Raw genomic sequence first — 56,521 nt, forward strand, 5'->3', positions numbered from 1 at the left:
CGGACGTAGCGGCCTCGGCGGTTACGGCGACATCCCGGCGAACCTGCCGGCGACGGGCGCCGACCACAACGGCGGCCCCGGCACCCGTCCGTAACGGGTCCGCTACGGACGCAGCGGGCATCGCCCGCCGGCGTCGAGGCGGCGCACATCGCGCGTGTCGCGTGCGTGCCGCCTCCCTCCTTCGCAGAATCGCGCATGCCGCCGTCGCAAGCGGCATGCGCCTCCTTTCCCGCTTCGCGCGTCGAAGCACGGAACCCCGCATGAGATCGACGTTTTTTCGCTTTCCCCTCCTGATTACCCGGCTGCTGCTCGCGTGTGCAGCAAGCGCGGCCTGCACGCACGCCGCCGCCGCGCCCTGCGACGCACCGCTCGAGCACGGCACGCCGCAATGGCGGCCGGCCGTGCACTACACGCCGCAACGCAACTGGATGAACGATCCGAACGGCCTCGTCTACGAGAACGGCCGCTATCACCTGTTCTATCAGTACAACCCGCTCGGCCACGACTGGGGCAACATGTCGTGGGGCCATGCGACCAGCACCGACCTCGTCCACTGGCGCGAGCAGCCGGTCGCGATGCGCGCGAACGCGACGGAGGAAATCTTCTCCGGCTCGATCGTCGCCGACACGCATAACACGTCCGGCCTCGGCGCGCCGGGCGAGACGCCGCTGGTTGCGCTTTACACGAGCGTCTACAAGGACGGCTCGGGTCACGCACCGGGCACGCAGGCGCAATCGCTCGCGTACAGCCTCGACCACGGCGCGACCTGGCGGCCCTACGCGCACAACCCCGTGCTCACGCTCGATCCCGAGTCGAAGCAGTTCCGCGACCCGAAGGTGTCGTGGTACGCGCCTGGCGGCTACTGGCTGATGACGACCGTCGTCGCGGACGCGCAGGTCGTGAAGCTCTATCGATCCGCCGACCTGATTCACTGGTCGTTCCTGAGCGACTTCACGCTGCCGGACGTGCCGCATGCGGGCGTGCTGTGGGAAATGCCCGACCTCGTGCCGCTGCCCGTCGACGACGATCCGCGACACGTCAAGTGGGTGATGATCGTCAACGTCAACCCGTGGTCGATCGCCGGCGGCTCCGGCGCGATGTATTTCGTCGGCGACTTCGACGGTCGCACGTTCACGCCCGACCACGTCGCGCCGGCCGGTTCCGATCCCGCGCGATTCCGCTGGGTCGATCACGGCGCCGACTTTTACGCCGCCGGCACGTTCTCCGGCGCCCCGGGCGCGCGGCCTGTCGCGATCGCATGGATGAGCAACTGGGATTACGCGGCGAAAGTGCCGACGGCGCCCTGGCGCGGCGCGACGACGTTGCCGCGCGAGTTCGCGCTGAAGACGATCGGCGGCGAACCGACGCTCGTCGTGACGCCGGCCGCCGCGTTCGATGCGTGGGCCGACGGGCGGCCCGCCGTGCACGAAGGCAACCTGAACGTCGAGTCCGCCACCCGCGCGCTGTCGGACGCGACGCGCGGTGTCGTCCAGCGCATCACGGTGACGATCGCGCCGCGGCATGCGGCCCGCGCGGGTGTGATCGTGCGAGGATCGGCGGATGGCTCGATCGGCACCCGGATCGTGTACGACACGGCGAAGCGCACGCTGACGCTCGACCGCTCGCGCGCCGGCTCGACGGATTTCGCGGGCACGTTCAGCCGCGAGCACATCGTCGATCTGCCGCTCGATCATGGGCAACTGCGGCTCGAAATCGTCGTCGATCGCGGGTCGGTCGAGGTGTTCGCGAACGGCGGCCGCGTCGCGCTGACGGATCTGATCTTTCCGCCGCTCGATGCGGACCGCGTCGCCGTGTTCGCCGAGCACGGCAGCGCGACGTTCTCGGGGCTGACGGTGACGCAACTCCACGGACGCGATCGGGCCGACGAGGCTCGCGACGCCTGCACATCGCGCTAGCGATGCGATCGCCCGGCGGGGCTGCACGACCCGACGCGAGGTCGGGTCGTGCAGCCCCGCCGGTCATCCGCTCAAAGCAAGCCCATCCCGCCCGACGCGATGATTTCCGCGCCGACGATGAACGCGGATTCCGGCGCGCTCAGATGCAGCACCGTCGACGCGATTTCGTCCGGCGTGCCGAACCGGCCGATCGGGACGAGCCCCTTGATCTTCTCGGCCGTCTCGTCGAGCGTGGCCGCGTCGAGCCCGAGCTTGCCGTACAACGGCGTCTGGACCGGGCCGGGGCTCACCACGTTCACCCGCACGCCGTGCGGCAGCAGCTCCGTCGACAACGTCTTCGCGAACGAATTGACGGCCGCCTTGCTCGCCGCGTACAAGGACGAGCCCGGCATCCCGATATGCGCGTTGATCGAGCCGTTGATCACGATCGACGCGCCGCGGTTCAGCAGCGGCACGAGCGCCTGGATCTGGAAATACGCGCCCTTCACGTTCGTGTCGAACACGAGGTCCCACAACGCCTCGTCGATATCCGCGAACGGCGCGAGTTTCGCGACGCCCGCGTTGACGAACACGGCGTCGAGCCGTGCGCCGGAGGCCGCGATCGCATCCGCCAGCGCCCGCGCCGACGCGACGCTGTCGACCTCGTTGCGGATCGCGAGCGCGCCGTCGCCGAGCGACGCGCGTGCGGCGGCGAGCGTCTGCTCGTCGCGACCGGTGATGATGACCCGCGCGCCTTCGGCCGCGAATGCCCGTGCGGCCGCCAGGCCGATGCCGCTGTTGCCGCCCGTGACGAGGACCGTTTTTCCTTCGAAGCGTTGCATGATGTTCTCCTGTGAACCGGTGAGTTGACCGTGAACACAGGATGCGCTCGGCGCCCGCCCTTGCCGTACGACCGGCGCGGCGGACACGTTCGAAATCTTCGAACGTGTTTGTCGGGACCTGTCCGCCCGTTGCACGGCTGACGCACTCAGCCCGACACGTCGATCCCGTCGAGCAGGCGCTGCGCGAGCCGCGGTTCGCGCAGTTGCTCCAGCCACCATTGCAGCGCGCGGCCGTCGCGGTCGCCGCGCCAGGCGACGTACAGCACGTTCGGCTCGCGCGGATCGGCCGTTTCCTTCTCGACGAGCTCGCCGCGCGCGAGCAGCGATGCAACCCGCCGGCGCGGCACCCAGCCGACGCCGAGCCCGTCGCGCTGCGCGAGGATCTTGGCGCGCATCGACGGCACCGCGAGCACCGCCTGCCCGCCGAGCAGCCCGTACGCGCGGCCGACGGCCCGCCGCGACGAATCGGCGACGACGACCGCGCGATGCGCGCAGATCGCGTCGCGGGTCAGCCGCTCGCTTGCCGCGGCCAGCGGATGGCGCGGCGATACGGCGAACACCCATTCCATCGCGCCGAGCTCGAACCATTTGAAACCCGGAATCGCCGGCGGCTCGTTGGTCGCGCCGACGACCAGATCCGCGCGACCGTCGCGCAGCGCTTCCCAGGTGCCGCTGAGCACTTCGTGCGTGAAGCGCAGCGACACGCCCGAATCGAGCGCATCGAATGCGCGGACGACCGGCAGCAGCGTATCGAACTCCAGCACCTCGTCGCTGACGATCCACAGCCGGTCCTCCCAGCCGCTCGCGACCTGCCGCACGCGCTGCGTGAGCCGCGCGACGTCCAGCGCAAGGCGCGACGCCTCATCGGTCAGCAACTGGCCGGCCGGCGTGAGCTGCAGCCGGTAGCCGCGCCGGTCGAACAGCAGCGCGTCGAAGCGCGTTTCGAGCTGCCGCGCCGCGTGCGAGATGGTCGACGGCGCCTTGCCGAGCCGCGCGGCCGCCCGCGACAGGCTGCCGGTGGCGCGGATCGCATCGAGCAGCGCGAGTTCGTCTTCGGACAGCATGGGGGCACTCCGGTCGGGGATTGTGATCGATCGTAAGGCACCGGCGGGCGGCGGTCCAATCGAATGGCGCCGTGTCGCTGCGTTCGGCGGATGCCGGGCCGCCCACGAACTTCCGGTATGCTCATCGGCACCAAATTATCCTATTCGAGGTAACCACTGCGATGGACATCGCGATCCGCATCGAAGGCCGTCACGACCTCACCGGGCAAATCTTTCGGCAGCTGCGCACCGCGATCGTCGACGGGCGGCTCGAAGGCGGCGCCCGGCTGCCGTCGACGCGCGACCTCGCCAGGCAGCTCGGCGTGTCGCGCAAGACGACGCTCGACGCGTTCGAGCGTCTCGTCGCCGAGGGCTTCCTGAACACGCGCGCGGGCGACGGCACGTTCGTCGCCGACGGCCTCGCGCGGGTGCCGCACGCGGCAGACTCAACGCCGTCGCTCGTCGAGGCCACACGGCCCGTCCATGCCGTCGATGCACGCGCACTGTGGGACGAACTGCCCGACGCGCTCGCGATGCCCGCGCCGCAGGACACGCCCGCGTTCGACTTCCGCGGCGGCGTGACCGACAAGACGCTGTTCCCGTTCGACGCGTGGCGCCGCTGCCTGCATCACGCGTTGCGCCAGCAGGCGCGCGGCCCCGGCCAGTACCACGATCCGGCCGGCGATCCGCAGTTGCGCGGCGCGATCGCGCGCTACGTCGCGTTCAGCCGCGCGGTCGCGTGCGGCTGGGACGACGTGCTCGTCACGCAAGGCGCGCAACAGGCGCTCGACCTGATCGCGCGCGTGGTCGTGCGGCCGGGCGACGTCGTCGCGGTCGAGAATCCCGGCTATCCGCCGGCGCGCGCGGCGTTCGCGTCGCTCGGCGCGACGGTGATCGGCGTGCCGGTCGATGCGCACGGCCTCATCATCGAGCGGCTGCCCGACGACGCGCGCCTCGTCTACGTGACGCCGTCGCACCAGTTCCCGCTCGGCATGCCGATGACGCTGGACCGGCGCGTCGCGCTGCTCGAATGGGCGCAGCGACGCCGCGCGGTGATCATCGAGGACGATTACGACGGCGAATTCCGCTTCGAAGGCCGGCCGGTGGAGTCGCTGAAGAGCCTCGACCGCACGGGCCTCGTCGCGTACGTCGGCACGTTCTCGAAGACGATCTTTCCCGAATTGCGGATCGGCTACGCGATTCCGCCACGCGCGCTGCGCGGCGCGCTCGCCAAGGCGAAGCAGATCGTCGACTGGCATACCTGCACGCTCACGCAGGCGGCGCTCGCGCGCTTCATGCACGAAGGCGATTTCGCGCGACACCTGCGGCGCGTGCAGAAGCATTACGACGCGCGCCGCAAGATGCTGCTCGCGCATTTGCGCGGCAACCTCGGGCCGTGGTTCGACCCGATCGTGCCGACCGCCGGCATCCACCTCGCCGCGCACCTGAAACCGGGGCTCGACGAAACCGCGCTGGTCCGCGCCGCCCGCGAGCACGACATCGGCCTGTACGGGATCTCGGCGTTCCACGTCGGCTCGGCGGCGCGCCCGGGGCTGCTGTTCGGCTATGGCGGGATCGACGCGCTGCGCATCGACGCCGCGCTCGCGAAACTGGCCGCGCTGCTGGACTCGGGCAACATCGGCGGTGCGACACTGGTTACCTGAATTTTCCCGGAATTGGCCATTCAAGCAGGCCAGTGCCACGCTTAAAGTGGGTCCTGTCGCGCCACCGTGCGCATCAACCGGAAAAAGGACCTGCCATGCAACCGCGCCTGAACTTCTATACCGCCAGCCCGAACGCCATCAAGGTGATGCGCAACGCCGAGGAATTCATCGCGAAAAGCTCGATCGAGAAGCCGCTCGCCGAACTGGTCCGGCTGCGCGCGTCGCAGATCAACGGCTGTGCGTTCTGCGTCGACATGCACACCACCGATGCGCGCAAGGGCGGCGAGACCGATCGCCGCCTGGCGGCGGTCGTCGTCTGGCGCGAAACGCCGTTCTTCACCGAGCGCGAACGCGCGGCGCTGGAGTGGACCGAAGCGCTGACGCTGATCGCCGACAACCACGTGCCAGATGCCGTCTGGGAAGCCGTGAAGCCGCACTTCAACGACACGGAGCTGTTCGAACTGTCGATGCTGATCGCGACGATCAACACGTGGAACCGCTTCGCGATCGCATTCCGCAAGATGCCCGAGTAAGGAGACGACGATCATGCGCTCCCGCTTCACGCTCCGCCGCGCGATGCTGTGCACGCCGCTCGCGCTCGTCGCCGCGCTGCCGGCCGCCGCCATTGCGCACGATGCCGCCGACAACGTGCACGCGATCATGCAACAGGCCGTGCCCGAAGCGCCCGGCAAGCTCGCCGTCGTCGCGACCGTCGACTATGCGCCTGGTCAGGCGTCCGAAGCACACAAACACCTCGGCTCGGTGTTCGCGGTCGTGTCGAAGGGCGAAGTGCTGTCGCAGGTGAACGACGGCCCGGTGCGCCGCTATCGCGCCGGCGAAGGCTGGTACGAGCCACCCGGCTCGCGCCACCAGGTGTCGCGCAATGCGAGCGCGACCGAGCCCGCGCAACTCGTCGTGTTCGGGCTGACGGGCGAGCACCAGCCGCTGAAGTCGCCGATCGATCAGTGACGACGTTCGGGGTGCGTGCCGTGTCGGGCACGCACCCGTGACGCGCGGCGTCCTCGCCAGCCGCGGGCGCTTCCTCCCCCGGTTCCCCGTGGTTTCCCCATTAGCCGCTTCCTACATTCCGCCACTGGCATACGCCCCTTCGTCACGCCGCCACCCCGCTCGTCCGCACCGCCGTTCGACACACGCCTGATCTCGATCAACGCGGGCGAAAACCCTTCCTTGAAATTAACTAACCCGTCAATTAGCGTCGTCTGCATGAACGCGAAATCCGCCGTCGCCAGGCCGCGCGGGCGCCGCCCGTCGGTGGACGACTTCGACCTGCGCGACCACATGCTCGACGTCGCGATGCAGCTGTTCGCCGAGCGCGGCATCGCGGCGACGACCGTCGCGCAGATTGCCGCGGCCGCCGGCGTCACGTCGGCGATGGTCCATTACTACTTCACGAATCGCGAGCAGCTGCTCGACGCGATCGTCGAGGAGCGGCTCGCGCAGGTCATCGCGTTCGTGTGGCGGCCAACCGCCCCGCAGATCGAAAACGATCCGTTCGCGCTCGTCGCCGAACTCGTCGACCGGTTCTTCGACGTCACGGATCGCATGCCCTGGCTGCCGTCGATCTGGCTGCGCGAGATCGTCCACGAAGGCGGCCTGCTGCGCGAGCGGATGATCCGGCGCATTCCGCTCGAGCACGTCGGCCGCTTTGCCGAGCGCATCCGCGCCGCGCAGCAGGCCGGCACGCTGAATCCCGCGCTCGAACCCGCATTCCTGTTCCATTCGATCATCGCGCTCGTGATGCTGCCGCTCGCCACCGCGAAGCTGTGGCAAAGCGCGCGCGGCCTGCCGCCGGTCGATCGCGACGTGCTGCATCGCCACGTCCGCGCGCTGCTCGGTTCCGGCTTGCAGCCGCCCGCCGCCGTGCCGGATGCCGGCGCACATTCGCCCCGGAGGCCGTCGTGAACGTGTCCCGCCCGCCGCCGCTCGCACTGGCCGCCGCCGCCGTCGCGCTGCTCGCCGGCTGCGGACGGCCGGCGAACGACGTGGCGACTTATCAAGGCTATGTCGAAGGCGAATTCGTGTACCTGTCGTCGTCGCAAGCGGGCACGCTGACGCAGTTGTCGGTCGAACGCGGCCAGGCCGTCGCGGCCGGCATGTCGGTGTTCTCGCTCGAAGCCGTCAACGAAACGGCCGCATTGCTGCAGGCGCAGCATCAGCTCGCGGCCGCACGCGCGCAACTTGCCGACCTGCAGACCGGCAAGCGTCCGCCGGAAGTCGCGGTCACGCGGGCCCAACTCGCGCAGGCCACCGCACAGGCCGCGCGCGCCGCCGCGCAACGCGTGCGCGACGAGCGCCAGTACGCGGCCGGCGGTCTGTCGAAGCAGCAGCTCGACGATTCGCGCACGTCCGCGCAGACCACCGCCGCGCAGGTGCGCGAGTTGCAAAATCAGGTCGACGTCGCGCGCCTGCCGGGACGCGCGCAGCAGGTGGCCGCCCAGGCCGCGCAGGTCGATGCCGCGCAGGCGGCCGTCACCGAAGCGCAATGGAAGCTCGACCAGAAGCGCGTCGCCGCGCCCGCCGCCGGGCGCGTGTACGACACGCTGTACCGCGTCGGCGAATGGGTGCAGGCCGGCAATCCGGTCGTGCAGATGCTGCCGCCGCAAAACCTGAAGGTGCGGTTCTTCGTGCCGGAAGCCGCCCTCGCATCGATCGCCCCGGGGCGCACCGTCGCGATCCGCTGCGACGGCTGCCCCGCCGACGTCCCCGCGCACGTCACCTACGTGTCGCGCGAGGCCGAATACACGCCGCCCGTGATCTACAGCAACGAGAGCCGGACCAAGCTCGTGTTCATGGTCGAAGCGCGCCCCGCCGTCGCCGACGCGCCGAAGCTGCACCCGGGCCAGCCCGTCGCCGTGAGGATGCGATGAACGCGCCACCCGCTCCGTACGCGATCGACGTCGACCGCCTGAACAAGCGCTTCGGCGACAAACACGTCGTGAAGGACGTCTCGCTGCGCGTCGCGCGCGGCGAGATTTTCGGCTTTCTCGGGCCGAACGGCAGCGGCAAGACGACGTCGATCCGCATGATGTGCGGCCTGCTCACGCCCGACTCGGGCAGCGGCTCCTGCCTCGGCTACGACATCGTGCGCGACAGCGCGCAGATCAAGCGGCGTGTCGGCTACATGACGCAGCGCTTCTCGTACTGGGAAGACCTGTCGATCCGCGAGAACCTCGATTTCGTCGCACGCGTGTACGGGATGCCCGATCGCCGGGCGGCCGTCTCTCGCGCGCTCGACGGGCTCGGCCTCGCGAGCCGCGCGGACCAGCTCACGGGCGCGCTGTCGGGCGGCTGGAAGCAGCGTCTCGCGCTCGCCGCGTGCATGCTGCACGAGCCGGAACTGCTGCTGCTCGACGAACCGACGGCCGGCGTCGATCCGGCCGCGCGCCGCGACTTCTGGGAAGAACTGCACCGGCTGGCCGCGCAAGGCATCTCGGTGCTCGTCAGCACGCACTACATGGACGAAGCCGAACGCTGCCACAAGCTCGCATACATCGCGTCCGGCGAACTGCTCGCGCAGGGCACGTCCGAGGAAATCGTCGCGTCGCAGCACCTGTCGACACGCTCGGTCACCGGCGGGCATCTGGCCGAACTGTCCGCGCGCCTGCGCACGATGCCGGGCGTCGACCAGACGGTCGTGTTCGGTTCGACGCTGCACGTGAGCGGCCGCGATCGCGCGCTGCTCGACGCAACGCTCGCGCAGGTCGCGTCGCAAGCCGATGCGCAGACGGACGGTCGCGCACCGCTGCAGGTCGCGCCGATCGACACCGGGCTCGAAGACGTCTTCATCTACATGATGGGCCGCGCGTCCGGGCCGCCCGGCGGAGCGGCGACATGAACGCGTGGACGGGCCTGCGCGAATCGTTCTCGGTCGCGCGCTGGTGGAGCATCGTGCTGAAGGAATTCCTGCAGCTGCGCCGCGACCGCGTGACGTTCGCGATGATCGTCGGCGTGCCGATCATTCAGCTCGCGCTGTTCGGCTTCGCGATCAACACCGACCCGAAGCATCTGCCGACCGCGGTGATCGTCGCCGACTCGAGCCCGTTCGCGCGCAGCTTCATCGCCGCGATGCGCAATTCCGCGTACTTCGACATCGTCGCGACGCTGCCCGACGAATCGGCCGGCCGGCATGCGCTCGCCCGTGGCGACGTGCAGTTCGTGCTGAGCGTGCCGGCCGATTTCTCGAAGCGGCTGCTGCGCGGCGAGCGCCCGGCGCTGCTCGTCGAGGCGGACGCGACCGATCCCGTCGCGACCGCGTCGGCGATCGGCGCGCTGCCGGGCCTCGTGCAACCCGTCGCCGACAAGGACCTGACCGGCCCGCTCGCGCACCTGAACGGCCGCCCGGCCGCGTTCGACGTGGTGCTGCACCGCCTGTACAACCCCGAAGGCATCACGCAGTACAACGTCGTGCCGGGGCTGATGGGCGTGATCCTGACGATGACGATGGTGATGATGACGGGCCTCGCGATCACGCGCGAACGCGAGCGCGGCACGATGGAGAATCTGCTGGCGACGCCCGTGCGGCCGCTGGAGGTGATGACCGGCAAGATCGTCCCGTACGTGTTCATCGGGCTGATCCAGGTGTCGATCATCCTCGCCGCCGCACGCTACGTGTTCGACGTGCCGTTCGTCGGCGGCGTGTTCGCGATCTACCTGTCCGCGCTGCTGTTCATCGCGGCGAACCTCACGGTCGGCATCACGCTGTCGTCGCTCGCGCAGAACCAGCTCCAGGCGATGCAGCTCGCGGTGTTCTACTTCCTGCCGAACATCCTGCTGTCGGGCTTCATGTTTCCGTTCGCCGGGATGCCGCGGTGGGCGCAATTCATCGGCAACCTGCTGCCGCTCACCTACTTCAACCGCCTCGTGCGCGGCATCCTGCTCAAAGGCAACGGCTGGGCCGACCTGTGGCCGTCCGTGTGGCCGGTCGCGCTCTTCACGCTCGTCGTGATGGGCATCGCGCTGCGCTTCTACCGGCGCACGCTCGACTAGGGGCCGCGCGATGAAACCGGCTTCGCGTCACGCCTCCCACTCCGCCCGCGGCAGCGCATTGGCGGCCGTTGCGCTGCTCGTCGCCGGATGCGCGGTCGGGCCGGATTTCCACACGCCGGACGCGCCGGCCACGCAGCGTTACACACGCGACGAAGCGCCCGCGGCGACGGCGGCGGCCAGCGACGCGCAGACGTTCGCGCCGGCCGCGCACACGCTGCAACGCTGGTGGACGCGGTTCGATTCGGCGCCGCTGAACCGGCTCGTCGATACCGCGTGGCAAAACAGCCCGACGCTCGCCGAGGCCCGCGCGCGGCTCGACGAAGCGCGACAGAACCATGCGGCGCAAGCCGGCGCGACGATGCTGCCGCGCGTCGACGCGAACCTGTCCGCCACGCGCCAGAAGGTCGACGTCGCCGCGTTCGGGCTGCCCGCCAACGTGCCGAATCCGGGGCCATTCATGCTGTACGACGCGTCGGTGAGCGTGTCGTACGTCCTCGACGTGTTCGGCGGCAACCGGCGCGCGCTCGAAGCGCTGCGCGCGCAGGTCGACTATCAGGCATACACGCTCGACGCCGCGCGCCTGACGCTCGCGGGCAACGTCGTTGCGACCGCGATCCTGCGCGCGTCGCTCGCGCAGCAGATCGCGCTCACGCGTCAGCTCGTCGACGCGCAGGCGCGGCAGTTGCGCATCGTCGAAGCGCGCTTCGCGGCGGGCGGCGTATCGCAGGCCGACGTGCATGCGCAGCGCACGCTGCTCGCGCAGACGCAGGCCTCGCTGCCGCCGCTCGCGGCCCGCTTCGCGCAGGCCGGCCACCGGCTCGCGATCCTGCTGGGCGCGCCGCCGTCCGACGCCGCATTGCCCGACCTCACGCTCGATGCGCTCGCGCTGCCGCACACGCTGCCGGTCGCGCTGCCGTCGACGCTCGCGCGCGAACGGCCCGACATCCGCGCGGCGGAGGCCGTGCTGCATCAGGCGAGCGCGAACGTCGGCGTGGCGACCGCGAACCTGTATCCGCGTTTTTCGATTTCGGCGGGGATCGGTTCGGAACGCACGCGCATCGCGGATATCGTGAGCGGGCTCAATGTCTGGAATGTCGGTCTCGGCCTGACGCAGCCGCTCTTTCACGGTGGCGAACTGCGCGCGAAAAAGCGCGCGACCGAAGCCGCATACGACGCCGCGTTCGCAAGCTATCGGGAAACCGTGCTGCTGGCGCTCCAGCAGGTGGCCGACGCGATGCGCGCGGTCGAACACGATGCGGCGGAGCTGGAGGCGCGAGACACGGCCGCACGGGAAGCGGCGGCAGGCAACGCGATTGCCGGCGACCGTTACGCGGCAGGCGGGATCAGCACGTTCGCGCTGCTCGACGCACAGCGGCAGGCACTGCAGACCGCACTCGACCGCACGCGCGCGCAGGCCGACCGGCTTGCCGATACGGCGGCGCTGTTTCAGTCGCTGGCGGGGAACTGGTCGGACGATTCGAGCCGCTGACGATCGGGACGGCTTGGGCATACGTCGTCGGACGCTGCTCGGCCGACGACGGCACCCGCGCCACGCGTGCGGCGCGCACCCACGAAAAAAAACCGGCCCGAAGGCCGGTTTTTCATACCGCATGCCGTGAGCGGCGCTCACGCGCCGCGCGACATCAGAAGCGGTGGATCAGGCCGACGCCTGCAGCGATCTGGTTCTGCTTCGAACCTGCGCCCACGCCGTCGCCGATCGACGTCGTTGCGTTGACGATGCCGCCGGTCAGGCCGCTGATCGTGTTGCCGCTAGCGTGCTGGTACGCTTCAACCGCGTACAGGCCCGTGCGCTTCGACAGGCTGTAGTACTGCGACAGCGTGACCTGGTGGTACTTGGCCGCGCTCGAGACGCCGTTCGATTGGGTCGCACGCGTGTACGAGTAGCCTGCCGCGAAGTCCCACTGCGGCGCTGCCTTCCAGTGCAGCACTGCGCCCGCCGTGTTGAAGATCGCCGTATTGTGGAATGCCGACAGGTTGCCCGGGATGTACTGGACGTTCGAGTACGACACCGAGATGTCCCACGCCGGCGTGAACTGGTAACCGGCCGTCACGGCGACACGTTGCTGCGACTGTGCCGTCTTGTAGCCGCCGTTGATCGACGACACGGCCTGCTCGGCACCGTTGCCGTTCGAATCCAGACCGTTTTGCGCGGTCGAGTTCGCGCCCCACACGCCGCCGCCGAGCGTCGCGTTGTTGATGCGCTGATAGCCGACCGCGATGCCTGCCGGGCCGTTCAGGTACTGGATCGCCGCGCTCCAGGTCGAGCCGCGGTTGAAGCTGCCTGCCACGCCGCCGAGCGAGTACGAACCGCCGACCGTGAAGCCGTAGAACTTCGGCGACATGTAGACGAGCGAGTTGTTCGCGCGGTAGCTGGTGTCCAGCGAGTCGATATCGCCCGGGTGCGCGCCGTAGTAACCGGTCAGCCACGTCGTCGGGCTATACGGCGACAGCAGCGTGTAGTACGCGGTGTACTGGCGGCCGGCCGTCAGCGTACCGTACGTCGGGTTGGTCAGCCCCACCCACGCCTGACGCGTGAAGATGCCGTTCGTCCATTGCGACGAGCCGTTGTTCGCGTTGAAGCCGGCTTCCAACTGGAAAATCGCCTTCGTGCCGCCGCCGAGATCTTCGCTGCCCTTCAGGCCGAAGCGGCTGCCTGCCCAAATGCCGGTGGCCATCTGGACCTTCGAGTGACCGCCCGAAACCGCGCTGGTCGCCGACGAGTTGTTCTGCCAGGCGATGGCGTTGTCGACGATACCGTACAGGGTCACGCTGCTCTGGGCGTGGGCGGCGGTAGCGGCTGCGAGACCCACTGCCGTCATGGCGAAAGCGACGCGCTTTTTCATTGATTCTCCGTCCTCAAAGAATGATTTCTTTTCTGGTGTGGTTTTATGACTGACACATGTGCGAGTACATGCCGGTGCGATTCTGACGGATTACCAATCGTTTCCCAACATGTGCAGTCGGTCATCGTATGATCGACGCAACGCAGGGGTTCACCAAACGGTTACATAACACCTGAAAACGCTTACGCGGTGGGCCTTTCCGGCATTTCCCGGTGAAAACCCTAGCTTTACATTTTTACTGGTGCATCGCGACCGTCCAATGTCGTCAGACGCCTTCGGCAACAACCTTCTTACAAATGCGCGACCGCGGCGGCTGCCACGATTCAACGCCGCCGCGCAGGATCGCTGACATTCATGACACCCACGTTTCGGAAAGCGAAATCGTGAAAACGTTTCAGTGCGTGTGGGGAGAATCGGACGGAAGCGGCCCGGCGAATGCGGGCCGAGGGGTGATGCCCGCGCCTGTCGCGCCAGCATCGTTCAGCGAGAATCAGCGCGCGGACGGCCGCTCGATCCGCGCGTTTACCGCGTCGACGAGCGCGTTCATGCGCGCACGGATCGCCGCGTTCGAGCCGACGAGCGCGAGCGACGACGCCATGATCCGGTAGATCCGCTTGCGCGGCACCTTCGCCGGCCTCGCCGGATCGAGCCACGCGTCATGGCCGGCCAGCCGTTCGAGCGTTTCGAGGCCGATCATGATCGGCCACAGACACGCGAGCCGCAGACGCACGAAACGGCGCGGAATCGCCAGCGTGTACCGGCACGCGTCGCGATACTGATCGAGCGCCACGCGCAGCAGGTCGACCAGCACGCCGCGCGCGCGCGCCGACGCGTCGGGCGACATCAGGTCGGCGACGCCCACGCGGTGCGCGGCCAGCACGTCGTCCGGCAGGTAGCAGCGGCCGATCCGCAGGTCCTTCGCGCAGTCGCGCAGGATGTTGGTCATCTGCAGCGCCTTGCCGAAACGAATGCCCTTCTCGCGCATGTCCGCCAGGTCCCAGCCGCGCGCGGCCCGCGTGTGCGCGCCGGTCATGTCGGTCCAGAATTCGCCGACGCAGCCGGCGACCAGATACGTGTAGCGATCGAGCATGTCGCGGTCCGGCAGCGACGCGACCTCTCCCGACTGTTCGTCGGGGAACGTGCGCAGGTCGAACTCCATCCCCGACGTCAGCGTCGCGACGACCTTGCGGATCGATGCGCGATCCGCCTCCGGCTGCGCGCGCAGCAGCGCGAGCATCGGCTGCATCGAGCCGAGCAGCACGTGCTCGTGCGAATCCGTCTGCATTCGCGTCACGTCCTCCAGCGCACGCGACAGCGCCGCGCCGTCGCCGAGCCGCTCGACCTCGTCGCGCAGGTCGGTCAGCAGCGCCGCGCGACGATCGGGCGCGACGAGCGCCGTGTCGGCGATCGTGTCGGCCGCGCGCGCGAGCAGGTAGGCCAGGCCGACCGGGTCGCGCATGCCGTCGGGCAGCACGCGCAGCGTCAGGTAGAAGGAGCGGGAAACGTTCTTCAGCAGGTCGCCGAGCAGGTAGGCGGGATCGGTATGGGTCGTCATGGGTCGGTAAAAATCGGCCGGCGCGGGCGCCCGGACGCACACGGGCGCCGGGCGCCCGCGCCGGCCCGCGAGTCGCCGCATCGTCGCGCGGACGGGCGTCGGCCCGGCGCGGCGATGCAAAAGTCCCGCAAGTTTAGTGCATCCGGCGCGCCGGCTCCCGGCGACGGCCTGATCGCGCCGCTCGCACGGTCGCGCGATCCGGCCGTCCCGTGCGTCTTGCGCGGAAACACAAAAGAAAGGCGAAAGTAATACATATGTAATTATTCGATGCGACGATCGCGTCCCGTTCGATCCCGCGCGGCCCGCCGAGACAGGCCGCGCCGCCGGAACGACGCCCCTTTCACCGACTTCCGTTTCGAAGGTTCACCGACATGCTCTTCACGCGCCCGACCGCCCTGCGCTGCATCCCGTTCGCCTGTGCCGCCGCCCTCCTGCTCGCCGCCTGCGGCGGCGACGACGTGTCGGCATCCGATCCGACGCAGCCGATCTCCGCGAAGGTCCAGGTGGTCGGCCATCGCGGCGCGAGCGCGCTGCGCCCCGAACACACGCTCGCGTCGTACCGCAAGGCGATCGAGGACGGCGCGGACGTGATCGAGCCCGACCTCGTGTCGACGCGCGACGGCGTGCTCGTCGCGCGCCACGAGAATGAAATCTCCGGCACGACGAACGTGTCGACGCTGCCGCAGTTCGCGAGCCGCAAGGCGACCAAGACGATCGACGGCGCGCAGCTGACCGGCTGGTTCACCGAGGATTTCACGCTCGCCGAGTTGAAGACGCTGCGTGCCCGCGAGCGCATTCCGCAGGTCCGCCCGGCGAACACCGCGTACAACGACCAGTTCGAGATTCCGACCTTCGACGAGATCGTCGCGCTCGCGAAACAGATGTCCGCGCAGACCGGCCGCACGATTCATCTGTATCCGGAAACCAAGCACCCGACCTACTTCCAGTCGGTCGGCCTGCCGCTCGAGGACCGTCTCGTCGATGCGCTGCTGAAGGATCCGTACACGGCACGCACGGCGACCGTCTACATCCAGTCGTTCGAGGTCGCGAACCTGAAGGCGATCCGCAACCGGATCAAGTCGAGCCAGCCGAACTGGAAGCTCGTGCAGTTGATGGACGAAGCCGGCCAGCGTCCGTACGACTTCGTGAAGGCGAACGACAAGCGCACCTACGGCGACCTGTCGACGCGCGACGGCATGCGCGAGATCGCGTCCTATGCGAACGGTGTCGGCCCGTACAAGACGTCGATCATCGCCGTGGCCGCGGACGGCACGCTGCAGCAGCCGACGCCGTACGTGCGCTACGCGCACGAAGCCGGCCTCGTCGTGCATCCGTACACGTTCCGTCCGGAGAACAACTTCCTGCCCGCGTCGCTGAAGGACGGCGGCACGCCGGCCACGCGCAACACAGCGGGCTCGGTGCGCGAAATCCAGGCGTACCTGCGCGCGGGCATCGACGGCTTCTTCACCGACGATCCGGCCGTCGGCCGCACGGCCGTCGATACGTTCAAGCGGTGAGCGTACCGAACGCGTCGGATGCGGCATGCGATGCGCCGCTGAACGCGCGGCAACCGGGCGCGGCGCATGTCGTGCCGCACACCGGTTGCCGCGCCGCGCTCAGATCACGCGGAAGTGGTGCGTGCCGTCCCGCTTCAGCTGGTCGACCAGCCCGTATTCCCAGTCGAGATACGCCTGCATCGCGGCGGCCGCGTTGTCCGTGCCTTCATACGGGCGCCGGTAGCGGTCGACGCGCGGCGACGCCAGATGCGTCTCGCCGTGCTCGAGCGGCAGCCCCGCGTCGATCCATGCGGCCGTGCCGCCGGTCAGCACCGAGATCGCCGCGGAAGCCGGCAGCAACGCGCGCGCGTCGTCCGCCGCGAACCGCGCGAGCAGGCTCGATCCGCACGTGAACACATAGCGCTTCGCCGGCGGAATCGCGGCGAGCGCGTCGCGCAACCGCGCGCGCACGACGAACCACGCGCCGGGAATATGCCGCTTCACGTAGTTCGCGCTGGTCGTCACGTCGACGATCGCGATCTCGCCCGCCCCCGCCTCCTTCAGCCAGCCCGCGAGCGTCGCGGGCGACACCTCGGCCACCTGCGGCGTCGCGGGCACGTCGCGCGGCGGCTGGCCGCGCTCGGTGAAGGCCGCCGTGCCGGCCGGCTCGATCACGCGCACGTCCCAACCCATCTGCGCGAGCCACGACGCTGTCATGTCCGCGCGCACGCCGTCGTCGTCGGCGAGCACGATGCGCGCGCCGCGCACGGCCGCGTGATGGTCGGTCTCCTGGACGAGCTGGCCGCCCGGCGTGCCCAGGAAGCCTGGCAGATGGCCGGCCTCGTATTCCTCCGGCGTGCGCACGTCGAAGCGATACAGCGTGCGGCCCGGCTCGTCGAGCGCGGCGACGTCCGCGAGCGCGATGCGCGGCACGCCGGCGCGCTCGGCCACCGCGCGCGCGGCGCGCCGGGCTTCCTCGCGCTGCGCGGGTTCGACGTCGTCGGGAAAGCGCCGGGCGGCGCCGTGCTCGAGCGTCTGGCCCGCGAGCGTCCAGCCGATCGTGCCGTTGCGCAGTGCCGCGACCGGATTCGGCAGCCCCGCGTTCACGAGCGACTGCGTGCCGATGATGCTGCGCGTGCGGCCCGCGCAGTTCACCACGACCCGGGTCGCGGGGTTCGGCGCGAGCGCGCGCACGCGCAGCACGAGTTCCGCCCCCGGCACGCTCGTCGACGTCGGGATGTTCATCGTCTGATACTCGTCGAAGCGGCGCGCGTCGACGATCACGACGTCGGCCTTCTCGTCGATCAGCGCCTGCACTTCCTGCGCCGACAACGACGGCGTATGGCGCTCGGCCTCGACCCATTCGCCGAACGACTTACTCGGCACGTTCACGTCGATGAACAGCTCGCCGCCCGCGGCGAGCCAGCCCGCGAGACCGCCGTCGAGCAGCCGCACGTCGGTATAGCCGAGCTGCGCGAGCTTCGCGGCCGCGCGCGGCGCGAGATCCTCGCCGTCGGCTTCGCCGAACACGACGATCGGCGTGTCGCGGCGCGGAATGCGCGTCCACGCGTCGAGTTCGAGCTTCGACAGCGGAAAATTCGCGGCCCAAAGCGGATGGCCCTGCGCGTATGGATCTTCCTCGCGCACGTCGATCAGCGCGAGCTCGTCGCGGGCCAGGAGGCGTGCGCGTACGTCCTGGTACGACGCGACGGGGAAACGGGAAGTGGAATCAACGGATTGCGTCACGATGTCTCTGTCGGATTCTGTTGAAGGCGGTGAAGAAAGCAAAGAAGCTCGGGGCTGCGGGCGTGTGCGCTTGCAACGGGTTGCCCGCGACTTGCGGCGTCACACGTTCGATCACACGTTCGAATAGCCGGACACGAACGGCTTCACGGTGCCGTCGTCGAGGAACACCGCGCGCTCGACCTTGCCGATGTTCGCACCGTACACGTGGATGCTGATCGACACCTGGTCGGCGAACGCGTTGGTCACGCGATGCACGTCGCCGATATGCGGCGACACGGCCTCGACGTCGCCCGGCTTCAGCCGCACCGCATCGCCCGACGGCACCGGCTTGCCGGTCGCGTCGAACCGGTACGGCTGCGAAAACTCGCCGCCGCGCAGCATGCCGATCAGCCCCCACACCGTGTGATTGTGGATTGGCGTCGTCTGGCCGGCCCCCCACACGAAGCTGACGACGGAGAACCGCTCGTCGGGATCGAGATGCAGCAGGTACTGGCGGTAGCGCTCGGGATCCGGCTGCGCGAATGCGTCGGGCAGCCAGTCGTCGTGCGCGACGAGCGCGGCAAGCAGCGCGCCGCCCTCGTCGAGAATGCGCGCCTCGTTCGCGCCGGACGCGAGCAGCGCGCCCAGCCCGTCGACGAACGGACGCAGCGGCGTCTGATGCAACGAAAGCGTACTCATCGGCTGCCTCCTCGAATATGATGCCGAATATGATGAATCGTCATGATGCACCCGAAATACCATGCAGAACAAACATGAAAATTAGCGATATCGACGCTTTTGCAGCGGTCGTCCGCTGCCAGACGCTGAGCCAGGCCGCGGCCGAGCTCGGAATGACGCAGCCGGCGATCACGCGGCGCGTGCAGAATCTCGAGGAAGCGCTCGGCGCGACGCTGCTCGACCGCAACACGAAACCGCCGCGTCCGACCGACATCGGCCTGCAGGTGTTCGAGCAGTGCCGCGCGATCCTGCGCGAGGTCGATGCGCTGCGCGAACTGACGGCCGGCCAGCGGCCGCCCGCCGGCGAATTCCGCGTCGGCCTCACGCAGGGCCTCGGCGAACTGATGCTGCCCGGGCTGATCGCGCGGATCGCCGGGCAATGGCCCGCACTCGCCACGCAGGTCACGACCGCCTGGGGCGGCATGCTCGTCGAGCGCGTCGCGCGCCGCGAACTCGATGCGGCGCTGGTGTTTCTGGCCCGCGAGATGGTGCTGCCGCCGCACGTCGAGGGCGAGCGGCTGCTGGCCACCCGGCTCGTCGCGGTCGGCCGCAAGGGCGACTGGCCGCGCCGCAGCTACCGGCTCGCCGACTGCCAAGCGCGCGGCTGGGTGCTCAATCCCGACGGCTGCGGCTTTCGCGCGGGCCTGCGCCGCGCGCTCGCCGCGCAAGGGCTGCCGATGCCCGTCACGCTCGACGTCTATGGACGCGACCTGCAATTGCAGAGCGTCGCCAACGGCTTCGGCATCGGGCTGATGCCGCTGCCGCTCGTCGAAGGCAGCCCGCTGCGCGACGCGGTCGAGATCGTGCCGCTCGCCGATTTCAAGCCGCAGATCGATCTGTGGCTGCTGCACCGGCAGGATGCCGCGCGCATCAAGGCGCCGCTCGCGGCCGTGGGCGCGCATGCGCGCGCGGCATTGGCGCTGCCCGCGGATGCCGCCGCGCACGACGAGGCCGCTTGACCGAGGCCGGCGACGCCGGCACCGCGCTGTCGCGTTTGCGCCGACCGTCGTGCGGTCCCGCTCACGCATCGCGTCGACCGGATGCCGGTGCGTCGCGCGACGTCCCGCCAGCCTCCGCGTTCGCGCTTCGCGCCGCGGCGTCGAGCGCCGCACGCCCGGCGGCGACCGCGATCGCATCGTCCTGCGGCGTATGCACGCGGCTGCACAGCACGTCGCGATAATGACGTTCGAGCGGATTGTGGCGGCTCAGCCCGTGATTGCCCGACAGCTTCAACGCGTGCTCGACCGTGCGGATCGCCTGCTCCGTCACGGTTCGCTTGACGAGACCGCTCGTCGTCACCGTCGGCGCGTCACCCGCATCGGTGCGCGCGATGTGCTCGTCGAGCAGCACGCCGTTCGTGTGCAACCACCCTTCGATCTCGCCGACGGCCTCCTGGATGCGCGGCAGCGTCGCGAGCGGAGCCCCGAGCCCGCTCGGCGCGCGCGTCGTCGCGAACGCGAGCAGCCAGTCGCGTGACGCGCGCGCCACCGCATCGTAGAGGCTGCCGAGCAGCGCGACCATCCACGCCTGCTGGTCGGCCTGCGCGTCGACATCCGCATGGCTCGCGGCCGATACGGCCCACGCATCGGGCGCGCGCACGTCCACCGCATGATCGGCGGGCAGCCGCACGTCGTCGAACACGACCTCGTGGCTGCCCGAGGCGCGCAGGCCCAGATGATTCCAGCTTTCGATCACGCGGATGCCTGCGTCGTCTTCCACATCGCGCTCGCGCCGCACGAGGAATACGCCGACACGCGGCTCGGGTTCGTCGGTGCGTGCCCACACGGCGAGCCAGCGCAGCGCCGGAATGCCGGTGCTGTACAGCTTGTGGCCGGACAGCCGCCAGCCGTCGCCGTCGCGACGCGCGATCGTTTCGGGCAGGCCGCCGCGCGACGGCGACCCGAGCGCCGGTTCGACACGCAACGCGTTGATCAGCGCGCCTTCGGCGACCGCACTGTCGAACACCGCACGTCGCACGCGCGCGGGCCAGCGATTGTCCGCACGGCCGAGCGCGCGATGTTGCAGATACGTCATCGTCAGCACCAGCGCGGTCGCGGGATCGGCGCGGGCGACGGCGGCCACGATGCGGCTCGCCTGCGCGAGCGTCGCGCCCGCGCCGCCATGCTCGCGCGGCACGACCTGCGCGATCAGCCCGGCGCGATGCAGCCGCGCGAAGTTCTCGTGAGGGAAGCGGCCGTCGACGTCGTTACGGGCGGCGTCGGCGGCGAGTTCGGGCGCGAGGCGCTCGAGCAGCGCCGCGACGCGCGCATCGTCGGCAGGCAGGTGGCGCAGCGACGACTGCTGCGGTAGCGGCGAGGAAGCGGCAAGGCTGGCGGACATCGGTACGGATTCCCTCGGTGACTGGGTAGCTGGGTAGCTGGCTAACGGATCGGCGGTCATGGCGAAGATCGATCGGCGGATGGCGCGGCGGCGCGTGAAGCCGGCGGCACCCCGGTTGCGCACTCGCGCGCCGTGCCGGTTCGCGGACGTTTGCCGCGAATGCGTGCGCACGCATCGGCATTCGCACTGCGCCGCGCATCCCGAGCCGGTTCCTGCCCCGCGCGAAAGCCCCGCCCGACACGCCGCCGACGCCCTTTCGACGCCATCGCGAGCCCACAGCGTATGCGCAACGCACACGCGGCCAAACCATGCAAATCTGATATTCAAATCGGGATTGATTATTTCCGTTCCGCATGATCCCGGCGGTAATCTGCGCTCCATTCCCGCCCCCGCCGTCCGTTGCCGGCCACGTGGGGCCGTCCTTGCATCGGAGACCCAGATGAGCGTCGAATTCATCGGCATGATCCAGAGCCAAAAGCAGTCGGAAATCCATCCACCTGCCGGCCCCGTCGTCGACCCCGACTACGTGCGCGACTTCGCCCGCGCACACGAAACGGCCGGCTTCGACCGAATCCTCGTCCCGCACCATTCGACCGGCCCGTCCGCGACGCTGACGATCGCGTTCGCCGCCGCCGCGACCGAGCGCATTCACTTCATGCTCGCGCATCGGCCGGGCTTCACCGCGCCGACGCTCGCCGCGCGGCAGATCGCGACGCTCGATCAGTTCAGCCGCGGCCGGCTCGCCGTGCACTTCATCTCCGGCGGCTCGGACAGCGAGCAGCAACGCGACGGCGACTTCCTCGACCACGACGCACGCTACGCGCGCACCGACGAATATCTCGGCATCCTGCGCCGCATCTGGACCGAAACGCAGCCGTTCGATCACGACGGCGCGCACTACCGCTTCACGCAGGGCTTTTCGGAAGTGAAGCCGTTCCAGCAGCCGCACGTGCCGATCTACTTCGGCGGCGCCTCGGAAGCGGCGCTGCAAGTCGCCGGCAAGCACGCGGACGTCTATGCGCTGTGGGGCGAATCGCTCGACCAGGTGCGCGACCTGACGACCCGCGTGCGCGCCGAAGCCGCGAAGCACGGCCGGCAGGTGCGCTTCTCCGTGTCGTTCCGGCCGATCCTCGCGGCGACCGAAGACGAAGCATGGGCGCGCGCACACCGGATCCTCGACGAAACGCGCCGGCTGCGCGAAGCGGCCGGCCTCGGCAGCGGCGGCCCGCAACAGAGCGAAGGCGCGCGACGCCTGCTCGCCGCGGCCGAACGCGGCTCGCGCGTCGACAAGCGGCTGTGGACCGAGATCGCAAAGCTCACCGGCGCGCGCTCGAATTCGACCGCGCTGGTCGGCACGCCCGAACAGGTCGCCGACGCACTGCTCGACTACTACGACCTCGGCGTGACGACGTTCCTGATCCGCGGCTTCGATCCGCTCGAAGATGCGATCGACTACGGTCGCGAACTGATTCCGCGCGTGCGCAGCGCCGTCGCCGCACGCGACGCGGCGCGCCGCGCGGCCTGACGCAAAGGGAGACGCCGACCATGTCCGCCGTCCTGGCTTCGTCATCGCCCGTGCGCACCGCGTCGGGCCTCGTCCTCGCCGACACGCCGCGCCAGCATTTCTGGTTCGATCCGCCCGCGCCGCGCGTCGACGTCGCCGCCGAGCGCCGCCACCGGCAGGAGCGGCTCGCGGCCGCGTTCCGCCTGTTCGCGCGCTTCGGCTTCGCGTCGGGCCTCGCCGGCCACATCACCGCGCGCGACCCCGAACTGCCCGACCACTTCTGGGTGAATCCGCTCGGCGTGCATTTCTCGCGGATCAAGGTATCGGACCTGCTGCTCGTCAACGCACGCGGCGAAACCGCGATCGGCAACCGGCCGCTGAACAAGGCCGCGTTCGCGATCCACGCGGCGATTCACGACGCGCACCCGCACATCGTCGCCGCCGCGCACACGCATTCGACCTACGGCAAGGCGTGGTCGACGCTCGGCCGCCCGCTCGATCCGCTGACGCAGGACGCGTGCGTGTTCTACGAGGATCACGCGCTGTTCGACGACTTCACGGGCATGGTCGTCGACACGAGCGAAGGCGCGCGGATCGCGGACGCGCTCGCAAAGCCCGACGGCACCACGCACAAGGGCGTGATCCTGAAGAACCACGGCATCCTGACGGCCGGCCCGACGGTCGAGGCCGCCGCGTGGTGGTACATCGCGCTCGACAACGCCGCGCACACGCAGTTGCTGGCCGAAGCGGCCGGCACGCCGCAACGGATCGATCACGCGACCGCGCGACACACGCACGGCCAGATCGGCGGCCCCGACGGCGCATTGCACGCGTTCGACAGCCTGTTCGCACGCGTCGTCGCCGACGAACCCGACCTGCTCGACTGAGCGCCCTGCCGCACGACCGGAACCGGAGACCACACGATGACCGAACCCACCGCACCCGCGCCGACCGGCGCCCATGACGACAAGCGCCGCCGGCTGCTGCGCGCGGCCGGCGCCGCCGCGCTCGCCGCGCCGGCGATCACGCTCGGCCGCAAAGCATGGTCCGCGCCGCCGCTGAAGAAGCTCACGTTCGCGTGGAACCAGAACGCGTTCTGCCTGACGCCGATCGTCGTCGCGCAGGAAAACGGCTTCTTCGAGAAGAACGGGCTGAAGGTCGAGCTGATCAACTACAGCGGATCGACCGACCAGTTGCTCGAATCGATCGCGACCGGCAAGGCCGACGCGGCGGTCGGGATGATTCACCGCTGGCTGAAGCCGCTTGAAGCCGGCTTCGACGTGAAGATCATCGGCAGCTCGCACGGCGGCTGCGTGCGGCTGCTCGGCGCGAAGACGGCCGGCGTGACGACGCTGCAGGCGCTGAAGGGCAAGACGGTCGGCGTCAGCGATCTCGCGGCGCCCGGCAAGCACTTCTTCTCGATCCTGCTCGCGAAGAACGGCATCGATCCCGAACGCGACATCACGTGGCGGCAGTATCCGGCCGATCTGCTCGGCGTCGCGGTCGACAAGGGCGAGATCCAGGCGATCGCCGACGGCGACCCGAATCTCTATCTGCTCGAAAAGCGCAGCAACGGCGCGTATACGGAACTTGCGACGAACCTGTCCGGCGAATACGCGCGCAAGGTGTGCTGCGTGATCGGCGCGCGCGGCGACCTCGTGCGCAACGACCGGCCGGCCGCCGCCGCGCTCGCGCGCTCGATCGTGCAGGCAACCGAATACACGCACGACAACCCGAACGAAGCCGCGAAGGCGTTCGCGAAGTATTCGCCGAAGATCAATCCGGAAGATCTGCGCAAGCTGTACGCGACGCTGACCTACACGCACCACCCGACCAACGTCGATCTGCAGCAGGAAATCGCGTTCTACGCGGACGATTTCCGCCGGATCAGCGTGCTGAAGAAGAGCACCGACCCGCAGCGCTTCGCGCAGCAGGTCTATGCGAACGTGCTGGGGTGACGCGATGTCGACGATCGAACACGCGTCCGCGGCGCGCACCGCAACCGCAACCGCATCCGCAACCGGCGGTACCGCCGCCGCGCCTGCCACGTCCCGCGCGCCATGCACGGCCTGCGACGCGACGCTCGCTGCCGAAGCCCGCCGTGCGCGTACCTGGCCGACCGGCGTCGTCGCGGCGCTCGCGTGGGCCGCGCTCGGCGCCGTGACTGACGTGTGGCCGAACCGCGTCGTAGGTTTCACCGACTGGGCGTACACCGACACGTTCGGCATCGCCGCGTGGGCGATCGCCGCGCTGCTGCTGGTCGCCGCGACGCTCGGCCATCGCGTGCCGTCCACGCGCGCGCGGCTTGCCCGCGTGCGCCCGGCCGGCCCGTGGCTCGTCGCACTGCCGCTCGTGCTTGCCGCGTGGGAAATCGTCACGGCCAAAACCGGCTGGCTGCCGACGCCGTTCTTCGCACCGCCGCAGGCATTGATCGAGGTCTACGTCGACGACTGGCCGCGCCTCGCCGGCAGCGCCGGCAACACTTTGAAGCTGCTTTCGCTCGGGTTCGCGTACGGCGTCGCGGTCGGGTTCGCGGTCGGCGTATCGATCGGCTGGTCGCGCCGCATCGGCTACTGGGTGCATCCGGTGCTGCGCGTGCTCGGCCCGGTGCCGGCCACCGCGCTGCTGCCGCTCACGTTCTACTTCTTCCCGACGAGCTATTCGGCCGCCGCGTTCCTGATCGCGCTGTCGACCGGCTTCCCGGTCGCGGTGCTGACGTGGTCGGGCGTCGCGAGCGTGAACCGGCAGTACTACGACGTCGCGCGCACGCTCGGCGCGAACGCGCGCTTCCTGGTGCTGCGCGTCGCGATTCCCGCCGCGCTGCCGCACGTGTTCGTCGGCATCTTCATGGGGCTGAGCGCATCGTTCACGGTGCTCGTCGTCGCCGAGATGATGGGCGTCAAGTCGGGGCTCGGCTGGTACCTGAGCTGGGCGCAGGGCTGGGCATCGTACGTGAACATGTATGCGGCGCTGATCGTGATGGCGCTGCTGTTTTCCGGGCTGATCGCGCTGCTGTTCGCGGTGCGCGACCGCGTGCTCGCGTGGCAGAAAGGAACCGTCAAATGGTAAGCGCCGCCGTTCTCGAATCGTCCGTCTCCACGGCGCCCGCCACGCCCGATGCCACGGCGCCACGCGGCGCGCGCATCGACATTCGCCGCGTGAGCCATGCGTTCGACGGCCCCGGCGGCCCGCTGCCGGTGCTCGACGACGTCACGCTGTCGGTCGCGGCCGGCGAATTCGTCGCGCTGCTCGGCCCGAGCGGTTGCGGAAAATCGACGCTGCTGCGGCTCGTCGCGGGCCTCGACGCCGCACGACAAGGCCGAATCGCGCAGGACGGCGTGCCGATCGAGCGGCCCGATCCGTCGCGCATCGTCGTGTTCCAGGATCCGACGCTCTACCCGTGGCGCCGCGTGCGCGCGAACGTCGCGCTCGGCCTCGAGGCGCGCGGCGTGGCTCGCACCGCGCAACATCGCGTCGACGATGCGCTCGCGCGCGTCGGGCTGCAGGAATTCTCGAACGTGTTTCCGCATCAGTTGTCGGGCGGGATGGCGCAGCGTGTCGCGCTGGCGCGCGCGCTCGTCAACGATCCGCGCCTGCTGATTCTCGACGAGCCGCTCGGCAAGCTCGATTCGCTGACGCGGTTGACGATGCAGGCCGAGTTGACCGCGCTGTGGCAACGCGATGGCTTTTCCGCGCTGCTCGTCACGCACGATGTCGAGGAAGCGCTGTTTCTCGCGCAGCGCGTGATCGTGTTCGGCCCGCGTCCCGCGCGGATCGTCGCGGAACTGCGCGTCGACCTGCCCTATCCGCGCCATCGCGGCGACCCGCGTCTCGCCGAACTGCGCCACGAAGCGCTGCGGCATCTCGGACTCGATGCGAGCTGGTAGATGCCGAGTGCCGCTGGCAGGATGGCCCGCGCACGGCAAAGGCCGCGCCGATGAATGCACCGCCGTTCGCCGACTGGGCGCTGCTGTTCCTGCAACTGCTGTATCGCGCGCAGATCGCGTTCGCCCGCGCGCTGCATGCGGCGGGCCTGACCGGGGACGCCGACGGACAGGCCGCGTGGCCCTGGGCACACCGGATCGCGCTCGAAACGCTGCGCATCGATGCCGGGCTCACGCGACAGCTTGCGTTCGCTTGCGCGGCAACCGCGTTCGCCGTGGCGCTGGGCTGCATCGCGCTCGTTTCGCGCAAGTGGCGGGCGGCATCGGCGATCGCCGCACTGGCCGTCGCGTGGTTCGCGCCGTGGCCGCCGGCATCGCTGTGGCTCGCACCCGCGGTGCCGACCAGTTTCCAGCGCAATCCCGCGCCGCTTTCCGTCGCGGACGTGATGCACGGTGCGCACCTGTATGCGCGGCATTGCGCGGCATGTCACGGCGCGGACGGTCGCGGCGAAGGGCCGCTCGCGGCAACGCTCACGCATTGGCCGCCGACTTTCGCGGGCGCGCTGCTCGCCCGCCGGCTCGACGGCGAACTGTACTGGCGCGTGCGACACGGTACGCACGACGCGCGCGGCGCGGCGTCGATGCCGGGCTTTGCCGCGACGCTCGGCCCGGCCGACACGTGGGCCGTGCTCGCTTACCTGAAGGCGCTGTCGGCCGGCAGCGGCGCACGGGCGGAAGGCGCGTGGCCCGTGCCCGTTCCGCTGCCCGCGCTCGACGTACGTTGCGGCAGCGCCGCGCCGCAACCGCTCGAGCGCTGGCGCGAGGGCCAGCGCGTGCGCATCGTTGCGCTCGCGCCGGGCAGCGCGCTGCCGACGGAGGATCCGCGCTGGCAGACGCTGCTCGTCACCGCCGACGACACGCCCGCGCCCACCGCAACCGGCCCGCGCGCGAACTGCGTCGCGTCGACGCCGGGTGCCTGGCAAGCGTTCGCGACGATCGCCGGCGTGCCGCCCGAGACGTTCGGCGGCACGCAACTGCTTGCCGACCGGCGCGGCTGGCTGCGGGCGCGCGCGTTGCCCGGCAGCGCGGGCTGGTCGGCCGACGATTTGTTGTGCCGCTCGGATGCGACCGCCCGGTCGTCCGCCGACCGCGCGAACGTCGATCCGCTGACCGCGCTGCTGCTGCGTGTGGACGCTGAGCCCGTGCGCGACGTGCAGGCCGGGCTCCCGCATTGAATCCCTGAACCGTTTCCTCCGATCGACCGAACTTCACGATGAATCCGACCCGACGCCACTTTCTCGCGCAAGCGAGCGCCCTCGCCGCCGCCACCCTCGCCGTCGCGCCGACCGCATTGCACGCGCAATCGGGCACGCGACCGCTGCTGCGTGCCGGCGACCAGAAAGGCGGGCTGCGCGCGCTGCTCGAAGCGGCCGGCGAACTGAACGGCCTCGCATACGACATCGCGTGGACCGAATTCCCGGCCGCCGCGCCGCTGGCCGAGGCGCTGAACGCGGCGGCCGTCGACTGCGGACCGATCGGCGACGCACCGGTGATCTTCGCGCTCGCATCGGGCGCGCGCATCAAGGTGATCGGCGCGAACCGCTCCGACCCGTACGGCACCGCCGTGCTCGTGCGACCCGACGCGACGCTGAAGGACGCGGCCGACCTGAAAGGCAAGCGCATCGGCACCACGCGCGGCTCGATCGGCCATTTCGTCACGCTGAAGGCGCTCGACGCCGCGGGCCTGCCGCCCGACGCCGTATCGTTCCGCTTCCTGCCGCCGGCCGACACGATGCTTGCGCTCGCAACCGGTTCGATCGACGCGTGGGCGACGTGGGAACCCTATACCGCGCTCGCCGAAACGAGCGGCCGCGCGCGCGTGCTCGTCAACGGCCGCGGCCTGTGGTCGGGCCTCAGCTACGTCGCGGCGACCGACGCGGCGATCGCATCGAAGCGCGACGTGCTGCGCGACTTCCTGCAACGCGTCGTGCGCGCGCAGGCCTGGTCGTACCGACACGTCGACGCGTATTCGGCGGCGCTCGCGCGCATCGTCGGCATCCCGCCGGCGGCCGCGAAGCTGCAGTTCGAGCGCCGCAACACGCGTTGGCAGCCGATCGACGCGACGGTGATCGCCGGGCAGCAACGCACGGCCGACTTCTACCTGAAGGCCGGGCTGCTGCGCCAGCCGCTCGACGTGCGCACGACCTTCGACCTCGGCTTTCCGCTGGCGTGACCCGACGCGCGGCTCGGCGCGACGGCCTGCAACCGCCCAAACGGCTTCCGCATGATCTGGCACAATCGCGATTCGACCATCCCGCCTTCAGCCAGCGTCATGCCAGCCATTTCCGAACTCTTCGTCTATCCGATCAAATCCTGCGCCGGCATCGCGCTGTCGCGTGCGCAGCTGCTCGAAACGGGCCTCGCGTACGACCGCCACTGGCTGATCACCACCCCGGACGGGATGATGATCACGCAGCGCACGCACCCGCGCCTCGCGCTGATCCGCACCGCGCTCGAGCACGATGCGCTCGTGCTGAACGCGCCGGGCATGCCCGAGATCCGCACGCCGCTCGACGGCGATGCAACGCCTGCCACGCCGAAGATGGCCGCGACCGTCTGGCGCGACACCGTCGACGCGATCGACACGGGCGCCGAGACGGCCGCGTGGCTCACCGAATTCCTCGGCGTGCCGTTGAAGCTTGCGCGCTTCGGCGCCGAGTCGCGCCGCGGCTGCAACCGCAAATGGACCGGCGACATCGACACGCACACGCAGTTCGCGGACGGCTATCCGCTGCTCGTGATCGGCCAGTCGTCGCTCGACGATCTGAACGCGAAGCTCGTCGCGAAAGGCGCGCCGGCGATTCCGATGAACCGCTTCCGCCCGAACATCGTCGTGTCGGATCTCGATGCGTACGAAGAAGATTTCGTCGAGCATCTCGACGCCGAAGGCGACACGCCCGTGCGCCTGCGCCTCGTGAAGCTGTGCACGCGCTGCCCGATGCCGACGATCGACCAGGTGACCGGCGCGCCGAACCCGGAATGGCCGCACGAGCCGACCGACACGATGCAGACCTATCGCGCGCATCCGAACTACGACGACGCGCTGACGTTCGGCATCAACGCGATCGTCGTCGAAGGCGCGGGCGCGTGGCTCGAGGTCGGGCAGTCGCTCGAAGCGGAGATCGGGTTCGGCGACTGAGCGGATCGGTCGAAACGGCGCGACGGCGTATCGCTTTCGCCGTCGCCATTTACTGCGGTTGCGTCGAGCGCGGCCCGCCTTCTACTGCGCCGCCGGAACCGTCGGCAGCATCACCGTCACGACCAACCCGCCGCCCGCCGCATCGGTCAGCGTCACGCTGCCTTGATGCACGCGCGCGATCTCCCGCACGATCGACAGCCCGAGCCCCGTGCCTTCGACCGTCTGCGTCTTGCTGCCGCGATGGAAGCGCTCGAACACCGCGTCGCGCTCGGCTGCCGGAATGCCCGGCCCGTTGTCGATCACGTCGAGCCGCGCATGTTCGCCGTCGCGCGACACGCGCACCGTGATCACCGCACGGTCTCCCGAATAACGGATCGCGTTGTCGATCAGGTTGCCGATCATTTCACCGAGCAGGTCCGGCTGACCGTGCACGTCGACGTCGGCCTCGTGCTCGAAGCCGAGATCGATGTCGCGCGCCCGCGCCACCGGCGACCAGTCGAGCGTCACGCTGCGCGCCAGCCGATGCAACGCGACCGGCTGGTGCGCGACCGCATGGCCGCTGTCCGAATCGAGCCGCGACAGCGACAGCAGTTGCTGGACGATCTTCGCGGCCTGCCGTACCGCACCGTTCACGCGCCGCAAATGCACGTTCACGCGCGGTTGCTCGTCCGGCCGCAAGGCCAGTTCGACGCCGGCCTGCACGGCGGCGAGCGGCGTCTTCAGCTGATGCGCCGCGTCCGCGAAGAAGCGCCGCCGCGCGACCTGCATCCGCTGCGTGCGGCCGATGTACTGGTTGATCGACTCGACCAGCGGCGCGAGCTCGCTCGGCATGCCGCCGGTGTCGAGCGGCGTCGGATCGCCGTCGGTACGCGCGGCGACCTTCGCGGACAGCCGGTTCAGCGGCCGCAGCCCGCGCCCGACGCCGAGCCACACGATCCCGAGCGCGAGCACGACGAGCAAGCCTTCCTGCAGCAGCGAGCCCATCAGGATTTCGCGCGCGAGCGCCTGGCGCCCCTCGATCGTTTCGCCGACCATCACCCATACGATGCGCGTCTGCGCGGTCGGCACGTCGTGCACCGGCACGCGCAACGCGGCCATGCGCAACTGCTCGCCGCGATAGACGACGTTGTAGTAGCGCGTGACGAACAGCGCGCCGTCGCCCGACGGCAGCGGCAGGTCCGGATAGCCGGTGATCGTGTGGCCGTTGTCCTCGCGGATCAGGTAGTAGATCTTGCCGCCGTCGCCCGACTCGAACATCTCGAGCGCGAGATACGGCAGGTCGACCTCGATCTCACCGTCGTTGAGCCGCACGCCTTCGCGGATCGACTTCAGCGACGACGACAGCGTGCGGTCGAACGCAACGTGCGCGGCGCTCATCGCGCGCTGGTACGTGAGCCACGAGTCGAGCGCGAGCAGCCCGAGCAGCGGCAGCAGCAGCCACAGCGCGACTTGCGTGCGGAGGTTCGGACGGCGAATCATCATGTCCGCCACCGGGCCGGCCCAAGCGCGGCATGCGCCCCCTTGGCGGGCAGCGGACGTGTCGATCCGGAATGGCGCTTCAGCGCATACGCCGGTCCCGTGCAAGGCTGGCGAGCGTGGGGTTGGTTCATCCGGCGGCCTTCGCTTCGAGCAGATAGCCGAGCCCCCGCAGCGTGACGATCGCGACGCCGGTGTTTTCCAGCTTCTTGCGCAGCCGGTACACGTAGATCTCGATCGCGTCCGCGTTGACCGACTCGTCGAGCCCGAAGATCTTCTCCGACAGCGTCTCCTTGTTGATCGCGCGCCCGTTGCGCAGGATCAGCACCTCCAGCACCGAGCGCTCGCGCGGCGTAAGCGGCAACGCTTCGCCGGCGAGGTGGAAGCTGCGATCGATACTGTCATACGAAAGCGGCCCGCATTCGACCCGCGAATGCTCGTGACCGAGGCTGCGCCGGATCAGCGCGCGGGCGCGCGCCTCCAGCTCGGTCAGTTCGAACGGTTTCGCCAGATAGTCGTCGGCGCCGAGATCGAGCCCCTTCACGCGGTCCTCGACCGAGCCGTGCGCGGTCAGGATCAGCACCGGCACCGGATTGCGGCGCGCGCGCAACCGTCGCAGCACCTCGAGCCCGTCGAGCTTCGGCAGCCCGAGATCGAGGATCACCAGCGCGTAGTCCTGGGTGCGCAGCACGTGATCCGCCGCCTCCCCGTCCGCCATGTGATCGACCGCGAAACGCGCGGCGCTCAGCGCGTCGTTCAGCGACTGCGCCAGGTTCGGGTTGTCTTCGACGAGCAGCACACGCATGGGGACCTCGGGAAATCCATGACACAAAGGACGCTATTGTGAACCGAAATGAAAGCAGGCTGAAAGTGCCTCGCAATTAACATCCGCGTCACTCGAACAACACACACGCATCACTGGAGGAAGACATGCCGTTTGCACCGAAGCAGCTCGCCGCCGCGCTGGCGATCGTCCTGGGCACCGCCGCCGGCGCCGCCGTCGCGCAGGTTCCGGCCGGATATCCGGGTAACTACCAAGGCGTCGTCGACGCCGCGAAGAAGGAAGGCAAGCTGATCGTCTACTCGACGACCGACACGGGCCTCGTGCGCCCGCTGATCAAGGACTTCGAAAGCCTGTACGGCGTGAAGGTCGAGTACAACGACATGAACAGCACCGAGCTGTACAACCGCTACATCAGCGAGAACGCGGCGAGCAGCACGAGCGCCGACGTGCTGTGGAGCTCGGCGATGGACCTGCAGGTCAAGCTCGTCAACGACGGCCTGATGGCGTCGTACGATTCGCCCGAAAGCGCGAACGTACCGCAATGGGCGCAATACCAGAAGCAGGCGTACGGCACGACGTTCGAGCCGCTCGCGATCGTCTACAACAAGCGCCTGATCCCCGAGAACGAGGTGCCTAAGACGCGCGCCGACCTGATCAAGCTGCTCACGTCGCAACCCGACAAATTCAAAGGCAAGCTGACGACGTACGACGTCGAGAAATCCGGCGTCGGCTTCAACGCGCTGACGCAGGACGCGCACCTGAACGAGAAGGTCACGTGGGAGCTCGTGAAGGCGATCGGCGCGACCGGTCCGAAGCTGCAGTCGAGCACCGGCGCGATGATGGAGCGCATCTCGTCGGGCGAGAACCTGATCGGCTACAACATCATCGGCTCGTATGCGTACGCGAAGGCGAAGAAGGACAAGTCGATCGGCTACGTATTCCCGAAGGACTACACACAAGTCGTGAGCCGCCTAGCCACGATCTCGAAGAAGGCGAAGAACCCGAACGCCGCGAAGCTGTGGGTCGACTACCTGCTGTCGAAGCGCGGCCAGACGCTGATCGCGAACCAGGCGAACCTGTACGCGATTCGCACGGACGTGACCGGCGAAACGTCGGTCGCGAGCCTCACGAAGGAACTCGGCGATTCGCTGAAGCCGATCCCGATCGGCACCGGCCTGCTCGTCTATCTGGACCAGTCGAAGCGGCTCGCATTCCTCAAGCAATGGCAGCAGGCGATCAAGAGCTGATCCGCTGATCGGCTTCGGCCGACCGACGGCCGCCCGCCGCACGCCGCGCGGGCGGCCCCCTTCCCCTTACCGACTTCCTAGAGGCGGCCATCCGGATGGCTGCAGGGGCGAACTCATGCTTTCAACCAGCACACGCGGAGCGGCGCCGGCCGTTCCGCCCACCACCGGCCCGGGCGGCGCGATTCCCGCGCTGCAGGCCAGCAACCTGCAGCCGCTCGCCGGCATGCTGCGCTGGATCGTCGTCGCGGTGCTCACCGTCGCGGTCGCACTGCCGCTCGGCTTCATCCTGTTCCAGAGCCTGCTGTCCGCGCCGTTCTTCGATGCGAACAAGACGCTCGGCATCGAAGGCTTCCGCTTCATCTTCACCGACCCGGACTTCTGGTCGGCCGTGAAGAACTCGTTCATCATCGCCGGCGGGATGCTGTTCATCTCGATCCCGCTCGGCGGCATTCTCGCGTTCCTGATGGTGCGCACCGACCTGCCCGGCCGCCGCTGGCTCGAACCGCTGCTGCTCACGCCCGTGTTCGTGTCGCCGATGGTGCTCGCGTTCGGCTACGTGGTCGCGGCCGGCCCGGTCGGCTTCTACTCGGTGTGGTTCAAGGAACTGTTCGGGGTGCAGAACGTGCCCTGGAACGTCTACTCGATCTTCGCGATCACGGTGATCGTCGGCCTCACGCACGTGCCGCACGTGTACCTGTACTCGTCGGCCGCGCTGCGCAACCTCGGTTCGGACGTCGAGGAAGCCGCGCGCGTGACGGGCGCCCGCCCGTTCCGCGTCGCGCTCGACGTGAGCCTGCCGATGACCATGCCCGCACTGCTGTTCGCCGGCGTGCTCGTGTTCTTCCTCGGCTTCGAGGTGTTCGGGCTGCCGCTCGTGCTCGGCGATCCGGAAGGCCACCTCGTGCTCGCGACCTACCTGTACAAGCTGACCAACAAGCTCGGCGTGCCGTCGTATCACCTGATGGCCGCGGTCGCCGTGTGCATCGTCGCGATCACGTTCCCGCTCGTGCTGCTGCAGCGCCGTTTGCTGAAGACCGCGAACCGCTTCGTCACCGTGAAGGGCAAGGCCGGTCGCGCGACGGTGCTGCCGCTCGGCGTATGGCGCTGGGTCGCGCTCGCGCTCGTCGCGCTGTGGCTGATGCTGACGGTGATCGTGCCGATTTCCGGCATCGTGCTGCGCGCATTCGTGACCAACTGGGGTGAAGGCGTCGCGCTCGCCGAAGTGCTGACGCTGTCGAACTTCATCGAGCTGTTCGAGCAGGACAACCTCGTGCGCGCGATCGTCAACACGCTCGGCATCGGCGTGATCGGCGGCGCGCTCGCGATCGGCTTCTACTCGCTCGTCGCGTTCGCCGGCCACCGCCGGCACGACTGGGCGACGAAACTGCTCGACTACCTCGTGCTGCTGCCGCGCGCGGTGCCCGGCCTGCTCGCCGGTCTCGCGTTCCTGTGGATCTTCCTGTTCGTCCCGGGCCTGCGCGAGCTGAAGAACTCGATGTGGAGCATCTGGATCGCGTACACGGTCGTGTGGCTCGCATACGGGATGCGGCTCATTCAAAGCGCGCTGCTGCAGGTCGGCCCCGAACTCGAGGAAGCCGGCCGCAGCGTCGGCGCGACGCGCAGCCGCGTGTCGCTCGACGTGACGCTGCCGCTCGTGCGTTTCGGCCTGCTCGCCGCGTGGCTCCTGATCTTCATGATCTTCGAGCGCGAATACTCGACCGCCGTCTACCTGCTGTCGCCCGGCACCGAAGTGATCGGCGCGCTGCTCGTGTCGCTGTGGGCGACCGGCGCCGTCGACCAGGTGGCCGCGCTCTCTGTCATCAACATCGCGATGGTCGGCGCCGGTCTCGGCGTGGCCCTGCGCTTCGGAGTGAAACTTCATGGATAAGCTCATCGTCGACGACCTGCATCTCAGCTACGGCGCCAACCCGATCCTCAAGGGCGTGTCGTTCGAACTGAAGGCCGGCGAAGTCGTGTGCCTGCTCGGCGCATCGGGCAGCGGCAAGACCACGCTGCTGCGCGCGGTGGCCGGCCTCGAACAGCCGTCCGACGGGCGCATCCAGCTCGACGACCGCGTGTTCTTCGACGGCGCGCGGCATGTCGACCTGCCGGTCGAACAGCGTTCGCTCGGCCTCGTGTTCCAGTCGTACGCGCTGTGGCCGCACCGCACCGTGGCCGACAACGTCGGCTACGGGCTCAAGCTGCGCCGCGTCGCGCCGGCCGAACAGAAGCGCCGCGTGCAGACCGCGCTCGATCAGCTCGGCCTCGGCCATCTCGCCGAACGGTTTCCGCATCAGTTGTCGGGCGGCCAGCAGCAGCGTGTCGCAATCGCACGCGCGCTCGTCTACAACCCGCCCGTGATCCTGCTCGACGAGCCACTGTCGAACCTCGACGCGAAGCTGCGCGAGGAAGCGCGTGCGTGGCTGCGCGAGCTGATCGTGTCGCTTGGGCTGTCGGCGCTCTGCGTGACGCACGACCAGACCGAAGCGATGGCGATGTCCGACCGCATCCTGCTGCTGCGCAACGGCCGCATCGAACAGGAAGGCACGCCGGCCGAGCTGTATGGCGCGCCGCGCTCGCTGTACACGGCCGAGTTCATGGGCAGCAACAACCGCATCGACGCACGCGTCGCGGCCGTCAACGGCGAACGCGTGACGCTCGCCGGCGACGGCTGGGAACTGCAGGCGCTGGCCCGCGACACGTTCGCACCGGGCCAGGACGCACAGGCCGTGATCCGTCTCGAACGCGTGCAGGTCGCCGACGGCCCGGGGGCGAACCGGCTGCAGGCCGATCTCGTCACGTCGATGTATCTCGGCGATCGCTGGGAATACCTGTTCCATTGCGGCGAGATGCGCCTGCGCGCGTTCGGCCACGTGCCGCGCGCGGCCGGCAAGCACTGGATCGAATTCCCGACCAACGACTGCTGGGCGTTCGCGAAAGCGGGCTGACCCGGGCGCGGCGTGCTCTGCGCGCCGCGCACGTCGAGCAAGGCAATGACAGACCGTCCGGCGAACGCTTTCCGGCGTTGGCCTCGACCGCGTCACACCCGTTTCACCCAACCCACAATAAATCAGGAGACACCGTCAATGAAATTTCGCGCAGCAGTCCTCACCAGCTCGGCCGCCGCGGCCTGCATCGCCGCCCCCGTCGTGCACGCGCAGTCGTCGGTCACGATGTACGGGATCATGGATGCCGGCATCGAATACACGAACCATGCGGCGCCGGAGGGCGGCAGTTCCGTCAAGCTGAAATCCGGCAACAAGAATACGTCGCGCTGGGGCCTGCGCGGCGTCGAGGATCTCGGCGGCGGGCTGAAGGCCGTGTTCCGCCTCGAAAGCGGAATCGATCTCGCGAACGGTGCGTTCGACGACGGCCCCGACTCGATCTTCGCGCGTCGCGCGACGGTCGGCCTGAAAGGCAAATGGGGCGAGCTGACGCTCGGCCGCAACTACACCGTCACGTACGACTACATGCTGCCGTTCGATCCGATGGGTTACGCGCAGAACTACTCGTGGGCGACATCGTCGATGGCGACGGGCGGCCGCAAGGACGGCATGTTCACGCGCTCGTCGAACGCGGTGCGCTACGACGGTGAATTCAGCGGCGTGAAGTTCGGCGCGATGTACGGCTTCGGCAACGTGCCGGGCAGCGTGAAGACCAGCTCGAAATACGACTTCGCGCTCGGCTACGAGACCGGCCCGTTCGCGGCGGTGCTCACGTTCGATCGGCAGAACGGCGCGGCCGACAGCGTCACGCCGGCCGATACCGTCAACTACATCCAGGGCATTCACGCGGGCTTGAGCTACGACTTCGGCGACCTGAAGACGATGGCCGGCTATCGCAACTACAAGCGCACGTTTCGCACTGCGGCGGCGAACCAGTTGAGCGACACGTACTGGGTTGGCGGATCGTACCAGTTCACGCCGACGTTCTCGCTGATCGCGGCCGTCTATCACCAGAACGTCAAGGGCGGCAGCGATGCCGATCCGACGTTGGTGTCGGTGCGCGCGAATTACGCGCTGTCGAAGCGCACGGTGCTCTACGCGGCCGGTGCGTTCGCGATCGCGAAGCATGACCAGAAGGTCGGCGTATCGCGCGATTTCGCCGGGTATGGCACCACGCAGGTCGGCGTGACGGCGGGGATTCAGCAGCGGTTCTGATCCTGGCTTGACGACGCAGGCGGCGGCACTCGCCGCCTGCCCGCCTCCATGCGATGCGGTCACTGGCACTCGCTCGCCATCGTGCGCCGGGCCTAACGCGCAGCACGACGTCGCACACGCACGGATCACTGTCTGCTACGGCAACATAGCCTTGAATCGATCAAACCGAGTAGGCGGCAGCCTGATCTCTCCCTCACTATCAACGGCAGTATCAAATATCAGGGATTCCTTGGTCCATACCAAACGAACAGAATCCACGGACTCGTAAGTCCGCTCGGCAAGCAATCGCATGTCGGATGTCCGATAGAGGCGCAAAAGGATTCGATCCGCTCCGAGGTAGGCGTATTGCGCCGTATAACGCCCCCCATCGTTCCTGGAAAGCTCGGTATCAAACCGCATCGCCTGTGAGCGTACGCGCACATCTTTGTAGTAAGAACCGACGCAGAACAACAAAGTGACAATTGCCAGACCGGAACCCAGTGCCTTCATTCCCGACTTCATTCGTTCAACGCGCCCCTCCTTGTGCGAGAGGCTGTATAAAACGACTATCAGCAGACAGACAACGGTTCCGGCCAGAACGAGTGCTGCAAGTGCAACCATTCCTGCACCTTGCATACCTATCGCCAATCCATTCATTCGAAATATACCGTTATGGGTTTAGCTAACATGATCGGCCTATAGTCGGAAAATATGATGAAGTCGCCGCCTCGATGGTACCGTGCTTGCCACTCGCGGAACGAGCGATTGCGGACCGGATAGTAAATCTTCCCCGGTTCATAGAGGTTTGCGACCGTACTGCCTGCTACTACCGGAAAGTCAAACCACGGCTGATCCGCAAGATTCGCTGCCACGTAGCTTGGTACGATAACTACGCCGTTTTTGCTCCAGTGTCCAAGGTACTGGGACCGTGAGCTCGTATCCCCCTCAAAGGAATACCCGTCCCTGACGTAGACAACGATGTGCGTAACCGTCGCCTTCGTATTTCTGACGTCGAACGTAACGCCAGCTACCGCCGCATAGAGGTTGAATGCGCCCAACGCACCGGTCAGGTCATCAGGGACGCCGGCATCGGGCAGTCGCCGCACGGCCTGCAAGGCCTTCTGTTCAAAGGAACTTTCTACCGCCGCTCGCTGGAACTGGAATTCCTTGTGTAGCTTTCGGATATCGTAGCCGCTGACCATCCAGGGCGATACGTCTCCGCGCCTACGGTATCGGCCAAGAATATCTTGGAGGGTTTCATATGCACGTGAGCTATATATATCGGAATTTACGAGACTGTCGTATTGCTTCTTTGCGCGCCCATGCTTGAGGACCCAATCCATTTTTACGGTGGTTCGATCGACCATCGACTCAGGGTAGAGGTCGCCATTCTGGTTAATCTCGTTACTCTGGTCTCTGGATGTAATCGAGTAGTTGAGTTCCCCCGCAAACCACCGCTCCATCAATTTCGCAGAAACCGGCATATGCTCTTTGCGCATAGCATCAGGAATTTGCTGAATATCGAATGGCGGCACTTCTTTTTTCTTTTCCCCTGCCTTCGTTTTCTTGGGCGGATCGGGTGTATCCAACCACTTCTTGAAGCGTGAAAATGCGCCTGCAATTCTTTCGAGGTCGTCCACCAACTTATCGAGCGAATCGCGCTTGTCGGTCTGAACAACAGGTTTGGACTGCCTGGCTGGCGACTCCTTCACCGGGGGAGCCATTGCCATCGATAGGCCGACATCGCACACGGGGATGCATCCATCGCCCCCCTCACAACGCTTCCATTTCCAAACCAGCTTGTTGATCTTGAAGTACGGAATCCTATCGGTATCACGCGCCATACCTTTACTCGCGTTGTAGAATCCCAAACCTTACAATTCCACACCAAGCCGCACAATGTCGTGCGATGTACATTTATCAACAAATGATCAAAGCGATCGAGTCCAGAACGCAGATCTTTTCAGGTCTGCTTACATACATCGCACACCCATTCCTCCGTTTCGGGTGGCAAACGCATTTCCCGAAACGTCCCTTCGGCAATCTGGCGGCGCGGGGTAACGCACACACGCATTGTTGACAACTGTAAACGGCGAACTCGTCATTCGTAGCCCGTCCCGCGTTTCTGCGCCTGTCGGCCCAACTCATCTATCGCGGCTGTGCTCGCCTGATCGCACTAGCTCCTGCAGCGGATCAGGTCTGAAAATCGCACACGCGACGGCGCGATTTCATTCGAAACGACCGAAAGTCGCATGAAGCGAAATGGGACACATCCCTCCCCAAAGATCAGGTCCGCCTCGTTCAATACGTCCCATCCCCCTTCTTCGCCGCCTCCCCACCGTTCCCCTTGAACCGCGCCGCCAGTCGCTCCGCACTCCGCGCCAGCAGCGTCGTATCGACTCCCACCGCAACAAACAGCGCACCCGCTTTGAGATACCGCCGCGCCGCCGCCTCGTCCGCACTGAGAATGCCCGGCGCCTTCCCCGCCGCCTTGATCGCCCGGATCGCGCCATCGATCGCCGTCTGCACGTCCGGATGCCCGGGATTGCCGAGATGTCCGAGGTCGGCCGCCAGATCCGCCGGCCCGATGAACACGCCATCGACGCCGTCGACCCGCGCAATCGCGTCGATCGCATCGAGCCCGGCGCGCGTCTCGACCTGCACGAGCACGGCCATCTCGTCGTTCGCGCGATGCAGGTAGTCGCCAACACGATTCCAGCGCGACGCGCGCGCGAGCGCACTACCGACCCCGCGAATCCCGTGCGGCGGATAACGCGTCGCGGCCACCGCCGCGCGTGCTTCCTCGGCGCTCTGCACCATCGGCACGAGCAGCGTCTGCGCGCCGAGATCGAGCACTTGCTTGACGATCACTGGATCATTCCACGGCACGCGCACGACCGGATGCGACGGATACGGCGCGATCGCCTGCAACTGCGCGAGGATCGTCGGCACCGTATTCGGCGCATGTTCGCCGTCGATCAGCAGCCAGTCGAAACCGGCGCCCGCGACGACTTCGGCGCTGTACGGATTCGCGAGCCCGAGCCACAGTCCGACCTGCGCATCGCCGCGCGCGAGCGCGGCCTTGAAGACATTCGACGGAATCGGCATCGTTCGCTCACCTCACTCGAAATGACACTGGATCGTCCCGAGCGGACCGTAGTCGACGCTGAACGTATCGCCCGAACGCGCCGCGCACGGCCGCGTAAACGATCCGCCGAGCACGATCTGCCCCGGTTCCAGCGCGACGTCGAAGCGCGACAGCCGATTGGCGAGCCATGCGACGCCATTGGCCGGATGGTTCAACACGCCGGCCGCGACGCCCGTTTCCTCGACCACGCCGTTGCGCGACATGATCGCCGCGACCCAGCGCAAGTCGACGTCCTGCGGCCGCACCGGCCGCCCGCCGATCACGACGCCCGCGTTCGCCGCGTTGTCGGCGATCGTGTCGAACACCTTGCGCGGCCGCTTCGTATCGGGGTCGATCGACTGGCTGCGCGCGTCGATGATCTCGAGCGCGGGCACCACATAGTCGACCGCGTCATACACGTCGAAGATCGTGCAGCTCGGGCCCGTGAGCCGCTTGCCGAGCACGAACGCGAGTTCGACTTCCACGCGCGGCACGATGAAGCGGCCGGTCGGAATCGTGCCGCCGTCGTCGAAGAACATGTCGTCGAGCAGCGCACCGTAATCGGGTTCGTCGATTTGCGACGTGTTCTGCATCGCCTTCGACGTGAGGCCGATCTTGTGCCCTTTCAGCGTGCGGCCTTCCGCGAGCTTGAGGGCCACCCACGCGCGCTGGATCGCGTAGGCGTCGTCGATCGTGATGTCGGGATGGTCGAGCGAGATCTGGCGGATCTGCTTGCGCTCGCGCTCGGCGTCGTGCAGACGCCGCGCGAGCTGGTCGATGATGGCGGGTTCGAGCATGGTCGGATCGGGAATGGTGTTCAGCCGGCCCGCTTGTAGCGGGCGTGGATGTTGTTGTGCTTGTACGAACCGCTTTCGCTGAACTCGGTCAGCTCCATCGACAACGCGAGATAGCGTTTCGCGTACAGCTCGGCGAAATGCGCCTTGATCGCGTCGAACAACGCGTCGCACGCGGCCTTCTTCGTTTCGTCGCTGCGGCCCGAGCCGATCTTCAGCGTCACGTGGACGAACGCGTCGTCCCCGGTGCCGTCGGCGATGCAGTAGTCCTGCAGCTCGATCGCGCGCGAGCGGATGCCGCCCGTCGGAAACACGCCGCCCTGCGCGATCAGCGTCGCGTTGATCGTGCGCAGCAGCGCGGGAATGCGCGCGTCGTCGCGGATGTTCGCGGTGTACTCGACGACGATGTGTGGCATGGCAACGCTCCGGAAAGGTGATGCGGCGCTCAGGCGAGCGGGAAGATCGCGTTGATCTGCCCGGTGCCCGAGCTCGCGAAATAGTCGGTGACGATCTCGACGGGCTTGTCGTAGCGATCCCAGCCGAGCAGGCCGAGCAGCATCGCCGTGTCGTGCATGCCGCCTTCGCCGTGGCAATGCGTGTTGTACTCCGGCAGCATCGCGCAGAAGGTCTTGAAGTCGCCCTGCTTCCACAGCTCGACCACGCGCAGGTCGACCTGCCGGAAGAATTCACGGCTGATCTGGTGGATCGATTCCTCGGGGCTGCCGTTGTCGTTGAAGCGGTGCGACAGCGAACCGCTCGCGAGGAACGCGACGTTCGAATCGCTCTTTTCAATGGCCTCCAGCAGCGCCTCGCCGAACCGCCGGCTTTCGTCGAGCGTGTGCCACATCGACACGACCTTGAAGTGCTGGTCGCCGTTCATGTAGCGCATCGGCACGAGCGTGCCGTATTCGAGTTCGAGACTGCCGATCTCGTGCGCGCGCGTCGCGATGCCGCGCGCACTGGCCGTCTCGGCGATCAGGCGGCCGAGCGCCGGATTGCCCGGATACGCGTACGCCATGTCGCGGATGAAATGCGGCAGCTCGTTGCTGGTGTACGTGCCTGCGAACCGCGCATTGCAGTTCACGTGATAGCCGGCGTTGACGAGCCAGTGCACGTCCGACACGACGATCGTATCGACGCCGAGCGCGCGGCAGCGCTCGCCGATCAACTGATGGCCGCGGATCGCCGCTTCGCGGCAGCCATGATGCCTGCCGGGCAACTCCGACAGGTACATCGACGGCACGTGCGTGATCTTGGCGGCGAGGGACAGTTTGCCCATCGTTAAGTCTCCGTATCGTTCTGGCGTTCTGACGGCGTTCCTGCGGCGAAACGATCCGCGCCCGTTACACGCCCCAGCGGGGAATGTGATGCGAACCCATCGAGATGCACACGTTCTTGATCTCCGCGAACACCTCGAAGCTGTATTCGCCGCCCTCGCGCCCGGTGCCCGACTCCTTCACGCCGCCGAACGGCTGGCGCAGGTCGCGCACGTTCTGGCTGTTCACGAACACCATCCCGGCCTCGATGCCGCGCGCGAGGCGATGCACCTTGCCGACGTCCTGCGTCCAGATATACGACGCGAGCCCGTAGGACGTGTCGTTCGCGAGCCGCAGCCCTTCTTCCTCGTCCTCGAACGGGATCAGGCACGCGACCGGCCCGAAGATTTCCTCTTGTGCGATGCGCATCCGGTTGTCGACGTCCGCGAACACGGTCGGGCGCACGAAGTTGCCGTTGCGCAGTTGGTCGGCGAGACCGGCCGGCTTGTCCGCGCCGCCTGCCACCACGCGCGCGCCTTCCTGCTCGCCGATCCGGATATAGCCCGTCACCTTCTCCCAGTGCTGGCGCGTGATCATCGCGCCGAGCTGCGTCGCGGGATCGGTCGGATCGCCGACCACCAGGTTGTTCGCGCGGCGCGCGAATTCCTGCACGAAGCGATCGTAGATCGTGCGCTGCACGAAGATCCGCGAGCCCGCGGTACAACGCTCGCCGTTGATCGAGAAGATCGTGAACAGCGACGCGTCGAGCGCGCGGTCGAAATCGGCATCGTCGAAAATCAGCACCGGCGACTTGCCGCCAAGCTCCATCGAATACTTCTTCAGGCCCGCGCGTTCCATGATCCGCTTGCCCGTGACCGTGCCGCCCGTAAACGACACCGCGCGCACGTCCGGATGGCGCACCAGCGCGTCGCCGGCGGTCGCGCCGTAGCCCTGCACGACGTTCAGCACACCCGGCGGAATGCCGGCCTCGAGTGCGAGCCGGCCGAGCTGGTCGGCCGTCAGCGGCGACAGCTCCGACATCTTCAGCACGGCCGTGTTGCCGAGCGCGAGACACGGCGCCGTCTTCCACGTCGCGGTCATGAACGGCACGTTCCACGGCGACACCAGCGCGCACACGCCGACCGGCTGGTACAGCGTGTAGTTCAGCATCTGGTCGTCGACCGGATACGTGCGGCCGTTCATCTGGACGCACACTTCAGCGAAGAAGTTGAAGTTCTCGGACGCGCGCGGAATCAGCTGCTTGCTCGTCTGAGCGATCGGCAGGCCGGTGTCCTGCGTCTCGAGCGCGGCGAGCATCGACACGTTCTTCTCGATCAGTTCGCCGAGCTTGCGCATCAGCTTCGCGCGCTCCTTGGCCGGGGTGTTCGCCCATTTCGGGAATGCTTCCTTCGCCGCACGCACGGCCGCGTCGACTTCGGCCTCGCCGGCGGACGCGACGTCGGTGATCACGTCGCCCGTCGCGGGGTTCAGCGTCGTGAACGTCTCTCGGCTTTCGACTTCGCGGCCGTCGATCCAGTGCTTGATGGTCATGTGCTCTCCTTGGGCGACGGGCTCAGCCGGCGCGATAGTAGTCAGCTTCGCCGACGATCGTGTTCACGAGCCGGCCGATCCCTTCGATTTCGGTCACCACCTCGTCGCCCGGCTTCGTGTCGGCCAGCCCTTCAGGCGTGCCGGTCAGGATCAGATCGCCCGGCGAGAGCGTCATGAAACCGCTGATGTGCTCGATCAGCGCGGGTACGTCGAAGATCATGTCGCGCGTGCTGCCGCGCTGCGTCTCCCGGCCGTTCACCGTCGTGCGCAGCATGAGGCCGCCCGCATCGCCGATCTCGTCGCGGCTGACGAACCACGGCCCGAGCGGCGTGCAGGTGTCGCGGTTCTTCACGCGCAGGTTCGGGCGGTAGTAGTTTTCGAGGTAATCGCGGATCGCATAGTCGTTTGCGACCGTGTAGCCGGCAACGTAGTCGATTGCCCGCGTCCGGCTCACGTTGCGCGCCGGGCGGCCGATCACGACGGCCAGCTCGCACTCGTAATGCATGTGCGTCGCGTCCGCCGGGCGCACGGTGTGCGACCGATGGCCGATGAACGTGTTCGGCCCCTTCAGGAAAATCAGCGGCTCGCTCGGTGCCTTGAACGCGAGTTCCTTCGCGTGGTCCGCGTAGTTGAGGCCGAGCGCGAACGTCGTGCGCGGTGCGACGGGCGGCAGCCACGTCACCGCGTCCTCGGCGAGCACGCGCCCCGTGTCGAGGCGGATCGCGCCGTCGCCGGCCGGTTCGGCAGCATGCAGTGCGCCGTTGTAGATCACGCGCGCCGTCTTCATCGTGCTTCCTCCGCAATCAGCGTATGCCGCAACGTGCCGATGCCGGCAGCGTCAATCTCGACCGTGCTGCCCGCGCGGGCACGCGGAGCGCCACCCGCGACGCCGAGCAGCAGCACGTCGCCCGCGTCGAACGACATGAACGCCGTCACGTCGGCGATCAGCTCGCGCACCGGGCGGATCAGCGTGGCGGTCGATGCGGACACCGCGGTGCGGCCGTCGATCCGTACAGTCAGGCCGATCGCGTCGATGTCCCCGAGCGCGGCCGCCGGCACGATCGCCGGCCCCAGCGGGCAGAAACCGTCGCGACATTTGAAGCGCACGGCCGGACGGTAGTAATCGGGATGCGGAACCGACACGTCGCTCGCGAGCGTGAAGCCATGCACGTAGTCGAGCGCCCGCGCGGCCGGCACGCGCGTCGCGCGCCGCGAGAACACGACGGCCACCGATGCGCCGATCTCCAGCGCATCGACGCCCGCCGGCACCACGACGGCCGCGCCGTCGGCTGCGTGCGTGTTGGCCGGTTTGATGTAAAGGATCGGTGCCTGCGGCGGACGGCCGTAAGGCGGCGCGTGCACGGCGTCGCCGAGCGCGTCGAGTGCGGCGCGCTCGTTGAGCAGCGCACCGTAGACGGTACCGATGGCGACCGGCAGCGGCGGCGCCGCGGCGGTCATGCAGGACAGCTCCATGCGTCATTCCCCTGCCGCGCGTCGCGGCGCATCGTCAATAGTTAACATCTTAAGTAAACAATCGAATGCCCGCAACCTCGATTACCCTGATACGCGAAATTCATCACCATCGGCTGTTAAGATTGATGCGTCCCCGTCCTCTGCACCTCTACCCACCCCGATGAACCGTACGCTCGACCATCGCAATCTGGCCATGCTGCTGCTCGAGGCCCGCGAAACGCTGATGGGCCTGTTCCGCCCCATTCTCAAGGAATTCGCGCTGACCGAACAGCAGTGGCGGATCATCCGCGTGCTCGACGGCGAGCCTTCGCACGCGCTCGAAGCGGGACAGATCGCGCGCCGCTGCTGCATCCTGAGCCCGAGTCTCACGGGCGTGCTGGAACGGATGGAGCGCGACGGCCTGATTACGCGCACGCGCGCGCAGGAAGATCAGCGCCGGCTGCTGGTGAGCCTGACGCCGCAAAGCAGGAAACTGGTCACGGAAATCGGTCCGCGCATCGACGAGCAGTATCGTCAGCTTGAAGCGCGTTTCGGCCAGGACGGCCTGGATGACATCTACCGCGCGCTCGACCGCCTGATCGAACTCGGCAGCGCGTCGTAGGGCCTGCCGTCGCCGGACCGCCGCGAGCGGCGGCGAACCGGCCGCCGGGAATCGGCAGGCCCCGAATCGCGCGGGCGCTCAGTGCAGCGTGCCGCGCATCAGTTCTGTCACCGCGACGCCGCGCGACGTGCGCATGCACTCCTCGACGTAATCGATGAACGGCAGCGGCTCGAAATCGATTTCGTCGCGCACGCGGCGGTTGTCGAACACGCGATCGACCATCGCGAACTCCGCGCAACGCTGCAACGCGCGGCCGATCACGCGTTCGAGCGCCGGATCGGATCGCCCGAGCACGTCGCGCACCACGAGCGGCAGTTCGGCCGGCGCACAGGCCACGTAGCGCGGCGCGCCCGTCATGCCGGCCGCCTCGTCCATCGCGCGCACGATCTGCGCGACCTGCGGCGCCTCTTCGCCGGCCGACACGTGGTACACGTCGTGCATCAGCGTCGGCTTCACGGCCAGCAGCATCGTCGCGCGCGCGACGTCGTCGACCGACACGATGTCGATGCGCGTCATCGACCGCGCGGTAAAGCGCCGCGCCGCGTGCGCCACGCGGAACATCCAGAACGAATTCGGTGCGGGCCGCGTGCCGAGCACCGTGTGACCGACGACGTGCGACGGACGCACGACGACGAGCGGCAGCCCGAGCGCGCGCAGGCGCTGCTCCGTTTCCGCCTTCGCTTGCAGGTAGTCCGCCGCGAGCACCGCGCCGTGCAACCCGTCGCCGCCCTGCGCCGCGTCGCTCGCCGATGCGCCCGCCGTCGCCTCGTACACGATCCCGCCGCGGCCCGCGTGCGCATAGGCGGTGCCGACGTATACGAAACGCTGCAGTTGCGGCGCGTGCGCGAACCGTTCGGCAAAGCGCAGCGAATCGGCGATGTCGGCCTGCAAGTGCGAGCCGTCGGCCGGCGACGCATGGCCCGCGCAATGGATCACGTGCGTCGCGCCGGCGAGACGCGACGCGTCGGTGCCCTGCCACACGTCGCCGAGCGCACCGACGACCACGTTCGCGTCGCCGAGACGCGATGCCCAGTACGGCGCGAGCCCCGCGCGCAACGCCGCTTCACGCAAACGCGCGACCGCGTGGCCGCGATTCTCCGCACGCACGACACACACGATGCGCTCGAGCAACCCGGCGTTGACGAGCGCCGTCAGCACGGTACTGCCGATGAAGCCGGTGGCGCCGGTGAGCACCAGCCGTCCGACGTTGGCCGCCGCGACCGGTGCGCTGGCCGGCGACACGAGGCTCGTGCGCCAGTTGAGCGACAACGCGGTTTTCCAGATCAGCACGATAGTCTCCTTCGAAGAATCGGCCGGACGGCGCGGCCGCCCCGGATCGCGGAGCGGCGCGCGGCTGTCGGCCGGGCCGGGGCCGACGCTCGCCCCGGCAATCCCGATCGGGCTGCGGCCCGTGATCGCGTCGATCGCGTCTCTGGCACGAGGCGGCGGCCCGCCGCGGACGGGCGTCCACGGCGCAGGATCGGAAAATCCAAGTGTGGGGCCTGATCGCCCGCAAGTCTGTCCTGAAAGTTTCGTGAAAGTGTGAGGATTTGTACGCGAATGTCGGAGTGTGTCGCGTCGGCCAGGCGCTCAAATCGTCGAAACGTCCGGGCCGGCAGCATTCGGGATGCGTCAGCGGCCGGACGGCCGATGCGCGCGGAGCCCTCGTTTCGGCGCGACACTTCGACGCGGCCTCTCACGGGGTCATCGCATGTCCGGGACACGCCAGGGTCCGATCGCGGTGCGCGGCTCATGCTGCGCTTGCGTTTGCGCGCGCCGTCACGATCGCGGCGGATCGTCAGACATCGTTTCATCGGGAAACGCCTATAGGCGCAATTCGGATTTATTGCGGATTATCACTTGCGTTTCACCGCAGTCTATCTAGACTGGTCAAACCAAAACGGTCGAATGTGTCATTTTCTTCAGGAGACGATCCAATGCGCCTCACTATTCGGATTAATGGCAGCGAGTCGGCAACCCGTCACTCCTTCGCGGTGCTCTGGGTCGATACCGACGAGGGGCTGTGGTCACGCGAGGCTCACCAGGGGATCGATCTTCCGAGCTGGGGCAAGGTTCGGGACGTGGAAGGCGCAATGGCCCTCTGCGCGGCCGACAGCGGGAAGGCCGTGTGCCAGTTGAAGGGGCTGTCGTTCAGCGCGACGCAGCGCGAACAAGGTCCCGCGGTGCTCGCTGGCGAGCACCCCGACGGTGCATGGCGTCTGCAAGCGGTCGATCGTTCCACGGCGGAGCCGGAATACCATGAATTTATTTCCGTCGCGCGATAGGTATTTTTGACGGCAATCCTCTGCGGTTTTCGGGTTTATTCCGGTTTCCGCGATATTCATTTCGATATTCATCAATAAGGCGCCTCTCTTCCAAGGCGCCTTATTATTTTCCGGTCCCTGAATTAATCGGGGCCGGGTTAATCGAACCGCGGCGACGGTAACGATCCGCCCCCTCCATTCCGGCTCCGTTGCGTCAGCACGTCAGGCCGCGCCGCCATTTCGCCCCGCCCCCACCTTTTCCCGACCGTGCCCGGGCGGAAACGCCGATCTTTTACGGGGCCGAAACACACTTTCCCCACATGATGTTTACTCATTTATTACAATCACATTATTCCGACTGACTTGCCGCCGTCCGGCGGCCCGACCCGGCCCTTGCATGAGCGTGAAAAAGAAGACCCACCCCGCCGATCCATACGCCGCCGCGACCAAGCATCCGATGCTCGCGTCACGCCTGCCGATGTGGCGCTCGAAGCTGGTTGTGATCATGGTGTCCCTCGGTTTCGCCGCGCTGATCGGACGCGCCTTCTGGGTGCAGGTCGCGAACCAGGATTTCTACGTCGGGCAAGGCCAGAAGCGCTACCAGCGCACGATCGAGCTCGACGCGATGCGCGGGCGCATCGTCGACCGCAACGGCGCGATGCTCGCGGTCAGCCTGTCGACCTATGAAATCTGGGCAAATCCGAAACAGGTCGCCGAAATCGACTATCCGCAGATCGCGAAGCTGCTCGACATGCCGCTCGTGGAAGTGAAGCGCCGCCTGCGCAACGACCGGACGTTCGTGCTGCTCAAGCGGCAGATCGACGCCGACACCGCCAGCCGGCTCGACAAGCTCGAGATCGACGGCATCACGCAGATCGCCGACTCGAAGCGCTTCTATCCCGAGGGCGAATCGGCCGCGCACGTGGTCGGCTTCACCAACGTCGAGGACAAGGGCCAGGAAGGCGTCGAGCTCGCGGCGAACGGGCGGCTGTCGGGCACTGCCGGGCAGCGCGAGGTGATCCGCGATCGACTGGGCCGCATCGTGTCCGACACGCGTCCGCTCGTGCCCGCGCAGCACGGCGCGACGATCGAACTGACGATCGACCGGCGCATCCAGCAGCTCGCGTTCAGCCAGCTCAAGGCCGCGGTGCTCGAGAACAACGCGGTAGCCGGCAGCGTGGTCGTGCTCGACGCGCAGAACGGGGAAATCCTCGCGCTCGCGAACTACCCGACCTTCGACCCGAACGACCGCGCCCGGCTGACGGGCCAGCAGCTGCGCAACCGCGCGGTGATCGACACGTTCGAGCCGGGTTCGACGATCAAGCCGCTCGTCGTCGCGCTGTCCATCGACGAGCGCAAGGTCACACCGAACACGATCATCAACACGTCGCCCGGCACCTACAAGATCGGCCCGGCCGTGATCCACGACACGTCGAACCACGGCTCGCTGACCGTCTCGCAGGCGCTGCAGAAGTCGAGCAACGTCGCGCTCGCGAAGCTGGCGCTGAACCTGCCCGCCGAAACGATCTGGAACAAGTACCAAGAATACGGGATCGGCCGCGCGCCGGAGCTGACGTTCCCGGGCGTCGCGTCGGGCCGCCTGCGCGGCTACAAGCGCTGGCGGCCGATCGAGCAGGCGACGATGGCGTACGGCTACGGGCTGTCGATGTCGCTGCTGCAGATCGCGCAGACCTACACCGCCTACGCGGGCGACGGCACGCTGCACCCGGTGTCGCTGCTGAAGAACGGCTCCGACCCGCAGACGATCAACGCGCATCGCGGCCACCGCGTGACGTCGCCGCAAACCGCGGCGGCGATCCGCGCGATGCTCGAGTCGGCCGTCGGCGAAGGCGGCACCGGGCGCCGCGCGCGGGTCGACGGCTACCGGATCGGCGGCAAGACGGGCACGGCGCGCAAGCAGGTCGGCGCGACCTATGCGAAGGGCAAGTACCGCGCATTGTTCGCTGGGATGGCGCCGATGAGCAACCCGCGCCTGATCGTCGCGGTGATGATCGACGAGCCGCGCGGCAAGGGCTATTACGGCGGCACGGTGGCCGGCCCGGTGTTCTCGTCGGTCACGAGCGGCTCGCTGCAGTTGCTCGGCGTGCCGCCCGACGCCCCGGTCGAGCCGACGCCGAATGCGCCGGTCAAGGCCGCGGCGCAGAAGACCGTCGCGGCGCCGAAGGCCGCGGCGCAACCGAAGACGGCGGCCGAGCAGAAGGCATCGGCGCCCGTGAAAACGGCCGCGCAATCCGGCGCGGCCGTACAGGCGAAGGCGGCGGCAGGCTGAAGCCGCCGGGGCGCACTCGGCGCCGCGCGCGGCGAACAGGTCGATCGTTCGCCGTGTCGAATGCCCGGCACGCCCGCTTTCCGCCGGCCGATACGCTCCCTCTATCCGCGCGAATCCGGCCGCGCGACCGTCAATGCGCGTGCGCGGCCGCCACCGGCTTCACCATCCTGCCGAGCACGTGCTCGGTCATTCCGCGCGCGAGTTCGCTCTCGCCCATGAACACGGTGCCGACGCCCTCGCTCGACAGCAACGCGGCCTCGTCGCTACTGTTCGTGCACAGCACGACCTCCAGCGTCGGATTCAGCGTGCGCGAGATCTCGACGATCTGCCGCACGTCGAATACGTCCGGCAACGTGACGACCAGCATCCCGGCGCGCGCGATATGCGCCTGGACGAGCACGATCGGCTCGATCGCATCGCCCGACACGGCGGCGACGCCGTCCGCGCGCAGCTTCTCGACGAGCTCGCGATTCTGCTCGACGACGACATACGCGATTCCGCGCTCGTCCAGCGCATGCGCGATCCGCGTGCCGACCTTGCCGTAGCCGACGATCACGACCTGCCCGGTCAGATGCGTCTGCGGCGTCGACATCGGCAGCGCGGCGAGCGGATCGTCGCGTGCCTCGAGCTTGCGCGCGAACGCCGAATGCTTGCGGATCCACGCGAGCGCCGGATCGATCATCGCGAACAGCAGCGTGTTCATTGCGATCGAGATCAGCGCGACCGCGAGGATCAGGCTCTGCCCTTCGGCCGACAGCAGCCCGAGCGCACGACCGAGCCCCGCGAGAATGAACGAGAATTCGCCGATCTGCGCGAGGCCCGCGCCGACCGTCAGCGCGGTGTTCAACGGATAGCGGAACGCGATCACGAGCGCGACCGCCGCGAGCGTCTTGCCGACCAGCACGATCGCCGCGACCTCGATCACGTGCAGCGGCTCGGTGAGCAGCACCGTCGGGTCGAACAGCATCCCGACCGAAATGAAGAACAGCACCGAGAATGCGTCGCGCAGCGGCAGCGTCTCGTCGGCCGCGCGCCGGCTGAACTCCGACTCGCGCATCATCATCCCGGCGAAGAACGCGCCGAGCGCGAACGACACGTCGAACAGCTTCGCCGCGCCGAACGCGATGCCGACCGCCGCGGCAATCATGCACAGCGTGAACAGCTCGCGCGAACCGGTGCGCGCGACGAGCCACAGGATGCGCGGAAACACGCGCTTGCCGACCACGAGCATCAGCGCGATGAACGCGGCCACTTTCAGCATCGTGACGCCGAGCGTGCCCCACACGCTGCCGCCGGCCGCGTGCGCGTCGCCGGGCGGCGTGCCGCCGAGCAGCCCCGCGACGGGCGGCAGCAGCACGAGCACGAGCACCATCACGAGATCCTCGACGACGAGCCAGCCGACCGCGATGCGCCCGTTCACCGTCTCGACGAGCCCGCGCCCCTCGAGCGCCCGCAGCAGCACGACCGTGCTCGCGACCGACAGCGCGAGCCCGAACACGAGCGCCGCGCCGAGGCTCCAGCCCCACGTGAGCGCGAGCCCGCCGCCGAGCAACGTCGCGACGGTAATCTGGACGACGGCCCCCGGCAGCGCGATCTTGCGCACCGCGAGCAGGTCGCCGAGCGAGAAATGCAGGCCGACGCCGAACATCAGCAGCATCACGCCGACTTCCGCGAGCTGCTGCGCGAGCGACAGGTCGCCGACGAAACCGGGCGTGCCGGGGCCGATCACGATCCCGGCAAGCAGATAGCCGACGAGCGGCGGCATTTTCAGCAGTGACGCGAGGTAACCGAAGATCATCGCGAGACCGAAACCGGCCGCGAGCAACGCAATCAGGCTGACGTCATGAGGCATCCCCCCTCCCGAGTTCTTGTAACTATTTAGTAAGGTTCAAGAATGGAAGGATAAGGGATGAGATGGAAAAATGGCGGGCCGCCGCGAAAAATTCACGCGATGGCCCGCCATTGCGGGGTACTACCCCGGGCGGTCGGAACACGTCTCAAAAGCTAGCCGGCAGCGCGAGGCGGATCGATCGGGCGGGGCCCGGCGCCCCGCCGCGCGCGTCAGCGCGACGCCTGCGGGAACCGCGCGCCCGGCGGCGGCTCCGGCCGCGTCGACGGCGTGCTCTTGCGCACCTTCGCGACCTGCGCGGCCGTGATCGCCGCGCCCGTATTGCCCCAGCTCGTGCGCACGAAGTTCGACACGTCCGCGACTTCCTGGTCCGACAGGCGCCAGCCGAACGGCGGCATCGTGAAGGTCGACGGCGCGGTGTGCGTGCCCTGCAGCGCGCTGCCTTCCAGGACGACGTGAATCAGCGACGTCGGGTCCTCGCTTTGCACGACCGGGTTGCCCGCGAGCGCCGGGAACACGCGCGTGTAGCCGTGGCCGTCGCTGCGGTGGCACGCCATGCAGTTGTCGCGATAGACGGCGGCGCCGGGCTTGCTCGCGTCACCGGTCTGCAGTGCCTTCGCCGCGGCCGCGTCGTACACGTGCGGCTGCTCGCCCTGCACGCGCGGCGGCAGCGTCTTCAGGTAGCGCGCGATCGCGGTCAGGTCGTCGTCGGTCATGTGCTGCATGCTGTGGCCGACCACGTCCGTCATCCCGCCGAACGCGGCCGTGCGCAGCGTGCGGCCGGTCTTCAGGAACTGCACGATCTCGGTTTCGTTCCACGTGCCGAGCCCGGTGCGCGGCTCGCCGCGCAGGCTCGTCGGCACCCAGCCGTCGATCGCCGCGCCGCCGGCCAGGAAGTCGAGGCCGCCCGCATCGGTCAGCGCGCGCTCCTGCATCGTCGCCGCGCGCGGCGTGTGGCACGCGCCGCAATGGCCGAGACCCTGCACGAGATACGCGCCGCGCGCGACCACCGGATCGGTGTACGACGCCGCATCGAACGGCTTCGGCGCCGGCGCGAACATCTTGCGCCAGAACGTCAGCGGCCAGCGCATCGACAGCGGCCACACGATGTCGACCGCGCGGTTCTCGCGTTCGACCGGCGCGACGCCGTGCATGAAGTACGCATACAGCGCCTTCACGTCGTCGTCGCTCAGGCGCGCGTAGGATGGATACGGCATCGCCGGATACATCGTGTCGCCGTTCTTGCGGACGCCCTCGCGCACCGCGCGGGTGAAGTCGTCGAGCGTCCAGCCACCGAGGCCCGTCTTCGGGTCCGGTGTGATGTTGGTCGAATAGATCGCACCGATCGGCGTGTCGAACTTCAGCCCGCCCGCGAACGGCTTGCCGCCGCTCGCGGTGTGGCACGCGATGCAGTCGCCCGCGCGGGCGAGGTATTCACCGCGCTTGACGAGGTTCGCGTCGGCCGACTGTGCCGCCGGCGCCGCCGGTTGCGCGAAGGCCGCGCCGCCCGCGAAACCGAACGCCGCCCATGCCGTGCCGATCGCCAGTGCGCGCCGCAGCGGGGAAATTCGGCGCGCGGCGTTGTGGTGGTTCACTGTCCTCTTCATGCGGTCACCAGCGGGGCGGGATTTTTCAGGTATTGCTCGCGGATCGCACGTGCCGACCAGTAGGCCAGCGCCGCGATGATCCCGGTCGGGTTGTAGCCGATGCCCTGCGGCAGCGCCGACGCGCCCATCACGAACACGTTGTGCACGTCCCAGCACTGCAGGTAGCGGTTCAGCACGCTCGTCTTCGGATCGGTGCCCATGATCGCGCCGCCGACCAGGTGCGTCGTCTGGTACGCGCGCGAATCGAAGTGCTTGCCGAACTCGCGCGTCGACACGCCGATCGCCTTCGGCCCCATCGCCTCCGCGATCTTCTTCATCTGCCCGGTCACGTACTGCGCCATCTTGATGTCGTTGTCCTTCCAGTCGAAGGTCATCCGCAAGAGCGGCTGGCCGTACGAATCGCGATAGGTCGGATCGAGGTCGAGGTAGACATCGCGGTACGACATGTTCGTGCCGTGCGCGTCCATCGAGATCGTATGCGCGTAGTTGTCCTTCACGGCCTTCTTCCACGCGGCGCCCCATTGCGGCGTGCCCGGCGGCGTCGCGATGCCGCTGATCGGCTTCACGCCGGCCTGGTTCACCCACAGCGGCGAACCGCCGACGAAGCCGAGCGGGCCATGGTCGAAGTTGTCCGCGTTGAAGTCGTCCACCGCGACGCCGTTGCCGCCCGCGCCGATGAACGGGTTCGTGAAGGTGTCCTTGTCGAAGAACGCCTTGATCGTCGACAGGTTCTGGTACGCGAAATTGCGGCCCACGACACCTTCGCCCGAGATCGGGTCGTACGGCTTGCCGATGCCCGAAAGCAACAGCAGGTGCACGTTGTGATACTGGAACGCCGCGACGATCACGAGATCGGCCGGCTGGTGCACTTCACGGCCTGCCGGGTCGACGTAGGTGACGCCTGTCGCGCGCTTCTTCGTGTCGTCGAGGTCCACGCGCAGCACGTGGCACTTCGAGCGCAACTCGAAGTTCGGCACCTGCTTCAGCGCGGGCAGGATGTTCAGGTTCGGCGACGCCTTCGAGTACATGTAGCACGCATAGCCGCTGCAGTAGCCGCAGAAGTTGCACGGCCCCATCTGCACGCCGTACGGGTTCGTGTATGGACCCGACGTGTTCGCCGACGGCAGCCGGTACGGATGCAGCCCGAGCGACTTCGCCGCATCGAAGAAGCGTTGCGCCGAATACGTGTTGAGCTGCGCGGGCAGCGGGAAATTGTCGCTGCGGTTCGCCTCGAACACGTTGCCGTCGCCGACCACCTTGCCGCCGACCTTATATGCCTGCCCCGACGTGCCGAACACCTTCTCGGCGAAGTCGAAATACGGCTCGAGCTCGTCGTAGCTGACGCCCGTGTCCTGGATCGTCATCCCTTCCGGGATGAACTTCTTGCCGTAGCGCTCTTCGTAATGGCTGCGCAGGCGCAGCTCTTCCGGCGTGATCCGGAAATGCACGCCCGACCAGTGCAGCCCCGCGCCGCCGACGCCCTCGCCCGGCAGGAACGCGGCGAGCTGCCGGTAAGGCAGCGCGGTGTCCTGCACGCCGTGGCGGATCGACACGGTCGTTTTCGACAGGTCGAGGAACAGCTTCTTGCGAACGTTGTAGGTCAGCTCGTCGATCGTGTTCGGATACGCGCCGTCCGGATAGGTGTCGCGATACTCGCCGCGCTCCAGCGCGACGACGTTCAGGCCCGCTTCGGTGAGTTCCTTCGCGAGAATCGCGCCGGTCCAGCCGAAACCGACGATCACCGCATCGACGTGCGGCTTCTTTTCCGCGGCCATCAGCTGCGCTCCCCGTTGATCGAGACCGGGCCGTACGGGTACGGCTTGCCGTTCTGGTTGACGAAATCCATGAAGTCGGCGCGCGCGCCCGGAAAACCGATCATCTTCCACGCGGCCATGTCGTGATTGCCGCCATGCACCGGATCGCAGAAGTAGCCTTCGCGCGTGTTCTGCAGCAACTGGCCGAAGAACACGACGGACGGCACGTCGTCGATCTGCGCGCCGCCTTTTTCCAGTGCGCCGAGCACGGTGTCGCGAGTCGGCGCGTCGAGATCGGTGAACACCTTGCCGTGGGCCTTTTCGCAGTAGCGGTTGACCGCCGCGATGCCGAGCCGGTAGATGTCGCGCGGCACGAGCTTGAGCTGGTAGCCGAGCTCGGGCACGCCCTGCTGGAACGGCCCCTGCATGTACCACGTCGCGCCGTGCGCGTACGGGGTTTCCATCTGGCGGTCGATGAATTCGGGCACGCCGGATTCGAGCGCACCGGGGCCTTCGGCGTCGGCCGGGATCAGGCGGTCGACGGCGGCCTGGA

At 68.0% G+C, this 56,521-nt stretch carries 50 protein-coding genes (2 of these 50 cut by a window edge); 27 read left to right on the forward strand and 23 right to left on the reverse strand.

The annotated features are described in order from the left end of the window. Window positions 1–94: the final stretch of a glycoside hydrolase family 68 protein gene (locus ACV22V_RS20905; protein ID WP_448015410.1), read on the forward strand. 1,493 nt of this gene lie to the left of the window's left edge; 94 of the gene's 1,587 nt are visible here — the last part of the coding sequence; its start codon lies off the left edge, out of view; its stop codon occupies window positions 92–94. 166 nt (window positions 95–260) lie between these two features. Further along, a complete protein-coding gene (locus ACV22V_RS20910) occupies window positions 261–1,916 on the forward strand; it encodes a glycoside hydrolase family 32 protein (protein WP_448015412.1) in 1,656 nt (551 codons plus the stop codon). A gap of 71 nt (window positions 1,917–1,987) precedes the next feature. On the opposite strand, the gene ACV22V_RS20915 is transcribed toward ACV22V_RS20910, so the two are convergent. Both ACV22V_RS20915 and ACV22V_RS20920 read right to left on the reverse strand, forming a co-directional pair. Further along, complete coding sequence (locus ACV22V_RS20915; protein ID WP_448015414.1) at window positions 1,988–2,737, reverse strand: SDR family oxidoreductase; 750 nt, start codon at window positions 2,735–2,737, stop codon at window positions 1,988–1,990. 146 nt (window positions 2,738–2,883) lie between these two features. Next, entirely contained in the window at window positions 2,884–3,801 is a 918-nt protein-coding gene (locus ACV22V_RS20920; protein ID WP_448015415.1) for a LysR family transcriptional regulator, read from the reverse strand. A gap of 161 nt (window positions 3,802–3,962) precedes the next feature. Between ACV22V_RS20920 and pdxR the strand changes: the two genes are divergently transcribed. The 8 genes from pdxR (at window position 3,963) to ACV22V_RS20960 (ending at window position 11,940) form a co-directional block, all read left to right on the forward strand. Next, complete coding sequence (gene pdxR / locus ACV22V_RS20925; protein WP_448015416.1) at window positions 3,963–5,444, forward strand: MocR-like pyridoxine biosynthesis transcription factor PdxR; 1,482 nt, start codon at window positions 3,963–3,965, stop codon at window positions 5,442–5,444. 95 nt (window positions 5,445–5,539) lie between these two features. Next, window positions 5,540–5,977 (forward strand): carboxymuconolactone decarboxylase family protein, encoded by a 438-nt coding sequence (locus tag ACV22V_RS20930; RefSeq protein WP_059525262.1) that lies wholly within the window; start codon window positions 5,540–5,542, stop codon window positions 5,975–5,977. A gap of 13 nt (window positions 5,978–5,990) precedes the next feature. Beyond that, entirely contained in the window at window positions 5,991–6,413 is a 423-nt protein-coding gene (locus ACV22V_RS20935; protein ID WP_448015418.1) for a cupin domain-containing protein, read from the forward strand. Window positions 6,414–6,668: 255 nt separating this feature from the next. Then, window positions 6,669–7,367, forward strand: a complete 699-nt coding sequence (locus ACV22V_RS20940; RefSeq protein WP_448015420.1) for a TetR/AcrR family transcriptional regulator — start codon at window positions 6,669–6,671, stop codon at window positions 7,365–7,367. Next, window positions 7,364–8,332 (forward strand): HlyD family secretion protein, encoded by a 969-nt coding sequence (locus ACV22V_RS20945; RefSeq protein WP_448015422.1) that lies wholly within the window; start codon window positions 7,364–7,366, stop codon window positions 8,330–8,332. Before ACV22V_RS20940 ends, ACV22V_RS20945 begins: the two co-directional genes overlap by 4 nt. Further along, the gene (locus tag ACV22V_RS20950) at window positions 8,329–9,300 is read left to right on the forward strand and encodes an ABC transporter ATP-binding protein (RefSeq protein WP_448015424.1); all 972 of its coding nucleotides are present in this window, start codon (window positions 8,329–8,331) and stop codon (window positions 9,298–9,300) included. Before ACV22V_RS20945 ends, ACV22V_RS20950 begins: the two co-directional genes overlap by 4 nt. Further along, window positions 9,297–10,451, forward strand: a complete 1,155-nt coding sequence (locus ACV22V_RS20955) for an ABC transporter permease (RefSeq protein WP_059689987.1) — start codon at window positions 9,297–9,299, stop codon at window positions 10,449–10,451. Before ACV22V_RS20950 ends, ACV22V_RS20955 begins: the two co-directional genes overlap by 4 nt. Window positions 10,452–10,461: 10 nt before the next feature. After that, a complete protein-coding gene (locus ACV22V_RS20960) occupies window positions 10,462–11,940 on the forward strand; it encodes an efflux transporter outer membrane subunit (protein ID WP_448015426.1) in 1,479 nt (492 codons plus the stop codon). A 154-nt stretch (window positions 11,941–12,094) separates the two neighbouring features. Here the strand turns inward: ACV22V_RS20960 and ACV22V_RS20965 are convergent, their stop codons facing one another. Together ACV22V_RS20965 and ACV22V_RS20970 are read right to left on the reverse strand one after the other, a co-directional pair. After that, complete coding sequence (locus tag ACV22V_RS20965; RefSeq protein WP_059689985.1) at window positions 12,095–13,315, reverse strand: porin; 1,221 nt, start codon at window positions 13,313–13,315, stop codon at window positions 12,095–12,097. A 490-nt stretch (window positions 13,316–13,805) separates the two neighbouring features. Next, entirely contained in the window at window positions 13,806–14,870 is a 1,065-nt protein-coding gene (locus tag ACV22V_RS20970) for a phytoene/squalene synthase family protein (protein ID WP_448015427.1), read from the reverse strand. A 371-nt stretch (window positions 14,871–15,241) separates the two neighbouring features. On the opposite strand from ACV22V_RS20970, the gene ACV22V_RS20975 reads away from it, so the two are divergent. Continuing rightward, window positions 15,242–16,387: a glycerophosphodiester phosphodiesterase gene (locus tag ACV22V_RS20975; protein WP_059818999.1), complete on the forward strand. Its 1,146-nt coding sequence runs from the start codon at window positions 15,242–15,244 to the stop codon at window positions 16,385–16,387. A gap of 99 nt (window positions 16,388–16,486) precedes the next feature. Here the strand turns inward: ACV22V_RS20975 and ACV22V_RS20980 are convergent, their stop codons facing one another. Then, window positions 16,487–18,112, reverse strand: coding sequence for a rhodanese-related sulfurtransferase (locus tag ACV22V_RS20980; protein WP_059525243.1), 1,626 nt, complete (start codon window positions 18,110–18,112; stop codon window positions 16,487–16,489). A 111-nt stretch (window positions 18,113–18,223) separates the two neighbouring features. Beyond that, on the reverse strand, window positions 18,224–18,790 hold the full coding sequence (locus tag ACV22V_RS20985) for a cysteine dioxygenase (protein WP_448015430.1): 567 nt from the start codon (window positions 18,788–18,790) through the stop codon (window positions 18,224–18,226). Between the two features lie 74 nt (window positions 18,791–18,864). Here ACV22V_RS20985 and ACV22V_RS20990 point away from each other — a divergent pair, with 74 nt between their 5' ends. After that, window positions 18,865–19,788 carry a LysR family transcriptional regulator gene (locus tag ACV22V_RS20990; RefSeq protein ID WP_448015431.1) on the forward strand — a complete coding sequence of 308 codons (924 nt, stop codon included), beginning with the start codon at window positions 18,865–18,867 and terminating at the stop codon, window positions 19,786–19,788. Window positions 19,789–19,849: 61 nt separating this feature from the next. Here the strand turns inward: ACV22V_RS20990 and ACV22V_RS20995 are convergent, their stop codons facing one another. Next, a complete protein-coding gene (locus ACV22V_RS20995; protein WP_448015432.1) occupies window positions 19,850–21,169 on the reverse strand; it encodes an acyl-CoA dehydrogenase family protein in 1,320 nt (439 codons plus the stop codon). 439 nt (window positions 21,170–21,608) lie between these two features. Between ACV22V_RS20995 and ACV22V_RS21000 the strand changes: the two genes are divergently transcribed. From ACV22V_RS21000 to ACV22V_RS21035, 8 genes are all read left to right on the forward strand, one after another. Continuing rightward, entirely contained in the window at window positions 21,609–22,694 is a 1,086-nt protein-coding gene (locus tag ACV22V_RS21000; RefSeq protein ID WP_059689978.1) for an LLM class flavin-dependent oxidoreductase, read from the forward strand. A 20-nt stretch (window positions 22,695–22,714) separates the two neighbouring features. Next, window positions 22,715–23,560, forward strand: coding sequence for a class II aldolase/adducin family protein (locus tag ACV22V_RS21005; protein WP_448015434.1), 846 nt, complete (start codon window positions 22,715–22,717; stop codon window positions 23,558–23,560). A gap of 36 nt (window positions 23,561–23,596) precedes the next feature. After that, a complete protein-coding gene (locus ACV22V_RS21010; protein WP_059689977.1) occupies window positions 23,597–24,631 on the forward strand; it encodes an ABC transporter substrate-binding protein in 1,035 nt (344 codons plus the stop codon). A 4-nt stretch (window positions 24,632–24,635) separates the two neighbouring features. Further along, window positions 24,636–25,742: an ABC transporter permease gene (locus ACV22V_RS21015; protein WP_448015435.1), complete on the forward strand. Its 1,107-nt coding sequence runs from the start codon at window positions 24,636–24,638 to the stop codon at window positions 25,740–25,742. Continuing rightward, window positions 25,736–26,560, forward strand: a complete 825-nt coding sequence (locus tag ACV22V_RS21020) for an ABC transporter ATP-binding protein (protein ID WP_223958451.1) — start codon at window positions 25,736–25,738, stop codon at window positions 26,558–26,560. The genes ACV22V_RS21015 and ACV22V_RS21020 overlap by 7 nt, the downstream gene beginning before the upstream one ends. 50 nt (window positions 26,561–26,610) lie before the next feature. Further along, window positions 26,611–27,792: a c-type cytochrome gene (locus ACV22V_RS21025; protein ID WP_448015436.1), complete on the forward strand. Its 1,182-nt coding sequence runs from the start codon at window positions 26,611–26,613 to the stop codon at window positions 27,790–27,792. A gap of 38 nt (window positions 27,793–27,830) precedes the next feature. Then, a complete protein-coding gene (locus ACV22V_RS21030; protein WP_059525225.1) occupies window positions 27,831–28,790 on the forward strand; it encodes an ABC transporter substrate-binding protein in 960 nt (319 codons plus the stop codon). 99 nt (window positions 28,791–28,889) lie between these two features. Then, window positions 28,890–29,756, forward strand: coding sequence for an MOSC domain-containing protein (locus ACV22V_RS21035; RefSeq protein WP_059525223.1), 867 nt, complete (start codon window positions 28,890–28,892; stop codon window positions 29,754–29,756). A gap of 81 nt (window positions 29,757–29,837) precedes the next feature. Here the strand turns inward: ACV22V_RS21035 and ACV22V_RS21040 are convergent, their stop codons facing one another. Together ACV22V_RS21040 and ACV22V_RS21045 are read right to left on the reverse strand one after the other, a co-directional pair. Further along, entirely contained in the window at window positions 29,838–31,235 is a 1,398-nt protein-coding gene (locus ACV22V_RS21040; RefSeq protein ID WP_059690214.1) for a sensor histidine kinase, read from the reverse strand. Window positions 31,236–31,362: 127 nt separating this feature from the next. Beyond that, a complete protein-coding gene (locus ACV22V_RS21045) occupies window positions 31,363–32,037 on the reverse strand; it encodes a response regulator (protein WP_059450182.1) in 675 nt (224 codons plus the stop codon). A 125-nt stretch (window positions 32,038–32,162) separates the two neighbouring features. Between ACV22V_RS21045 and ACV22V_RS21050 the strand changes: the two genes are divergently transcribed. The 4 genes from ACV22V_RS21050 (at window position 32,163) to ACV22V_RS21065 (ending at window position 37,423) form a co-directional block, all read left to right on the forward strand. Then, on the forward strand, window positions 32,163–33,263 hold the full coding sequence (locus tag ACV22V_RS21050) for an ABC transporter substrate-binding protein (RefSeq protein ID WP_059689973.1): 1,101 nt from the start codon (window positions 32,163–32,165) through the stop codon (window positions 33,261–33,263). A gap of 115 nt (window positions 33,264–33,378) precedes the next feature. Continuing rightward, entirely contained in the window at window positions 33,379–35,151 is a 1,773-nt protein-coding gene (locus ACV22V_RS21055; RefSeq protein WP_059689972.1) for an ABC transporter permease, read from the forward strand. Further along, window positions 35,144–36,211, forward strand: a complete 1,068-nt coding sequence (locus tag ACV22V_RS21060; protein ID WP_448015440.1) for an ABC transporter ATP-binding protein — start codon at window positions 35,144–35,146, stop codon at window positions 36,209–36,211. The genes ACV22V_RS21055 and ACV22V_RS21060 overlap by 8 nt, the downstream gene beginning before the upstream one ends. 138 nt (window positions 36,212–36,349) lie before the next feature. After that, window positions 36,350–37,423 (forward strand): porin, encoded by a 1,074-nt coding sequence (locus ACV22V_RS21065; protein WP_059818986.1) that lies wholly within the window; start codon window positions 36,350–36,352, stop codon window positions 37,421–37,423. 135 nt (window positions 37,424–37,558) lie between these two features. Here the strand turns inward: ACV22V_RS21065 and ACV22V_RS21070 are convergent, their stop codons facing one another. The 9 genes from ACV22V_RS21070 to ACV22V_RS21110 form a co-directional block, all read right to left on the reverse strand. Further along, on the reverse strand, window positions 37,559–38,038 hold the full coding sequence (locus tag ACV22V_RS21070) for a hypothetical protein (RefSeq protein ID WP_448015442.1): 480 nt from the start codon (window positions 38,036–38,038) through the stop codon (window positions 37,559–37,561). Between the two features lie 17 nt (window positions 38,039–38,055). Further along, on the reverse strand, window positions 38,056–39,273 hold the full coding sequence (locus ACV22V_RS21075; RefSeq protein WP_448015443.1) for a DUF6402 family protein: 1,218 nt from the start codon (window positions 39,271–39,273) through the stop codon (window positions 38,056–38,058). A 430-nt stretch (window positions 39,274–39,703) separates the two neighbouring features. Continuing rightward, window positions 39,704–40,510: a 4-hydroxy-2-oxoheptanedioate aldolase gene (hpaI, locus tag ACV22V_RS21080; RefSeq protein ID WP_448015444.1), complete on the reverse strand. Its 807-nt coding sequence runs from the start codon at window positions 40,508–40,510 to the stop codon at window positions 39,704–39,706. A gap of 12 nt (window positions 40,511–40,522) precedes the next feature. Continuing rightward, complete coding sequence (gene hpaH, locus ACV22V_RS21085; protein WP_448015445.1) at window positions 40,523–41,326, reverse strand: 2-oxo-hept-4-ene-1,7-dioate hydratase; 804 nt, start codon at window positions 41,324–41,326, stop codon at window positions 40,523–40,525. 20 nt (window positions 41,327–41,346) lie between these two features. Next, on the reverse strand, window positions 41,347–41,739 hold the full coding sequence (locus ACV22V_RS21090) for a 5-carboxymethyl-2-hydroxymuconate Delta-isomerase (RefSeq protein ID WP_059525202.1): 393 nt from the start codon (window positions 41,737–41,739) through the stop codon (window positions 41,347–41,349). A 29-nt stretch (window positions 41,740–41,768) separates the two neighbouring features. Then, window positions 41,769–42,602: a 3,4-dihydroxyphenylacetate 2,3-dioxygenase gene (hpaD, locus tag ACV22V_RS21095; protein WP_448015447.1), complete on the reverse strand. Its 834-nt coding sequence runs from the start codon at window positions 42,600–42,602 to the stop codon at window positions 41,769–41,771. 64 nt (window positions 42,603–42,666) lie between these two features. Next, the gene (gene hpaE / locus ACV22V_RS21100; protein ID WP_448015448.1) at window positions 42,667–44,130 is read right to left on the reverse strand and encodes a 5-carboxymethyl-2-hydroxymuconate semialdehyde dehydrogenase; all 1,464 of its coding nucleotides are present in this window, start codon (window positions 44,128–44,130) and stop codon (window positions 42,667–42,669) included. Between the two features lie 22 nt (window positions 44,131–44,152). Beyond that, window positions 44,153–44,917: a fumarylacetoacetate hydrolase family protein gene (locus ACV22V_RS21105; protein ID WP_059525196.1), complete on the reverse strand. Its 765-nt coding sequence runs from the start codon at window positions 44,915–44,917 to the stop codon at window positions 44,153–44,155. Then, window positions 44,914–45,603: a fumarylacetoacetate hydrolase family protein gene (locus tag ACV22V_RS21110; RefSeq protein ID WP_448015450.1), complete on the reverse strand. Its 690-nt coding sequence runs from the start codon at window positions 45,601–45,603 to the stop codon at window positions 44,914–44,916. Before ACV22V_RS21110 ends, ACV22V_RS21105 begins: the two co-directional genes overlap by 4 nt. 160 nt (window positions 45,604–45,763) lie before the next feature. On the opposite strand from ACV22V_RS21110, the gene hpaR reads away from it, so the two are divergent. Next, window positions 45,764–46,204 (forward strand): homoprotocatechuate degradation operon regulator HpaR, encoded by a 441-nt coding sequence (hpaR, locus tag ACV22V_RS21115; protein ID WP_059525192.1) that lies wholly within the window; start codon window positions 45,764–45,766, stop codon window positions 46,202–46,204. Window positions 46,205–46,282: 78 nt separating this feature from the next. Here the strand turns inward: hpaR and ACV22V_RS21120 are convergent, their stop codons facing one another. Then, entirely contained in the window at window positions 46,283–47,494 is a 1,212-nt protein-coding gene (locus ACV22V_RS21120; protein ID WP_448015451.1) for an SDR family oxidoreductase, read from the reverse strand. 647 nt (window positions 47,495–48,141) lie between these two features. On the opposite strand from ACV22V_RS21120, the gene ACV22V_RS21125 reads away from it, so the two are divergent. After that, window positions 48,142–48,489: a DUF3564 family protein gene (locus tag ACV22V_RS21125; protein WP_059525188.1), complete on the forward strand. Its 348-nt coding sequence runs from the start codon at window positions 48,142–48,144 to the stop codon at window positions 48,487–48,489. Window positions 48,490–48,865: 376 nt separating this feature from the next. Next, the gene (locus ACV22V_RS21130) at window positions 48,866–50,758 is read left to right on the forward strand and encodes a peptidoglycan D,D-transpeptidase FtsI family protein (protein ID WP_448015454.1); all 1,893 of its coding nucleotides are present in this window, start codon (window positions 48,866–48,868) and stop codon (window positions 50,756–50,758) included. 130 nt (window positions 50,759–50,888) lie between these two features. Here the strand turns inward: ACV22V_RS21130 and ACV22V_RS21135 are convergent, their stop codons facing one another. The 4 genes from ACV22V_RS21135 to ACV22V_RS21150 all read right to left on the reverse strand — a co-directional run. After that, a complete protein-coding gene (locus ACV22V_RS21135; protein WP_059525184.1) occupies window positions 50,889–52,610 on the reverse strand; it encodes a cation:proton antiporter domain-containing protein in 1,722 nt (573 codons plus the stop codon). A gap of 209 nt (window positions 52,611–52,819) precedes the next feature. Continuing rightward, window positions 52,820–54,214 (reverse strand): cytochrome c, encoded by a 1,395-nt coding sequence (locus tag ACV22V_RS21140; protein WP_448015457.1) that lies wholly within the window; start codon window positions 54,212–54,214, stop codon window positions 52,820–52,822. Beyond that, window positions 54,211–55,989, reverse strand: a complete 1,779-nt coding sequence (locus ACV22V_RS21145; RefSeq protein WP_059525180.1) for a GMC family oxidoreductase — start codon at window positions 55,987–55,989, stop codon at window positions 54,211–54,213. Before ACV22V_RS21145 ends, ACV22V_RS21140 begins: the two co-directional genes overlap by 4 nt. Next, window positions 55,989–56,521, reverse strand: partial view of a gluconate 2-dehydrogenase subunit 3 family protein gene (locus ACV22V_RS21150; protein WP_448015459.1) — the 3' portion only. 205 nt of this gene lie beyond the right edge of the window; only the last 533 of its 738 coding nucleotides appear in the window; its start codon lies beyond the right edge, outside the window — the gene reads right to left on this strand; the stop codon is at window positions 55,989–55,991. Before ACV22V_RS21150 ends, ACV22V_RS21145 begins: the two co-directional genes overlap by 1 nt.

The organism is Burkholderia sp. AW33-5, assembly GCF_053427615.1.

Excerpts from the sequence above, each read along its gene's own strand:
- ACV22V_RS20910 (WP_448015412.1), top strand. The coding sequence starts at position 261 with ATGAGATCGACGTTTTTTCGCTTTCCCCTCCTGATTACCCGGCTGCTG.
- ACV22V_RS20915 (WP_448015414.1), bottom strand. The coding sequence starts at position 2,737 with ATGCAACGCTTCGAAGGAAAAACGGTCCTCGTCACGGGCGGCAACAGC.
- ACV22V_RS20920 (WP_448015415.1), bottom strand. The coding sequence starts at position 3,801 with ATGCTGTCCGAAGACGAACTCGCGCTGCTCGATGCGATCCGCGCCACC.
- pdxR (WP_448015416.1), top strand. The coding sequence starts at position 3,963 with ATGGACATCGCGATCCGCATCGAAGGCCGTCACGACCTCACCGGGCAA.
- ACV22V_RS20930 (WP_059525262.1), top strand. The coding sequence starts at position 5,540 with ATGCAACCGCGCCTGAACTTCTATACCGCCAGCCCGAACGCCATCAAG.
- ACV22V_RS20935 (WP_448015418.1), top strand. The coding sequence starts at position 5,991 with ATGCGCTCCCGCTTCACGCTCCGCCGCGCGATGCTGTGCACGCCGCTC.
- ACV22V_RS20940 (WP_448015420.1), top strand. The coding sequence starts at position 6,669 with ATGAACGCGAAATCCGCCGTCGCCAGGCCGCGCGGGCGCCGCCCGTCG.
- ACV22V_RS20950 (WP_448015424.1), top strand. The coding sequence starts at position 8,329 with ATGAACGCGCCACCCGCTCCGTACGCGATCGACGTCGACCGCCTGAAC.
- ACV22V_RS20955 (WP_059689987.1), top strand. The coding sequence starts at position 9,297 with ATGAACGCGTGGACGGGCCTGCGCGAATCGTTCTCGGTCGCGCGCTGG.
- ACV22V_RS20960 (WP_448015426.1), top strand. The coding sequence starts at position 10,462 with ATGAAACCGGCTTCGCGTCACGCCTCCCACTCCGCCCGCGGCAGCGCA.
- ACV22V_RS20965 (WP_059689985.1), bottom strand. The coding sequence starts at position 13,315 with ATGAAAAAGCGCGTCGCTTTCGCCATGACGGCAGTGGGTCTCGCAGCC.
- ACV22V_RS20970 (WP_448015427.1), bottom strand. The coding sequence starts at position 14,870 with ATGACGACCCATACCGATCCCGCCTACCTGCTCGGCGACCTGCTGAAG.
- ACV22V_RS20975 (WP_059818999.1), top strand. The coding sequence starts at position 15,242 with ATGCTCTTCACGCGCCCGACCGCCCTGCGCTGCATCCCGTTCGCCTGT.
- ACV22V_RS20985 (WP_448015430.1), bottom strand. The coding sequence starts at position 18,790 with ATGAGTACGCTTTCGTTGCATCAGACGCCGCTGCGTCCGTTCGTCGAC.
- ACV22V_RS20990 (WP_448015431.1), top strand. The coding sequence starts at position 18,865 with ATGAAAATTAGCGATATCGACGCTTTTGCAGCGGTCGTCCGCTGCCAG.
- ACV22V_RS20995 (WP_448015432.1), bottom strand. The coding sequence starts at position 21,169 with ATGTCCGCCAGCCTTGCCGCTTCCTCGCCGCTACCGCAGCAGTCGTCG.
- ACV22V_RS21000 (WP_059689978.1), top strand. The coding sequence starts at position 21,609 with ATGAGCGTCGAATTCATCGGCATGATCCAGAGCCAAAAGCAGTCGGAA.
- ACV22V_RS21005 (WP_448015434.1), top strand. The coding sequence starts at position 22,715 with ATGTCCGCCGTCCTGGCTTCGTCATCGCCCGTGCGCACCGCGTCGGGC.
- ACV22V_RS21010 (WP_059689977.1), top strand. The coding sequence starts at position 23,597 with ATGACCGAACCCACCGCACCCGCGCCGACCGGCGCCCATGACGACAAG.
- ACV22V_RS21015 (WP_448015435.1), top strand. The coding sequence starts at position 24,636 with ATGTCGACGATCGAACACGCGTCCGCGGCGCGCACCGCAACCGCAACC.
- ACV22V_RS21020 (WP_223958451.1), top strand. The coding sequence starts at position 25,736 with ATGGTAAGCGCCGCCGTTCTCGAATCGTCCGTCTCCACGGCGCCCGCC.
- ACV22V_RS21025 (WP_448015436.1), top strand. The coding sequence starts at position 26,611 with ATGAATGCACCGCCGTTCGCCGACTGGGCGCTGCTGTTCCTGCAACTG.
- ACV22V_RS21030 (WP_059525225.1), top strand. The coding sequence starts at position 27,831 with ATGAATCCGACCCGACGCCACTTTCTCGCGCAAGCGAGCGCCCTCGCC.
- ACV22V_RS21035 (WP_059525223.1), top strand. The coding sequence starts at position 28,890 with ATGCCAGCCATTTCCGAACTCTTCGTCTATCCGATCAAATCCTGCGCC.
- ACV22V_RS21040 (WP_059690214.1), bottom strand. The coding sequence starts at position 31,235 with ATGATTCGCCGTCCGAACCTCCGCACGCAAGTCGCGCTGTGGCTGCTG.
- ACV22V_RS21045 (WP_059450182.1), bottom strand. The coding sequence starts at position 32,037 with ATGCGTGTGCTGCTCGTCGAAGACAACCCGAACCTGGCGCAGTCGCTG.
- ACV22V_RS21050 (WP_059689973.1), top strand. The coding sequence starts at position 32,163 with ATGCCGTTTGCACCGAAGCAGCTCGCCGCCGCGCTGGCGATCGTCCTG.
- ACV22V_RS21055 (WP_059689972.1), top strand. The coding sequence starts at position 33,379 with ATGCTTTCAACCAGCACACGCGGAGCGGCGCCGGCCGTTCCGCCCACC.
- ACV22V_RS21060 (WP_448015440.1), top strand. The coding sequence starts at position 35,144 with ATGGATAAGCTCATCGTCGACGACCTGCATCTCAGCTACGGCGCCAAC.
- ACV22V_RS21065 (WP_059818986.1), top strand. The coding sequence starts at position 36,350 with ATGAAATTTCGCGCAGCAGTCCTCACCAGCTCGGCCGCCGCGGCCTGC.
- ACV22V_RS21070 (WP_448015442.1), bottom strand. The coding sequence starts at position 38,038 with ATGCAAGGTGCAGGAATGGTTGCACTTGCAGCACTCGTTCTGGCCGGA.
- hpaI (WP_448015444.1), bottom strand. The coding sequence starts at position 40,510 with ATGCCGATTCCGTCGAATGTCTTCAAGGCCGCGCTCGCGCGCGGCGAT.
- hpaH (WP_448015445.1), bottom strand. The coding sequence starts at position 41,326 with ATGCTCGAACCCGCCATCATCGACCAGCTCGCGCGGCGTCTGCACGAC.
- ACV22V_RS21090 (WP_059525202.1), bottom strand. The coding sequence starts at position 41,739 with ATGCCACACATCGTCGTCGAGTACACCGCGAACATCCGCGACGACGCG.
- hpaD (WP_448015447.1), bottom strand. The coding sequence starts at position 42,602 with ATGGGCAAACTGTCCCTCGCCGCCAAGATCACGCACGTGCCGTCGATG.
- hpaE (WP_448015448.1), bottom strand. The coding sequence starts at position 44,130 with ATGACCATCAAGCACTGGATCGACGGCCGCGAAGTCGAAAGCCGAGAG.
- ACV22V_RS21105 (WP_059525196.1), bottom strand. The coding sequence starts at position 44,917 with ATGAAGACGGCGCGCGTGATCTACAACGGCGCACTGCATGCTGCCGAA.
- ACV22V_RS21110 (WP_448015450.1), bottom strand. The coding sequence starts at position 45,603 with ATGGAGCTGTCCTGCATGACCGCCGCGGCGCCGCCGCTGCCGGTCGCC.
- hpaR (WP_059525192.1), top strand. The coding sequence starts at position 45,764 with ATGAACCGTACGCTCGACCATCGCAATCTGGCCATGCTGCTGCTCGAG.
- ACV22V_RS21125 (WP_059525188.1), top strand. The coding sequence starts at position 48,142 with ATGCGCCTCACTATTCGGATTAATGGCAGCGAGTCGGCAACCCGTCAC.
- ACV22V_RS21130 (WP_448015454.1), top strand. The coding sequence starts at position 48,866 with ATGAGCGTGAAAAAGAAGACCCACCCCGCCGATCCATACGCCGCCGCG.
- ACV22V_RS21135 (WP_059525184.1), bottom strand. The coding sequence starts at position 52,610 with ATGCCTCATGACGTCAGCCTGATTGCGTTGCTCGCGGCCGGTTTCGGT.
- ACV22V_RS21140 (WP_448015457.1), bottom strand. The coding sequence starts at position 54,214 with ATGAAGAGGACAGTGAACCACCACAACGCCGCGCGCCGAATTTCCCCG.
- ACV22V_RS21145 (WP_059525180.1), bottom strand. The coding sequence starts at position 55,989 with ATGGCCGCGGAAAAGAAGCCGCACGTCGATGCGGTGATCGTCGGTTTC.